A 56,361-nucleotide genomic window follows, 5' to 3' on the forward strand; every position below is an offset into this window, starting at 1 on the left:
AGGGGGCGTAATCATCTAGTAGCCATGCAGAGCCGATGGGCTGGGAAACGTTGGCAAGATCCTTCGTCGGCCCAGTCCAGTCTATGTATGGCAAGCGGGCAAACCAACCCGGGGCCGCTCCTTCGCAAGCCAATAGGTCGGCAATCTCGCGAAATCTAGGCTCCGGAACTGTGGTGAAGATGACTAGACCCTCAAAGAGCGACTTTGCCGACTCCAGAAATTCGTAGAGGCCCGGGCGCGGGATCTGGCTTACAGCGTTGGAAATCAGCGTTCCTTCTAAGTCCAAGGCGAGGATGGAGGGGCGCATTGTGTAATGGTCCTCTTTGGCGGGGGTGAACGTCGGTACCGCTACCAAGCCCCGCCGGAGGGTGATCCGCCGGCGGGGCTTGGTAGCATCAGACATCTTCGAACTCGCTCGCTTGCTTGAGTTGGTTCTCAAGGAAATCAATGCGCTTCTGAAGATCGGCACTTAGATAGGCTTTGTCCGTAAAGTCCATTGCTGTCTCAGGGATCATCTCCAGCTCGACGCGTGTGGATGTAGCTTGACGAATCGCCAAGGTGGTCCAGGCCTTATCGCCCTTGACGAATCCGACAGTGAATCGAGCCGTAACATGGTGTTCGGGCTTGAGGCCTTCGATGGAACGGAAATCGCTGCGCACCTTCGACGTGGCTACAGGCTGTACATCGCCATTGATGTACAGCGCCGCATTCCAGCTCGCTTCGCTCAATGGCAGTGTTGAGCGGTTGATGATGCGGGCGGTGATGACTGGCTTGGGCCCAAAGAAGCTGTTTTCCATCCGGAACTCTGGATCAACCGCACTGACCCTCTTTAGCTCGGCGATAGTAGGAAGTTGATCGTTGGCCTCCTGTCGTAGCGCTTCTATCTCCTTGGGATTGCTATCCCTGATGTGCTTAACCTGCCCTCTCACCACCTGCCTTACGGAAGCGTTTGGGTAGGTCTGGTTCAGTTTTTCAAGAAGGTCGGCAGGGATTCGTGAGAAAAACAGCCGAATCGTCTCTAACACCATGATTCAACGAGGAAACACCCCTCGACGTCAGGCAGTTCGTGGATTACAGACCTAGGCTTGATTGAACCAGAAGCCGCGTGACACAGGCATTCCTGGAGTACTGCTCAGGCACGCGTGCCCTTCTTGAATATTGGATTCAAGAGTTTCCACGCTCCTGACCCAACGGAAACCTTCAAGAAGGCTCTGACCGTCGCCTGATCCATTGCAGTAGTTCCTCGTGCGGGATCGTACGTCCAGCGTCGACGTCGGCCATACCCTCGCGGGTCCGCCGTTCCTTCTCTTCCTCGGTCAATCCCGGAAGGAGTGCTAGTAGCTTATCTTCAGGGCTCATAGGCCGATGAGCTGTGCTCAAGTTGGCTTGATTCTCGTGAAAAAATATGGGCAGGATCTGGGGATCATCCAAGCCCGCCGGCAAAGGCAGCGATACGTCGTGGACCGCCAAGTCGATGATGACGTCCAAATCTGAGCATAAGGGCTGTATGGCGGTGGTCACCAGACGAGCCGCCCGCTCGGCGAAAGCCAGGTCCACCACCAGCCAGATCAACAGACCGGGAGGCTGTTCGACGCCCCCTGACGAGTGAGTTTCCAGGAGATAGGCCGACGAGACGAAGTCGGCGTGCTCAAGGCTGCCGCTGATGGCCGGAGCGAGCCAAGCCGGCGCGGCCTGGGCAGGTCTCACCGCGAACTCCGCCGGCGCCAGACGTTCCACCCTGGCCAGAAAGCCCGTATCCAACAATGTCGCAACCTCTTCCGGGTACAGGACAACGCCGCCGTAGTTGGGATTGAGCATCAACGTCGCGCCGCGAGTACCGGTTAGCAGCTCACGGCCTGAAACTCCCAGAATTCTGACAGCAGACGAGCTGGCCGCCTGCGCCTTGTCGAGCGAGGTAAAGAAAGGGATCGCATCGAAACCGTCAGGATGGCGGAACTGGACCAGCCGCAGTGTCTGCGCGTCGTCCGAGATGGGCGCATGCACGTACACGATCGCATCCATCAGTCGCTTGAAGAATGCGCGTTCCTCGGCCGCACTGTCGCGGGCCCGTTCAAAGGAAGCCTCCAGCGCTGTCTCCGCAGACGTAGTCCCTCTTCCACGCGGCCTGCTCGGTTGCTTCATGGTCAGATGCGATGAGGGCCGAGCGGGTACCCGGAGAACCAATCCGCCTCGATCTCGCTGCTCAGGTAGGGTCGTACGAAGGCCGACTGGGTCAGCGCTCGCAGCCGCTCTTCGTGCTCAGCAATCGCCTCGATGTCGCTGACGGTTGGATAGTGCCGCAGCAGTCGATATGCCTCTTGCCGCACCTCTTTAGGCACGGCTTGGCTGGCCGCTAGCTGCCTGAGGAACGCGCCCGCCTGCAGCACATTGCGGGTGCGCTCAGATGGCATCGTCATGACATCAAGAATGACTAGCACTAAGGAATGCTTAGCTTATCGCGTTTGTGGCCGGCCAGGGCACGGTGCAACTACAGACCTTGCGATTCCTGTATTAATGTAATATAATCAATAACTTAATTCGCATAAGTGAGCGTTATGTCCATGGAGTGAGGGCCAATAGGAACGAGCAGGTAGCCTGAGCCTTCCCATGATGGGAAGGTCAACAACGCGGGACGGATTACCACTCAACTTGCCTGTCGTTTGACCTTCCCACCGTGGGAAGGCTCATCGTCACGCCGTCGGCAAACCGCCGATGCTTTTGGAGGGTTGTCCATGAATCTCGTTGTTGAAGGTATGACCTGTGGTCACTGTGTCCGAACGGTCACCCAAGCCATTCAGGCCCTTGACCCCCACGCCCAGGTGGACGTCGATCTGGGCAGTGGCGTGGTCAAGATCGAGGGCCTGCTTGCCGTAGAACAGGCGGTTGAGGCTATCCAGCGGCAAGGCTATGTGATCGCTGCGGTGCTCCCTTCTGAGGCTGGTACGCCGGCCGCCCCGGCCGTCGCATCCTCCTGCTGCGGCGGATGCCACCGCTGAGTCCGCGCGAGGGCTTGATCCTGATCAATGACAGTCGGCCCCAAGAGGGCTAGACTGGCCATCATGAGAGCTCGCACGTCCCCTGCCCTGATCTGCCCAGCGTCCGCAGGCGCTGCTTCGGGCGTGCGGGAGCTGTCATGGTGAGGCTGCTGAGGCGATGGCGGCGACCCCGTTCTCGTGCCCGACTGGCATGGCTGGGACTGTGGGCGCTGCTGCTGCAGCAACTCGCGCTGGTGGCTTACGCCTGTCCGCTGGAATCGGTGGAAGCTGGACAAGCGACCCTGATGGTCGGTTGCGAAGAGATGTCCACGCCGGATCCCGATGCTCCGGCGTTGTGCGACCAGCATTGCCAGCGCGATCACATCGCCACGGCCGATGCGAAGGCCCCTCAAGTGCCTTACCAGCCCGCGCTGGCCGCCTTCGCGCTGGTGCAGGCTCTGTTGCCACCGGTACACGCGCAGTTGTATCGGGATGTTCCGGTGTGCGTGTCCGATCCGCCTCCCCTGCAGCGCTTCTGTAGCCTGCTGATTTAAGCCCCCTCCTGGATTGACCCGTGCTCGTGCTGCATGCGTTGCAGCGCGCTCGTTGTCGTTTCCCGGAGGTCTTATGGAGATGTCTTTCTTCTTGCGTGCAAGGCGCAAGATGGCGTGTGGGTTCGTGTTTGCCCTGGCGCTCAGTGGTCCTGTGCTGGCGGCATCGCCCGCTATCCCGATCAGCTACACAGAAGCCCTACAACGGGCGCTTGCTAACGCCCCAACCCTGCAGGTGCGCCGATCGCAGATCGATGCCAGTACCGAAGAAGCCGCGCGTGCTGGCGCGCTTCCCGACCCACGTTTGATCGTGGGGCTGGCGAACTGGCCCGTCAGCGGACCCGATGCCTTCAGCTTGCGGGCCGATGAGATGACCACCCAGCAAATCGGTCTGATGCAGGAGTTTCCTGCGCGTGCGAAACGACGTGCCGAGCACGCGTTGGCGCAAGCGACGCTGGCGCAAGCGCGCTCACTGTCGATGGCCGAACAGCAGATGGTGGCCCAAGCGGCCGCGCTGGCCTGGATCGAGCTGTGGAGTACGCAGCAAGCCGTAGATGCGTTGGAAGGTCTGCGCGAGCCGGCCCGTATAGCCGAGCGTGCGGCGCGTGCTCGCTTGGCAGGCGGCACGGCCGGGGCCAGTGATGTGCTTGCCGCCCAGGCCGCCCTACTGCAGTTGGACAATCGCCTGGAGCAGGTACATGCGGAGCACGCCGCCGCGCAGGCCGGCCTGGCGCGGTGGTTGGGTATTGCACCAGAGGCGATCTTGGCCAGTGGTGCGGCACCGGATTTTTCGCAGTTGCCATTGGAGCCCACCCAACTGCTGGCCAAACTGGACCAACACACGCCACTACTGGGCTGGGAGGCACGCGAGAGCTTAGCCCAGGCCCAGGTGGATGCGGCCGTGGCCGAAACCCGCCCGGATTGGAGTGTGGAGCTCACCTACGGACGTCGCGAGCGCGCACCCGACGGCATGGCGCGCAGCGACATGCTCATGGTGGAAGTGGGTGTGGGCCTGCCGCTGTTCCAGAAGAACCGCCAAGCACGAGGCATCGCGGCACGGCGGGCCGAGCTGGAGGCGGTGTCCGCAGAGCGCGATGAGGCCCGGCGCATCCAAGCCGAGTCGGTGCAACGCGCGATAGCGCGATGGCGCGGGTTAACCGGCCAGTTGGAGCGCCAGAACACGCAGAGCCTGCCTTTGGCGCGCGATCGTGCACGCACGGCGTTGGCCGCCTACGGCGCCGGTGCCGACCTGCAGCCGTGGCTGGAAGCGCGGCGCGATGAGATCGAATTGCACCTGGAGAACGCCCGTCTGCTGGGCGAACAGGGCCGTGCCTGGGCGGCACTGGCCTATCTGCTACCCCATGAGGAGAACACGCCATGAGCCCGACCAAGACGCGTCTCACACAGCTCGCCGTGGCCCTCGGGTTGCTGGCGCTCGGCTTTGCCGGCGGCTACGCCTGGATGACTCGAACCTCTGATACCACCCCGCCCCCCGGCACGAGCGTCGCAGATCAAGCACGCAAGGTGCTGTACTGGTACGACCCCATGGCGCCGGAGCAGCGATTCGACAAGCCGGGCAAATCTCCGTTCATGGATATGGAGTTGCTGCCCAAATACGCAGATGAGGCCATAGGGGGCGGAACGCAGATCGATCCGCGCCTGCAGCAGAACGTGGGCATACGCACTCAGGAAGTGACGGTAGAGTTACTAGGGACTGCCGTACGCGTGCCGGGCACACTGACGTGGGATCTGACCCAGGAAAGCGTGATCAGTGCGCGCATGGAAGGCTTGATCACCCACGTGCAGGTAAAGGCGCCGTTTACCGAGGTTCGTCGTGGTCAAACGCTGGCCACCGTGCAGGCCCCGGCATGGAACGCGGCCATCGCCGAAGCACATGCCCTGAGCCAAGCTCAGTCCGCGGGCGCGCGTGAGCTGCAGGGTGCGGCGCAACAACGGTTGCGTTCGTTGGGTGTTCCTTCTGGCGCCTCGGCCAGAAGTGGCGTCGTGCTTAGCGCAGACCACAGTGGTGTCGTGACCGAGATCCTGGCACGCGAGGGACAGACGGTGATGCCCGGTACGCCACTGTTCAAGATCAATGGGCTGGACACGTTGTGGCTGGAGGCCTCGGTACCCCAGGCAGCGCTGGGCACCTTGCGGCCGGGGACCTCAGTGCAGGCCACGGTCAGTGCCTGGCCGGCAGAGCGCTTTGCCGGACAGATCCAGGCGTTGCTTCCCCAGGTCGACATGGCTAGTCGCACGCAGCGGGCGCGAATTGTGCTGCGCAACCCGCAGCGTCGGCTGGTGCCGGGCATGTTCGCCGAGGTTCTGGTGCAGCCCGACGCCGAGCAGGCCCTGCCAGTCGTTCCCACGGAGGCGCTGATCGCCACCGGGCGGGACAGCCGGGTCATCGTGCAGGATCCGGACGGGAGCTTCCGGCCAGTGCGGGTGAGTGTGGGACGTAGCGTGCAAGGGCGCACGCAGATCGTGGCAGGCTTGGCCGGTGGTGAACGCGTGGTCGTCTCGGGTCAGTTCTTGCTCGACTCCGAAGCCAGTCTCTCCGGTGCGTTGGAGCGCCTGGGTGCTGCACAACCGACACGCCCTGCCAGCGCATCAGGTGTGCACGAGCGCCATGACGCCGGGCACGAACCACGCACTGTCGTGCCGTCACCGTCCAGACAGCCGGCGCCTGTCGCGCCAGACACCTCCACCTCTACGCCGCCGCGCTGCCCGGTGCAGTACTGGTATGACCCGATGGTGCCGGAGAAGCATTTCGACAAGCCGGGCAAGTCACCGTTCATGGATATGCAGTTGGTACCCAAGTTCGGCCCCGCCGCAGCCGCTGATTGCCAGGCAAGCGAGGTCATGTCCGAAGCGATGGAGGGCACACCATGATCGCGCGCCTGATCCATGCTTGCATCGCCAATCGCGTGCTGGTGCTGGTTGCCGCCGCGCTGCTGGCGGTGGTCGGTTACTGGTCGGTAAAGAACACGCCGCTGGATGCGCTGCCGGACCTGTCCGATACCCAGGTCATCATCCGCACGCAATGGGCGGGGCAAACCCCGCGCATCATCGAAGACCAGGTCACCTACCCGTTGGCCACCACGATGTTGTCCGTGCCGGGCGTGAAGGCGGTACGCGGCTTCTCCTTCTTCGGTGATTCATTCGTCTACATCCTGTTTGACGATGCCACTGATCTTTACTGGGCGCGCTCTCGAGTGCTCGAGTACTTGAGCCAGGTACGCGATCGACTTCCGCCGAATGTGAATCCGGCGCTGGGTCCTGATGCGACAGGACTGGGCTGGATCTACCAGTACGCCTTGGTGGATCGGACAGGTCAACGTGATGTGGGGCAGCTGCGTGCGTTGCAGGACTGGTTTCTTCGTTATGAGCTAAAAACCGTGCCGGACGTGGCTGAAGTAGCCAGTGTGGGCGGTGCGGTGCGCGCCTGGCAGATCCAGCCCGATCCGCAGGCGTTGGCGGCCCGTGGACTGACGGTGGCCGAGCTCATCGAGGCGGTGGATGCGGCCAACGGCGCTACCGGGGGCTCGGTGATCGAACAAGGCGAAGCCGAACTGATGGTGCGCAGCGAAGGCTACCTGCGCACACAGGAGGCGTTCGAACAGGTGCCGGTAACCGGCAACGACGGCATCCCCGTCCTGCTCGGCGAGGTGGCCACGATCAGTCGCGGGCCGGTCTTCCGTCGTGGTATCGCAGAGTTGGATGGTCAAGGTGAGGTGGCCGGCGGCGTGATCGTCCTGCGGACCGGCAAGGATGCCTTGGGGGCCATTCGGAACGTCAAAGCGCGACTGCAGGCGTTGCAATCCAGCTTGCCCGAGGGCGTGGAAGTGGTGCCGGTGTACGACCGCTCCGAGCTGATCCAGGATGCGGTACGCAACCTCACCCACAAGCTTGGCGAAGAGTTTCTGGTCGTAGCGCTGGTATGCCTGCTGTTCCTGTGGCACCTACGCTCGGCGTTGGTGGCCGTCATCACCCTGCCTTTGGGTATCCTGGCGGCCTTCATCGTGATGCACGCCCAGGGGATCTCCGCCAACTTGCTGTCATTAGGCGGCATCGCCATCGCCATTGGTGCGATGGTCGATGCAGCGGTGGTGATGATCGAAAATGCACACAAGCATCTGGAGCACTGGCGGGAGGCGCACGGCCGGGAACCTCAGGGTGAGGAGCGCTGGCAGCTGATGGCCCGCTCGGCGGCCGAGGTCGGACCGGCCCTGTTCGCCAGCTTGCTGGTCATCACCCTGTCTTTCGTGCCGGTTTTTGCCCTGCAGGCGCAGGAAGGGCGATTGTTCTCGCCTCTGGCCTACACCAAGACCTACGCGATGGCCGCCGCAGCAGGGTTGTCGGTGACCTTGATCCCCGTCTTGATGGGCTACCTGATCCGCGGCCGCATCCGCCCGGAACAGCAGAACCCCATCAATCGCATCCTGATCGCTGGCTATCGGCCCATCCTGCTGTGGGTCCTCAAACATCCCGGTGTCACCTTGCTGCTCAGCGGCCTGCTGCTAGTGCTCACCTTGATCCCCTTTAGCCGGTTGGGCAGTGAGTTCATGCCGCCCTTGGAAGAAGGCAGCCTGTTGTACATGCCCACGGCCCTGCCCGGCCTGTCCGCCGACAAGGCCCGTCAGTTGCTCCAGCTCTCGGGCCGGATGATCAAGACCGTACCGGAGGTTGAGCACGTGTTCGGCAAGGCGGGCCGTGCCGAAAGTGCGACCGATCCGGCACCGATCGAAATGTTTGAGACCACCGTGACCTTCAAGCCGCGGGATCAATGGCGCCCGGGCATGACCCCCCAGAAGCTACGCCAGGAGTTGGACGCAGCGGTCAAGATTCCCGGTCTGACCAACCTATGGGTCCCGCCCATTCGCAATCGCATCGATATGTTGGCCACCGGCATCAAGAGCCCGATTGGGATCAAGGTCTCCGGACCCGATGTGGAGCAGATCGAGCGCCTGAGCCAGCAGATCGAGCAGGTGGCCAAGACTGTGCCCGGCGTGAGTTCGGCACTGGCCGAACGCGTCACGGGTGGGCGCTATGTCGATGTACAGGTGCGCCCGGAAATCGCTGCACGTTACGGATTCACTCAAGGCCAACTCCAGCAACTGATTGCCACGGTCGTTGGCGGTGATCCAATCGGGGAAACGATCGAGGGGCGCGAACGCTATCCCATCGTCTTGCGCTACCCCCGTGGCCAGCGTGACTCGTTGCAGGCCTTGCAGGATCTGCCGCTGATCGCGCCAGGCGGTGTGCAACTGACCTTGAGCCAGGTGGCGGAGCTGTCAATCAGCCCAGGCCCGCCGATGCTCAAGAGCGATAACGGCCGGTTGGTGGGCTACATCTACGTGGATGTGGCCGATCGCGACTTGGGATCGGTGGTCCAGGACCTGCAAGCCGCGGTGCAGACCCAGGTGAGTTTGCCTGCCGGCTATGGTCTGGCGTGGTCGGGGCAGTACGAGTATCTGCAACGGGCTTTGGCACGCCTGCAATGGGTGGTGCCCGCGGCGTTGGCGATCATCTTCCTGGTCATCTGGATGGTGTTTCGCCGGCTTAGCGATGTATCCATCATCCTGCTCAGCTTGCCCTTGGCGTTGGTGGGCGGTTTCTGGTTGATCTGGGGGCTGGGCCATGCGATTTCGGTGGCCAGCATGATCGGATTCATCGCCCTGGGCGGCGTTGCGGCTGAGTTCGGCGTCATCATGCTGCTGTACCTGCGTCATGCCTGGGAGCAGCGCTTGGCCAGCGGTGCGCCGGAAGATGTGTCTACCCTGCAAGAGGCTATCTACGAAGGCGCCGTGCAACGGGTGCGCCCGAAGGCGATGACGGTAGCCGTCATCCTGGCCGGGTTGTTTCCGCTTTTCGTCGGTGCCGGTGCCGGCTCGGAGGTCATGCAACGTATCGCCGCGCCGATGCTGGGTGGCATGCTCACCGCACCGGTGCTCTCTATGGTGGTGATTCCCGCAGCGTTCTATCTAGTGCGGCGACGTGGATTGCGCGCGGCGCGGGGCGACCAATGAGAGACAGACTGAGCACTTGAGGTAAGTCCCCACAAAAAGACGCCAGTCATGGAAGAAGTCATGACTGGCGTCAAAGGGGAGAGTACCGCCTACATGCTTACTTATCAGTGCCCGGCGTGCGGGGAAATCTCAAAGCTCAGCGACGCCCGATCCGACACAAAATCCAAACCCTTTTGTGTAGAGGGCACAATGTGATTGGTGTGGATGTACCAGGTCTTGGCGGTGGTCACCTGGAAACTGGCTTGGCCTTGGGCATCGGTGCGCAGGAGCGTAGCGCTACCGTGCCCACCCTTGACCGGTGCGTCAGCACGATGACCGACGTACACGCGTAGGTTGGGCACTGGCGTGCCCTGCTGCAGCACCTGGAACGACAGCTGTTCGCCGACCTTCACGCTTCCAGGATTGCGGGCCAAGCGGATCTCCAGCGGATAGCCCAGCGAGGCAGCGAAATCGTCGGTCAGTTTTGTGCCCACCTGTCCAATGGTACGAGCATGCTTGGTATAGCTATAGGTGACCCCTTTGGGAAACTTGCTCGCATCATAGGTGGCCAGGGTATCGGGCAAGTCTTCCAACTCCAGGTACTTGCCGAACTCGCTGGCCGTACGCGTGCTGGTGGAGGCCATCGTCGAGACCCCCAGCAGATAGGTGCCCTCGCCCGCCGGATGCACGGTGAGCTGGCTCTGCTTGCCGACCTCTTTCCAACTGGCCAAGTCCGGTGCAGCCTTAGCGCCGCCCTGACTCAGCGAAACGTCCTGTAGACGCGCTCGGGTGACTGCACCTGCACTTTCATCGAAGGTGCCATTGTTCACCAACGCTGTGTTCGCCTCGCCCGCTGCGGTGCCAGGCTTGGAGAAAGCGACAAACAGGTCGTGCGCACCGGCACTGCCGGCCACAGCGAACAGCAGTAGTGTGGCGGATAGTTGCGTGTTTCTCATGATGTGTAGCTCCTCGTGATCGTGGCTTACCAGTGGTAACCAAAGCGGACATTCCAGCGACGACCCAGCAAGTCGTACGTCATGGTGTCGGTGTCGGTGTTGGGGTTGTTCTTCACGAACGGCGCCTTCTTATCGAGCACTTTTTCAACGCCGGCGGAGATATCCCACTTCTTCTTGATGCCGTAGCTCAGTTGCAGGCTGTGGTACACCACGCTGGACACATGCGAGCCGATCGTGTCGGGCACGGCGATGATGTCGTCCGCGCTGCCGATGTACTGCGCCGAATAGACGCCGGTCCAACGGTTCTTGCCCATACGCAGTGAGCCCAAGCCACGCCACTGGGTGTAGCTACCCAAGCCGCTGGTGATCTTGCCGGCGTACTCAATGGTGGTGGCCCCGGGCGTGAGCGCCCCCAACCCACGCGGGGTGAGTCTGGAGGTCCTGGAAGCCCTGCTGGATCTGGTCATGGCCTCGGGCAAGGTACGTGTGGTCGACGTGGCGGAACTGTGTCCGCCCCTGGATCCGGATCAAGCCACCGCACGTGTGGCCGCGCGTTTGATCCACCGAATGGTCAGTGCGCAGGCTCAGTGAAGTGATATCGGCTGGCAAAAGGCAGTGAGCTAATGGGAACGCTCAGCCAGCAACTGCTTCATTTGCGCGATCTCCTGTGTCTGCGAGGTAATAATGTCCTGGCAGAGCTTCACCAACTCAGGATCCTTCAGACGATTCTCCTCACACATCAGGATGGCGCCAGCGTGGTGGGGAATCATCGAACGGATGAACTGTTTGTCAGTGACCGCTGCTTGAGTGCGAATGCCCCACCAGCAGAACAGCATGAACGCCACCGTCAGACCAGCCAGAATCAGATTGCGTCGGCGATCGGGGTACATGCTGGACATTAGCCACAGCTCGATCAGCAGCATGGGAGCGGCCATCAGGCCCGCCATGTAGAACTGGTTCACGTTGTTATAGACGTTAGCCCACTGATCGACCATTGCGTACATCAATGCGTACATGGCCACGAAAGACAGGCCCATCATCAACAACAGGCGGCCGTAATGGCCTTGATGCCCTTGTTGTGCCTGGTGGGCAGGTTGGTGTGAGGCGTGCGGTTTTGCGTGCTGGGACTGCGGGTCTTGCGCGTTTTCGTGCGTACCGTGCGAAGAGGACATAACAATCTCCGTGGGAATGGCAGAACGGCGGAAGAACCCGCGAACTGTTGGAACAGCTCCCGGGCTGAGAACACTTACATACCCTTGCCGGCAGCGAATTCCTGCGGGCTCAGCTTGCCATCTTTGTTGCTATCGAGCATGCCAAAGTGCGGCGCCAGCTTGTGCTTGGCCAGTTCTTCCTTGGACAGCGAGCCGTCCTTGTTGGCATCGAGCTTGGTGAAATCGGCATCGGCCGCCGCCGGCTTGTGCTGACCGTGGTCGGTGGTGGGCGTGGTGGTCTGGCCGCCGGCGAAGGCCGCGCCCGCCATCAGGAACAAGGCCATCATCGAGAGGGAGGCATAACGCTTCATTGCAGTACTCCTTGTGGGATATCAGTGACAGGAATGGCCGCGCGCAGGCTCATCGGCGCGGTCAGGGTGGGGGGTGGCAACAACGGTGGAGCCGGACAAACGCAGGGCATTGGTGACCACCGAAACCGAGCTCAGGCTCATGGCCAGGGCCGCCATCATCGGACTGAGCAAAAGGCCGAAGCTGGGATACAGCAAGCCGGCGGCGATAGGCACGCCGATGGCGTTGTAGACGAAGGCGAAGCCCAGGTTCTGCTTCATATTGGCCACCGTCAAAGACGAGATGGCACGGGCTTGCACGATGCGCCTCAAATCACCCTTGACCAGGGTGAGCTGGGCGCTGGACATGGCCACATCCGTGCCCGTCCCCATCGCGATGCCCACATCGGCTGCCGCCAGGGCCGGCGCATCGTTGATGCCATCGCCAGCCATGGCCACGCGACGACCCTGGGCTTTGAGTTGCTGGACCAGGTCGGCCTTGTCCTGCGGCTTGACGCCACCACGCACATCCTCGATGCCCAGCGTGCGCCCCACGGCCTCGGCCGTCGCCTGTGCGTCACCGGAGGCCATCACCACGTGCAGGCCATCGGCACGTAGCAGGTTCAAGGCAGGCAAGGTCGTGGCTTTGATGGGATCAGCCACCGCAATGGCGCCGGCCAACCGACCATTGACCGCCAGGAACATCACGCTAGCGCCTTCTTTCCGAAGACGCTCGGCGCTGCTTTGCAAAGGTGCTACATCGGCGCCAACCGACGCCATCAGGCTTTGGTTGCCGAGCACGACATCCTGATCGGACACGCGCCCGCGGACGCCTTGGCCGGTGAGCGAATCAAAATCTTGGGCGGCCACCAGGTTCAAGCCACGTCGCTGGGCTTCAGCCACGATGGCCTCGGCCAAGGGGTGCTCACTGCCCTGCTCCAAGCTGCCGGCCAAACAAAGGATCTGATCGGCGTCGAAGCCGGCGTTGGAGAGCGTGTCGCGAAAGGCTGGACGCCCCTCGGTCAACGTACCGGTCTTGTCCACGATCAACGTGTCGATCAGACGTAGCTGCTCGATCGCCTGAGCATCGCGGAACAGGACCCCGACCTGCGCAGCGCGGCCAGTGGCGACCATGATCGACATGGGGGTAGCCAAACCCAAGGCACACGGGCAAGCAATGATCAGAACCGATACGGCATTGAGGACGGCAAAGGTCCAGGACGGTTCGGGTCCAAACAGACCCCATCCGAAGAACGTGAGCACCGCCGTGGCCAGCACGGCCAGGACAAACCAGTACGCCACCTTGTCCGCCATACGCTGCATCGGCGCGCGGGAGCGCTGGGCTTGGGCTACCAACTGCACAATCTGCGCCAGTACCGTCCCGGATCCGACTTTGTCCGCCCGGATGACTAAGGCGCCCGTCCCGTTGAGCGTGGCGCCTATAACGTGATCACCGACAGCCTTCTCCACCGGAATGGGTTCACCGGTCAGCATCGACTCATCGACACTGGCGCGGCCTTCGATGACTTCCCCATCGACCGGCACCTTCTCGCCCGGTCGTACGCGAAGCAGATCACCCACGTGCACGTGATCCAGCGCAACGTCCTCTTCGCCCCCATCGGGTTTGACGCGGCGAGCCGTCTTGGGCGCCAATCCCAGCAGGGACTTGATGGCCGCCGAGGTTTTGGAACGCGCCCGCAGTTCCAGCAGCTGTCCGAGCAGGGTGAGCGAGACGATGACCGCTGCCGCCTCGAAGTAGACCCCTACCCGTCCATGCTCGCGGAAAGAGTCCGGAAACAGGTCCGGTGCCACGGTGGCCACCACGCTGTAGCCAAACGCGGCGGCCACGCCGATGCCGATCAGCGTCCACATGTTGGGGCTGCGATTGCCGATGGACTGTAGGCAGCGCTCAAAGAAAGGCCACCCCGCCCAGAGCACCACCGGGGCGCTCAGCACGAGCTCAATCCAGGTGCGCGCCTGCGTGGACAAGCCGGGCAGACGGTGTCCCAGCATGGCCAAGACCAGGACGATCAACGTCAAAGGCAACGTCCACCAGAACCTTCGGGTGAAATCGCGTAACTCTGGATTGTCGTCCTCCTCCAGCGAGGGCATCTCCGGCTCCAGCGCCATGCCGCAGATCGGACAGGTGCCGGGACCTGGCTGACGAATCTGCGGATGCATCGGGCAGGTGTAGACCGTGGCGTGGGTACCGCTGGGTTGGGCCACCGCTGCTGGGGCGGTCACTTCAACTTGCTGGGGAGCATCGTCCGTATAGCGGACGGGATTGGTGATGACCCGTCCATCCGCAGCCTCGACAGGGGCTGCGCCTGCAGAATGGTGATGGTCATGGGACGACGGTGAGTTCATGCCGATGCTCGCTTTAGTGGGGATGGACTGCCAAGGCAGTGTGCCATTGCGGGTTACACAGCTATTCGGGGCTGAGCGTCCCGAGCACTGAAACAACAATCAGGATCAAGATGGCCAGCGCGGCCTCAGCCGTAACACTCTGCCGCAAAGCCCGCACCTCCTGCGCGGGATCTCCGCTGGTCAGCGCTCGTTCCAAGCGCGGCACCAGCGTCCATCGGTGCAGCGCTCCCAAACCCAGCATTCCAGCGAACAGGGCCAGTTTGAAAAGCAGCAACTTCCCGTAGGTGCTCTGGAACAGGGCCGAAAACGACCACGCGGTGAGATCCCCGTAGTGCGCGATGCCGGACACGATGAGCGCACCAACGAAGATCGTTCCCAGCGTCGAAAAACCATGCAGAAAGTCATGCGTTGATCGCAGACGCCCGCTGCCGTTCGTCTCTTTGCCGCGCAGCAGCATGGCAAGGAACATCAGGACCGCTGCGATCCAGCCGCCTGCCGCGAGAAGATGGACGATGCCTGCAGCAAGCCGGACCGCGCCTGCCAAGCCCTCGCCAGCGGCGGCGTGGCCGTTCCATGCCAGCGAAGCGAGTGCGCCGCCCGCCAGCATCGCCCCCAGCGGGAAGGCGGTCTCCACCTTCCCGCGGCGACGATGCCATCCGAGCACGAACATCAGGGCGACCAGCAGCGCGCCTCTCGCCATGGCTGCCCGGCCCGCGGACGTCTCGAGCAGATACCAGCCAAGCGATGCGCGATCAACCTCGGCAAGCGGCATTCCCATGATGCCCGCGGTCTTGAAGACGACATCGAGCCCGGTGAGCACGAGACCGGCTACGGCACCCGCCAATAGAACGCCCATGAGTGACCACCCGGCCAAGGCGTCGGCGAGTGCCGATCGACGCGACCCGTACCAACCGAAGAGTGGAACCCCGAAAAGAACCATGATGACAAGGTATTCCAAGAATCTCAGTGCATAAGCCGACAGGTCGAACATTCGCGACTCCTCAGCGCACCGTGAAGCTGAAGCTGCCCGGCATGGGGTGGTTGTCACCACCGACGGCGCGGTATTCCACGGTATAGACGCCCGGAGCCAGCGGTCCAGGCAACTTGGCACGCAGGGTCTTGCCGTTGTTGACGATCTCGGTCGTGAAATTCTCGATCGGCATGGTGGAACTGCCGTGCTTCATGAGCAACTTGAGACGCGACGCCCGCGGAATCAATGTCTCGTTGAACACGAGATCGATCTGGCCTGGCGAGGCCACCACCGCATTTGCCGCCGGTGTGGACTGCTGCAGCGCGGCGTGGGCGTGCGCGACCTGCAGCGAAAACTGCCCGGCCGCGATTGCGAGGACGAGCGCGAAGGAGCGAATGACGTTGGACGACTTCATATGGATAAATCCTCATTGGAATGTGATGCAAAGCCCGTTCGGGAGGGGCCGCGCTGTGTTCGATGCGACAAGCGTTAGATGTCGGACTGTCACTGAAACCACGATTTGTCGGATTTTCTTGATACTTCCGCTTTCGCGAGACGAGGATCCCACCGGCTCAGGCGGGATCCTCGACGCATTACGCTGCCATGGCGCTGCAGCTTTCCGCGCAGCGGCGACAAACTTCGGCGCAGCGCGTCATCTCAGGGTCGTTCATGGCGTCGCATGCATCGGCGCACTGGCGGCAGATCTCCGCGCAGGCACCGCAAACCACGTCGTGAACGCTGGCACCGCGCAGCATCGCGTCGGCACTGGTTGCGCAGGTATCGGCACACGTCGCCAACAGGGCGATGTGCTCCGGGGCCGCGTGAACACCTCCTTTGGTCAGGCAGTAGTTGATGGTCTCCAGGCAGATCGCATGGCATTGCGTGCAGTTGTCGATGCACTCGTTCATGGCCTGGGGCCGGTGTGCTGCGGAATGGTGAGTCATGTAGTTCTCCTTCTTCCTCGCGGGCGAGAATCGGCGCGCCCGCAACACCGTCCCCTGTTGCTGCGACGGATCAGTGCTGTGCGAACGGTTCAGTGGTTCCGTCGCGATGTATCAGCTCGACCGTGAACGGCTGCTGGCGTCCCTCCGGGACCTCCATGCCCGGAGAACCAAGCGGCATCCCTGGGAGGACCAGGCCGCGTGCGTTCGGCTTTTCTTCGAGGAGACGCTTGATGTCCGCGGCCGGAACGTGGCCTTCGATGACGTATCCGCCGATCTCGGCCGTGTGGCAGGAGCCCTTTGCATAGGGGACACCCAACCGCTCCTTGACCAGACCCAGGTCATCCATGTCGTGCACATCCACGGTGAATCCCGCCTTCTGCACGTGGTCGATCCAGACACCGCAGCACCCGCAGGTCGGGGTCTTGTGGACGGTCATGCGTGGCAGGGCTGCTGGAGTCGCGTCGGCTGATTGGACGACAACCTGTGCGGAGGGCGAGGTTGTGGGTTGCGCGGATGAAGCATCCTGGGTGCAAGCACCCAGACCAGCCACGGCAAGGACCACAAAAGTCAGACGGTGCAATGTGAGCGTAGTCATTTCAATCTCTCGACTCAGCGCTTGGTCCGCGAGGACCAGTGGATGTGGACGATCCGCCAGCCGTCCGCGGTCTCCTTCAGCACCATCGTCTCGTCGCTCTGGACGGTCAGTGGCTGGCCGTCCTTCTGGGCATGCAACTCGCTTTCGGTTCCGACCCACGCGAACTCGCCAGCGGCTCGTGCGCGCTGACGGAGCAGCTGGCGATGGGCGCCCTTGAGGAACGCCGCATCGCTGACTGCGTGATGGCCCATGTATTCCTCGCGGCTGCGTTCGGCGCCCCCGGACTCGAGGATGAGAACGTCGGCAGCGAGCAGGGCTTCGACCGTGGCCAGATCGCCGCTAGACAGGGCCCTGTTGAAACGCTCCGCTACGGCGACCGCGGCCTCTGCAGTGACTGGGACGTCGACGTCCGCAGATGCCGCGGCAGCGGGGTGATGTGCGTGCGGCTGTGTCGCCTGCGCCATTGCGGGGGACACGACGGCCAGTGCCAGTGCGAGGGTGAACGAGATTGCTGTTGCGTTCATTGCGTGGGCTCCAAGAAGATCAATGGGGGTGCGCATGGCCGTCATCGGCCACGGGCGTGTGTGGTGCAGGGTGCGACTCCACCTTGCCGTCGGGATGGCCGTGGCTCACCAACCCGACTTCCGTGTCGCTGGGTGTCGGGCCGTGGTGATCGTCGTCCACGCCCGGCGGGTGCGCATGCGGCATGGAGTTGTTGCCCGGCTCGAATAAGGCAGGGTGATCCTCGGCCTTTTCGTCGTCATGGTGGCCTTGCGTCTCGCCGCCGCCATGCGAATGGCCCTCGCTGCTGTCGACAAGTTCCTTGTACGCAGTCGCGTCCAGCGTGGGCAACTTCTGCAGGAAGGCCGACATGTTCCATATGAACTCATCGTCCATGCTGCCGCCCCAAGCGGGCATGCCGCTGGCCTTGATGCCGTGCTTGATCACCCAGAACGCCTCAGCTGGAGCGACCGGCTGTTTGCTTAGGTTCGGTGGCGCGGGGTACAGGCCCTTGCTCATCTCGGTGGCCGCCGCGTCTGGTGAAAGATGGCAGGTCACGCACATGGCGTTGTAGTTGCCCGCACCCTGGCGGATACGCTCAGGATCATCAAGGTTCGTGGGTAGCTGAAGCTTGGCGGCGCGCACCTCAATGGAACGCTCGCGCGCCGTTTCAAGTAGCGCATACACCGGGCGACTATGCGGATCGTCGGCGGCCACGTTGTACACGCCCAGAGAGAGCGTGGCGGTTGCGACCACCGCAACCAATGCCACGCCGGCACCGAGCCATACCCACATCTTTTTGTTGGATTTCATTGTCAGTTCCCCTTAGAACCAGGTACGAAGGCCGATGACCAAGCGCGTGTCTTCAAAGGACTCGCCATGCTCGCGTCGCATGTCTGCGGTATTGCCAAACGCGCGCTCGTACACCACGCCGATGTAGGGAGCGAACTTTCGGGTGAACTCATAGCGAAGTCGTAGCCCCGCCTCAGCGGCACTCAGACCCGAACCTATCCCGCGCAATGGATCGTTCTTGCCATAGGCGGTGACTTCCACCAGCGGCTGCAAGATCAGCCGGTTGGTTAGCAGCAATTCGTACTCGGCCTCGACATTGGCGGCAGTCTGGCCCCCTTCGCCGAGATAGGCTGTGGCGGACACTTCGAACTTCATCGGCGCCAAGCCCTGTACACCGATAGCGGCGAAGTTCTGCGATGCCCCAGGCTTGAAGTCATGACGCACACCGGCCACCACATCCCACCACGTGGAGATACTGCGGCCGTAAAGCACTTCCAGATCAGCCGACTCGGTCTGACCATCCGTGCGTTCGCCTTCACTGCGGAGCCAGACGCGATTGAGGTCCGTACCGATCCAGCCCTGGCCCTCCCAGCCCAGCCCGGTGCCCGGATCGGCATCCCAGGTTTCCAGGCGATTGAGCAGCACGTAGCTCTTGATCGAGTTGTCATGCACCGGATGCGCGTGTTCCGGCGCGATGGCCGCCTTGCGATCCGCGTCCGTCACCGCGGGAATCGGGGTGCGCGGCTGCGTTGGCGCTGCAGGCCCGTGTCCCATCTGACTGTGGTCCATGCCCTCCATCGATTGCATTCCCGCTTCTGGTGTAGCGGGCGCGGGCGAATCATGGCCCATCTGCGAATGGTCCATCCCCTGCATCGCAGGCGTGGCCGTGCCGGAGGTGTCGGCTGCAGCGGGCTGTGCCATCTGACTGTGATCCATGCCCTGCATCGACTGCGCCTGCGCTGTGGGCGCCGCAGGTGTGCTCGCGGGCGAGCCGTGCCCCATCTGCGAATGGTCCATGCCCTGCATGGCAGGCTCGGCTGCGTTAGCCTGCGGCTCGGCGTGGCCCATCGCCGCATGATCGATCGTCGCTTCGCTCGTCTTGGCCGGTGTTGCAGGCTTTTGGGCTGGCGCAGGTTTTGATGTCGGTGCCTGATGTGCAGAGTGATCCTGAGTCTGGGTCTGCGCGCCCTGCTCCATCTGCATGGAGCCGTGCTGCATAGATTGGGCGCTGGCCGCATTGGCCAGGGCCAGCGAGATAGCCGTCAGCGCAGTCAGGGTGGTATCGCGTCTATTGATGTTCATTCGTCGACCCTCACCGTGCGCATCATTCCGGCTTCCATGTGATAAAGCAGGTGGCAATGGAACGCCCAGCTGCCCAACGCATCGGCACGCACGCGATACGTGCGTCGGCTACCTGGCGGCATATCCACCGTGTGCTTGCGCACCATGAAGTTGCCGTTGTCGTCCTCCACGTCACTCCACATGCCGTGCAAATGGATGGGATGGGTCATCATCGTGTCGTTAACCAATACGATGCGCATACGCTCGCCGTAGTTCAGCCGCAGCGGCTCGACATCGGAAAACTTCTGACCGTTGAAGCCCCAGGAGAATTTCTCCATGTGTCCGGTCAGATGCAGCTCGATCTCGCGACCGGGGTCGCGTCCGTCAGGGTCTTCAAAGGTGCTCTTGAGCATGGAATACGTCAGCACATGACGGCCGTTATCGCGCAGGCCATTGCCCGGATCATCCAAGCGCGAACTCACGCTCATGGCTTGGTTGTCCAACAGGGGATTGTTGGTCTCGCTAGCAGGGTGTGATTGCATGCCCCCGTGCTGCATGCCTGCCATGGCACCATCGCCGGCGGCGGGCATCGCATGGCCTGCATGGGCCGAGGTCGCGTTACCGCTGACAGGTGGGGTCATGCCAGGCATGCCCATGGCCGCACCACAGCCGCCTTCCATGCCCTTGCTGCCGCCAGACATATCCATCGACCCATGATCCATGCCCATGTCTGCCATCGTCAGCAGCGGCCGGGGATCCACAGACGGAACGGGCGCGCGTAATCCTTCGCGCACAGCGAGCGTGCCGCTGATGTAGCCGGTGCGACCGGAGTCTTGGGCAAAGATGGTGAATGCGTCCTGCCCGGAGGGCTCCACGATCACATCGAAGGTTTCTGCTACCGCGATGCGGAACTCGTCGACGGAAACCGGATGGACATACAAGCCATCTGCCGCCACCACGGTCATCTTCAGCCCCGGAATACGCACATCGAAGTACGTCATGGCAGAGCCATTGATGAAACGCAGGCGCACCTTCTCGCCACTGCGGAACAAACCGGTCCAGTTGCCCAGTGAGGTCGTGCCGTTCATCAGGTAGGTGTAGGTGTTGGCGTTGACGTCGGACAGGTCCGTGGGCGTCATCCGCATCACGCCCCACATCTTGCGATCTTCCAACGTGGCCGACAGGCCGTTGCGCTTCACATCGCGCGCAAAATCGCCGACCGTGCGCTTGTAGTAATTGTCATGGCCCGGCATCTTCTTCAAACGATCGAACAGGGCCGTCGGGTCCAGGTCTGTCCAATCGCTCAGCATCACGACGTAGTCGCGATCGAAACTGAAGGGCTCCGGCTCCAATGGGTCGATGACGATCGGGCCATAGAGCCCGGCTTGTTCCTGGAACCCTGAGTGGCTGTGGTACCAGTAGGTTCCGCCCTGATGCAGGGTGAACCGGTAGTGGTAGGTCTCACCACGTCCGATACCGTCAAAGCTCAGACCCGGCACGCCGTCCATGTTGGCCGGCAAAATGATGCCGTGCCAATGGATGGAGGTGTCCGCGCCATGGATGGAGTTAGCGGGCAATGCATTAGAGACGCGCAAGTTGACCGTGGTGCCTTCCCGCCACCGCAGCAACGGCGCCGGAACGGACCCGTTGACCGTGATCGCGGTGCGGGTCTTGCCGGTGAAGTTCATCGGCGTCTCGCCAATGGTCAGGTCAAACTCAGTGCCCGATAGTACGTTGGGTTGTCCCGGCCCCTTGAGCGCCCAACTGGCTTTGGGCCAGAAACCTAATCCTGCGACTGCGCCTCCCAAGGCCAAGCCTTGGACAAATCGCCGCCGCGAAGGCAGCAGCGGTCCACCGCGTGGACCACGAAAATCATCATGCGACATGAAAATGCTCCAAGCGTCGTGTTGCCACCGGCGGGCGGTGGTACAGAGCGGGCGGCTGGCCTAAACAGGCATGCAAGCCACACCAACGGCGCCATTGCGGCGCCTAGGGACGCTTAGCCGATCGGTGGTCGGATCAGATGAGGCAAGGCAGGTGCCGCATGCCCTAGGGGCAGCGGCATGACATCCAGGCCCAAGGCCAGTTGCACCGAAACATGCAGGCGCGCAGGAAGTGCGCTCGCGCAAGCGTGTACGCAGGCGCACCGGCACGCAGAAGACTTGCAACAGTCGGGACCGGCATGGTCGCCATGCCCAGTGCCAGCCTTTTCAATCGATGTGGCATCGGGATGATGCTCAGCACTGTGATGGGCGAAGCAGTCTTCGTCGACTTGCACCGCGGCAGCCACTTCGCTGGCCTGCTCTTCCATGACCGGGTTCATACTGACGGACGCAAACGCCGACCACGCGCCGTTAAGCACGAGCATGGCGATCAGGAACAGTCGCAGTAGAAGTGAGGAGGCTGACACGGGCGACATGGTATATCACTTTAGACAAGGCGCGTGTGTATCGGTCGTGAACAAAATCTCAAGTAAGCCTGAGATGTCGCGACTTGTCAGTCGCACTAGCCGCGGACACTGCAGCTCCCTCCAGAAGCGCCCAAAGGGCGGGTTGAGGCGAAGAGTTGCCCATAGGGCGAGCGCTTGTTCGGTTTACTTCTCGGGCGTGGCCTCGATCAGCTTCACCAACTCGCGCTTCTGCTGCTTGCTTAGCGAGCCCCAGCGCAGGAGCAACTTGGCCAGCAGATCATCGTCGGTGTAAAGGAAGGCGGCGGGGATCCCCAACGCTTGGGCCAACCGCTCAGCAATCTCCAGCATGGGCTCGTGCTTGCCACGCTCGTACTGGTTGATTCGGGGGCTGGCCACGTGAGGATCCAGACCGGCCCGGATGCCCAACTCCTTCTGCGACAAACCCGTGTGCAGGCGGGCTTGTTTGAGGCGTCGAGCGAAGGTCGGTGTTGAGTCGACGGACAAAGTCACGCGCGCACCCCATGGAGACCCCATAAGGATGGCGGATGTACCCTGCCTTGCATACTAAGATATTCTTAGCTTTGAGGCAACCGGCGACACCGGTAGCGCCGCCCCCCCCCCCCCCCCCCAGGAGCCACGCCGCTCCCTCATCCCCGGAAACCGCATGCCCGGAACCTCGTCAATGACGCCATCTGGGGTCGCCAGCATCGAGGAGTTGGGCCTTCGTGGCACCCTTTTCCTAGCCGCACTGTTAGCCGCGCAGCTACGACGCCTACCGGTGGCGCCCACACGCCGCTCCACCTTGCTGGTGCTGGACACGCTGCGAGACTTGGCCTTGATCCAAGTTCCCTGGCCAGCGGATCGATGGCAGATCCGCCCCGATGCCGAGGTCACGCCCATCGAAGATCTGCAATGGGCTTTCGCCTGGTCTACCCACGAGCGCAGGCACCTGCTCCCGGTGCTGGAAGACCAACTCGGCGATATGGCACACGATGTAGACTTGGCGGACGCGAAACTGGAGCTGTGGGATGAACTTGCACTCTGGGAGACCGAGCAGTTTCTGGAGCAGCAATTGCTCAAACATCACTTCGACCCAGGCTGGGCACGTGATGTGGGGTTCGTCTTTCAATCCGGACCGCGGGGCTTGCCGATCGCGCGGTGGCGTTACTGCTGCTGGGCGGCGGTACGCCAAGGTGCCTCGGTGGCGATGCGTCTTGGCGTGCACGACAGCGCCCATGTGCGGGAAGCCATCTTTCAGGAGGTCCAGAAGCGCCTGCGCTACCTGATGACCAGTTCGCCCGAGCAAGGCATGTTCAAGCCCTATCATTTGGCACCGGAGTCCTCAGTAGCCAAACTGTTTGTAGATTGGGTCGTCCCTATGGAATGGGCGTACTGGACAGGTGAGCGCCACCCCAGCCGCTAGCAGACAAACGAGCAGCCTCGTCAGTCGGCTCCCCCATCTTGCGCATGGCCGCGCCGAGTTTTCTTCACCGCATTTTGTGCTGGCGTCAGTTGATTCAGTAGAGGCTCTAGCGCTTCAAGACGTGCATTGGCACGCAACGCATCGGCTTCAGCGCTCTCGCGGCGCTCACGCTCCCGCGCAAGGGTGTCTTGAACTTGAGCTAGCTCGTTGCGCATGGTATCCAAGGTCTTGGCGTCAGTCTTCCAGCGCTCCTGCAGTGCCAAATAGTCCGTCGCGGTCTGGCGCAACGCCACGACCTCGCTGTGTTGGCCTTCGTGGGCCTGTCGTAGCTGGGCAAGCTCACGCTCAATCCGCCCGTGGCGCTCCAGCCATTGACCATTGTCGCGGTTCAGCACCAACAGCTCCTGATTCTTCGCGCCCAAGGCTTCATTGGCCTGACGTAAGGCTACTTGCAGCTCTTGGACCTGATGCTCGTGACGGCGAAGCTCTTGCTCACGCTGCTCTTTGGTTGAAGTGCGGTAGTGCTCAAGCGCTTCCCGGGCATGGGCATGCTTGTCCTCCAGAGAACGCGTATGCGCCTCATGATCAGCCAGCCGCACCGTCATGCCAGCGATGCGCTCGTTCAACTGGGCGATTTCCGCGATCCTGTCACCTAGATTCTGTTGAAGGAGGGCGTGAGCAGCTTGCTCTTGGTGCAGGCTTGCTTCGGTGCGCTGCAGCCGACTGCTCAAGGCGGCAGCCTCCTCTTGGGCACCGGAAAGCGCCTGTTGCCGACTGTGGAGCTCAGCCTGATGGCGCTCACGCTCCTGGGTGAGGATGGCCTCTGCTTCCTCCTGGAGCCGCGAGGCCAAGCGCGCAACCAAGTCCTGCAAAGCATCACTAACGGCTACCGTCCTCGCCGGACCGCCGCCTTCCTCTCCTTCCAGTTCACGCAAGTAGCGGTGGATCGTGGTCTTGGAGCCCGTGTTGCCCAAGGCCACTCGCACCGCGTCGACTGACGGCTTCTTGCGTTGGGCCAGCAGCGCGTCGCGCGCCTTCTGGACGTCACTCTTATAGAGTCCTGCGCGCGCCATCGTGCCACCTCACTTTATTTCGTAATGTATTACATACCATGTAATTACATACTATTAAAGCAGGTAGTCGACCGCTCGTCGGCGAAAATAGTTATACGGGATAATATTGAATTATCCCGCCTGATCGTCTTTTTGCTCCAGATTTCACCGGTGGCACGTACGAAACGGTCCGAGAGGAGACGCCCCTGCAGACGCCTATGGCACCTCTATCGACCAGGCCATCCAGAGGGGCCTCGTGCTGGGTTAAAATTGAGCGCGAATGGCCCATTCTTCTCCCACGACCACGCCAATGCCGCCCTAGACCCAGCCTGGGCCTAGATCGTCAAGACGTGGTTACAGCGCACAGCGCTTGAGGGAGTCTTATGCCGACCCATACCGCGGAGGCCGCGCGCCGCCGCACGTTTGCCATCATTTCGCACCCGGATGCCGGGAAAACCACCCTGACCGAGAAGTTTCTGTTGTTTGGCGGCGCCATTCGCCAGGCCGGTAGCGTCAAGTCCCGGAAGTCAGCCAAGCACGCCACGTCCGACTGGATGACGCTGGAGAAGGAACGCGGCATTTCGGTCACCTCGTCGGTGATGCAGTTCCCCTACGATGGCCGCATCGTCAACCTGCTCGATACGCCGGGGCATGCCGACTTCTCCGAGGACACCTACCGTGTGCTGACCGCGGTCGATTCGGCGCTGATGGTCATCGACTGCGCCAAGGGCGTGGAAGAGCGCACGATCAAGCTGATGGAGGTCTGTCGGCTGCGGGACACGCCGATCATGACCTTCATCAACAAGCTCGACCGCGAAGGCAAGTCGCCGGTCGAACTGCTGGACGAGGTCGAGCGCGTCCTCGACATCCCCTGCGCACCGATCACCTGGCCGATCGGCATGGGATCGAGGCTCAAGGGCGTGATCCATCTGATGACCGGCGAGGTCCACCTGTTCGAAACTGGCAAGAACTTCACGCGACAGGATTCGACGATCTTCCCATCCATAGAGGATCCTGCACTGGTCAAGCGCGTCGGAGCGCAGCTCCTCGATGAGGTCCGGGAGGAGCTGGCCCTGGTTCAGGGCGCGTCTCATCCCTTCGATCGCGAACTGTATTTGGCAGGTCTGCAGACTCCGGTATTCTTCGGCTCGGCGGTGAACAACTTTGGTGTCCAGTTGCTGCTCGACTTCTTCGTCACGCATGCGCCGGCACCCAAGCCACGCGACGCATCCCTGAGGAAGGTTTCGCCAGAGGAGCCGGCTTTCAGTGGCTTCGTGTTCAAGATCCAGGCCAATATGGATCCATTGCATCGCGACCGCGTCGCCTTCCTGCGCGTGTGCTCCGGCAGCTATCAGCACGGCATCAAGGCACTCCATGTCCGCACGGGCAAGGAGATGCGGCTTGGCGATGCCTTGACGTTCATGGCGTCCGAGCGTGAGTTGGCCGAGCACGCCTACCCGGGCGACGTCATTGGCATTCATAACCACGGCACGATCGCCATCGCCGACACGTTCACCGTCGGCGATCCGTTGCAGTTCACCGGCATACCGAGCTTTGCCCCCGAGCTGTTCCGGCGCATCCGCCTGCGGGACCCGTTGCGTCTCAAGCATTTGCAAAAGGGTCTGACCCAGTTGTCTGAAGAGGGAGCCACGCAGTTTTTCCGGCCACTGTTGTCCAACGACCTGATCCTCGGGGCAATCGGAACCCTGCAGTTCGAGGTGGTGGCCTATCGGTTAAAGGACGAGTACGGCGTGGAAGCGAGTTTCGAACCGGTCCAGATCCACACTGCGCGCTGGATCCAGGCTGAGAGCGATTCCGATCTCGAAGAGTTCCGTGAGAAGGCGGCAACCCATCTTGCGCTCGATGCTTCCGGAGCCCTGGTCTACCTGGCACCCAGTCGCGTCAACCTGCAGATGGCGCAGGAACGTGCACCGAAGATTTGCTTCACAGCCACACGCGAGCACTCCCAAGCCGTGGGTCGCGCGGACTAGGGGTTGTCCGTGTAAAAATGGTTCTTTGCGGATTACCGTGGAGCCTCGGCTGACCAACGGTGCCCTTGAGGCCTGATTTCCTAGATTCGAGGATGCAGCCATGCTGGACCGGAAGACGATCGAAAAGCTGGATGGCCGGGAAGGCTATCGGGTAGAGCGCGTGGCGTGGCCTGAGGATGACAGCCGGACCGTCACGATCTACCTCAAGCCATCGGCGCGGACGATGTACTGCGAGCACTGCGACACTCCCAAGCCGTGGGTCGCGTGCAGCGCAGGGGAAACCATCACGTTCATGAACCCCTCACCTCCGGTCGAATCGGCAATTGATCGGCGCGGACGTCGACCGCGTGCTCGATAGGCATTGATGCCGGACGTCTAACCCCCACGCTCCCGCATCACCTCGCGCACGATGAACAGCGACGCGATCGAGCACGCTTCAGAGCAGTCCTCGCGCAGGGCCAATTCGTGGAGGCGATCGAGCTGCCAAGGGACCACCTCGAGCTCTTCGGGTTCGTCCCCCGGCAAGCGCTCCGGGTACAGGTCCTCCGCCAGTACCAGATGGATGGCGTTGCTCATGTAGGTGGGGGCCAAGGTCAGTGGCCGCAGATAGCGCATAACCTTGGCGCCCATTCCGACCTCTTCCTTCAGCTCGCGATTGGCGGCCTCGAGAATCGACTCGCCGGGGTCCATACGTCCCTTGGGCAGGCCAAGTTCGTATCGATGGGTGCCCACCGCGTACTCGCGAATCAAAAGTACCGTGTGCGGATCGGGCATCGCGGCGATGATGACGCTTCCAGGTGAGCGGGTGTGGAGCCGCTCGTAGAGCCGTCGCTCCCCGTTCGCGAATTCGAGATGCACCTGTTCCAGGCAATACGGGCCGAGCTCGGTCGCATCAGCCCGATGGATGACCGGTAGGCGCAGGATCGTGTTGAGGCGGGACATCAGCCGTCTTCCGATTGCACCGCGCCCGGCGGTTCTGCTTCGGCAATCGCGACGCCGCTGCTGAGGAACATGCGGGCAGCAGCGGCCGCATTCTCCAAGGCCAAGCGGGTGACCTTGGTCGGATCGAGGATGCCGAACGCGACCATGTCGCCGTATTCGCCGGTCTGGGCGTTGTAGCCGAAATTGCCGCTGCCTTCCTTGACTTTGTTGACCACGACCGATGGCTCTTCACCGGCGTTGGCGACGATCTCGCGCAGCGGTGCTTCCATCGCGCGCAGGGCGATCTGGATGCCGTGGTTCTGGTCTTCGTTGGCGCCCTTCAGGCCTGCAATCGCGGCCTTGGCGCGCAGCAGCGCGACGCCGCCGCCCGGGACGATGCCTTCTTCCACCGCCGCACGCGTGGCGTGCAGGGCGTCTTCGACGCGGGCCTTCTTTGCCTTCATCTCGATCTCGGTCGACGCACCGACCTTGATCACCGCCACGCCGCCGGCCAGCTTGGCAACGCGCTCCTGCAGCTTCTCGCGGTCGTAATCCGACGAGGTGTCTTCGATCTGGGTCTTGATCTGGGTGACACGCGATTCGATGTTGGCCTTCTCGCCGGCGCCATCGATGATCGTGGTGTTTTCCTTGGAGACCTGCACCTTCTTGGCGCGGCCCAGGTCCTTGATCGTCGCCTTTTCGAGCGACAGACCGATTTCCTCGGAGATCACGGTGCCGCCGGTCAGCACGGCCATGTCTTCCAGCATCGCCTTGCGACGGTCGCCGAAGCCCGGTGCCTTGACGGCCACGACCTTGACGATGCCACGGATGGTGTTGACCACCAGAGTCGCCAGCGCTTCGCCTTCGATGTCTTCGGCGATGATCAGCAGCGGCTTGCCGGACTTGGCCACGCCTTCCAGCACGGGCAGCAGGTCGCGCACGTTGGAGATCTTCTTGTCGTGCAGCAGCACGTACGGATCGTCCAGGTCAGCGGTCTGCGACTGCTGGTTGTTGATGAAGTACGGGGACAGGTAGCCGCGGTCGAACTGCATGCCTTCGACGACGTCCAGCTCGTTTTCCAGGCCCGAGCCTTCTTCAACGGTGATCACGCCTTCCTTGGTCACGCGGCGCATCGCTTCGGCGATGATGTTGCCGATCGATTCGTCGGAGTTGGCCGAGATCGTACCGACCTGGGCGATCGCCTTGTCGTCGGTGGTCGGCTTGGAGATGTTCTTCAGCTCGGCGACGGCGGCGATCACGGCCTTGTCGATACCGCGCTTGAGGTCCATCGGGTTCATGCCGGCAGCAACGGCCTTGGCGCCTTCGCGGATCAGGGCCTGGGCCAGCACGGTGGCGGTGGTGGTGCCGTCGCCGGCGTCATCGTTGGTGCGGGAAGCAACTTCCTTCACCATCTGCGCGCCCATGTTCTCGAACTTGTCAGCCAGTTCGATTTCCTTGGCGACAGACACGCCGTCCTTGGTGATGGTCGGGGCGCCGAAGCTCTTTTCGAGCACGACGTTGCGGCCCTTCGGGCCCAGGGTGGCCTTGACGGCATTGGCGAGAATGTTGACGCCGCGCAGCAGGCGCAGCCGCGCATCATTATCGAAAAGGATCTCTCTGTGCGTCATGACCGTTCCTCCGCAATAAAAACGCATGCCGGAGGGGAGCCGCCAGAACCCCCGGCATACGCCGACTCCGGCAGCAACACTTTCGTTCCGTCCACCGCCTTCATCGAAAGCCGAACCCGACCCTGCATGTCCACTTCCAGGACCTTGACCTTCACCACATCCCCTTCCGACAGAACGGAATTCGGGTTTTCCACTCGCTCGTCAGAAATCTGCGAGACGTGCACCAGTCCGACCTTGCCCGGCGCGATGGTGACGAACGCGCCGAAGTCAAGCACCTTTGCCACCTTACCTTCGTAGACCCGACCCGGTTCGATTTCGGCCGTGATCTGTTCGATACGCCTGCGCGCCGTGTCGGCGGCTCCGCCGCTGGTCGAAGCGATCACGATCGTGCCGTCGTCCCGGATATCGATCTGCGTGCCAGTTTCCTTGGTGAGCGCCTGGATGGTGGCCCCGCCCTTGCCGATCACCTCGCGGATCTTGTCCGGATGGATCTTGATCGTCAGCAGGCGCGGTGCGAACTCCGACATCTGCTCGCGCGGGGCCTGGATGGCCTTGGCCATCTCCCGAAGGATGTGCAGTCGCCCTTCTCGCGCCTGCGCCAATGCCACCTCCATGATCTCGGCGGTCACGCCGTCGATCTTGATGTCCATCTGCAGGGCCGAGATACCGTCGATAGTGCCGGCGACCTTGAAATCCATATCGCCCAGGTGGTCCTCGTCACCCAGGATGTCGGACAGCACCGCGAACCGATCGCCTTCCTTGACCAGGCCCATGGCGATGCCTGTCACAGGCCCCTTGACCGGAACGCCCGCAGCCATCAGGGCCAGCGAGCTGCCGCACACTGAAGCCATCGAGGAAGAACCATTGGACTCGGTGATCTCCGACACTATTCGAATGGTGTAAGGGAATGCTTCCATCGACGGCATGATCGCGGCGACGCCACGCTTGGCCAGACGGCCGTGGCCGATTTCGCGTCGCTTTGGGCCGATCATCGGACCCGTCTCGCCGACGCAGTAAGGCGGGAAGTTGTAGTGGAAAAGGAAGTGTTCCTTGTACTCGCCGGTGACGGCATCGATGACCTGGCCGTCACGCGTAGTGCCGAGCGTGGTGGTCACGATGGCTTGGGTTTCGCCGCGTGTGAACACCGCCGAGCCATGAGTGCGCGGCAGCACGCCGAGTTGGATCGAGATCGGACGTACGTCTTCGAGACCGCGACCGTCCAGCCGACGCCGATCCTGCAGCACCATGCGGCGCACAGCGGTGTACTCGAGGTCGTCCAGCTCCGCGCGGACTTGGGCGACCTCCCAACCCGTTGCCGAGGTCGTCGGTGCAGCTAGCGCAATCAACACTTCATTTCTGATCGCCTGCACTCGTTTCTTGCGTGCGATCCGGTCGGTGATCAGCAAGGCGCTGTTGAGGTTGTTTCCAATCTGTGTGCGCACCGTATCGGCCAGGGCCAGGTCGCGTGGTGGATGGCTCCACTCCCACTTGGTCACCTTCGCTTCTTGGGCGAGTTCCTCGATCGCTTCGATCACGGGCTGCATGGCGTGGTGGCCAAGCGACACCGCCGCCAGCATGATCTCCTCCGAGAGCACGTTGGCTTCGGACTCGACCATCAACACGCCGTGCCGGGTGCCGGCGACGACCAGATTGAGGTCGGAGGCCTTGAGCTCTTCGGTGGTCGGGTTGACCAGAAAACTGTCGCCGTGGCGGCCGATGCGGACCGCTCCAATCGGCCCCTTGAACGGCAACCCCGACAAGCGCAGCGCGGCGGAGGCGCCGACCATGGCTGGAATATCGGGATCGATCAACGGATCGACGGACAGCACGGTCGCAATGACCTGGACCTCGTGGCGGAACTGATCGGGAAACAGTGGTCTTACCGGCCGGTCGATCAGGCGCGAGGTCAGGATTTCCTTTTCGGTCGGGCGACCCTCGCGCTTGAAGAAACCACCGGGGATACGACCGCCTGCGTAGAAGCGCTCCCGGTACTCGACGGTGAGCGGGAAGAAGTCGAGTCCATCTTTCGCGCGCTTGCTGCCGACCGCGGTTACCAGCACCACCGTATCGCCCATGCGGACTATGACCGCGCCGGACGCCTGCTTGGCGATCTCGCCGGTTTCGAGGGTGAGTTCATGCGCCCCGAAGGCGCAGCGCTTCACGACCGGTAATTTAGCCGGTGCATTCGTCATCAGATTCATTATGTTTTCCTTTCATCAACAAGGATATGCCGACCACCGCAGAGGCGGCCCAATGGGTGCCGCGCGGACTCAGCGACCGGCGTTTCGGCGCATGTTGTGCTGTTTCGCCTCGGCCAGTTCCTCGGTGCACTCCAGGCAAAAAGGCGCGGCGGGATCGGCCATCAAACGGCCATGCCCGATTTCGAGTTCACATCGGCAGCAAATGCCGTAGCGCCCCGATTCGTAGCGATCCAGCGCCGCCTTGATCCGATCCAACTGGATCATCAGGCGACTGCTGCCCGCCTTGGCCATGTGCTGCTGGGAGATGGCGTCGATCCTGCTGACGCGGCCTTGCGTGGTCTGATCGAGGGCGACGGGTTGGCCCGCGTCTTCCAAACCGGCGAGGGTGATGCGAATGTCCCGCTGCTCCTCTACGAGCATGCTGAAGAATTCGTCCAGACTTTGAACGTGTACGGACATGGTGACTCCTCATCTTGGTAGGCGGTATGCCGGGAGCGGCATCCGGAAGCGGGCATTGCGCCCGCGGCCAAGAAGTGAGCGTTAGATTGGAGTGGTCATGAGAGAGCCTCGTCTTGACCCTCTGAACCGCACCCCATTGTGCGGAAACCACATCACCTAGTAGAGCTTGAGGCCATCCTCAAGATCGACGAGACAGGCGGAGGGGTGTTGTATCGTGAATTTCACTAAATCATAGCATGTCAAGTCCCCCGTCAAACGACGGGGGATTACCTCGGGCCTTCTGGGCGCTGATAGCCGCCACGAACCCCATCCTTGGACAGCACCCACTGCCACAGTTGCAGGTCGCGGGCGCGGAATGCACCGGCGCAGGACAACAGGTAGTAGCGCCACATCCGATGGAACCGTTGCCCCAGTTCGTCCTCGAAATGAGGCCATGCCTGCTCGAAGTTGGCATGCCACGCCATCAATGTGTTGTCGTAGTCGGCGCCGAAGTTGTGCAGATCCTCGACGACGAAGAGCTCGTCGCAAGCATCACCGATCTGGCCAATCGACGGCAACTCGCCGTTCGGGAAAATGTAGCGATCGATCCACGGGTCGGTAGTGGACTTGCGCCGGTTCTTGCCGATGGTGTGAAGCAGGAACAGGCCGTCATCGGCCAGGCAGCGATGAGCTACTTCCATGTAGCTGCGATGGTTCTTGCGACCCACATGCTCGAACATGCCGACGCTGGCGATGCGATCGAAGCGCTCGTTGATGGAGCGGTAGTCCTGCAGCCGGAACTCCAGTGGCAGGTCGGCATAACGCTCCGTCGCCCATGCGGTCTGCTCCTTCGAAACCGTCACCCCCACGCACTCAACGCCGTAGTGCTCGGCGGCGTACGCCATGAAGCTGCCCCAGCCACAACCGATGTCGAGCACCCGCATGCCGGGCTCCAGGCGCAACTTGTGGCAGATCATGTCGAGCTTGGCTTCCTGCGCCTCCGCCAGGTTCTTCGCATCGGCCCAGTAGCCGCAGGTGTAGGTCATGCGCGGGTCCAGCATTGCCGTGTAGAAATCATTCCCGAGGTCGTAATGGGCCTCGCCGACTTCCCAGGCCTGTCGCGATGTCTGCCGATTCAGCAGCTTGGCCCGTAGCGAATGAAACATGAGCCGCAACGGTTTGACGTGGCGATCGAGCCGCGCACGCAGGATGCGATCGAACAGTTCGTCCAGCCGATCGCACTCCCATGCGCCGTTCATGTAACTTTCCCCAAGGCCGAGATTGCCCTGTGCAAATACGCGCTCCGGGACGCCATCGACCAGCAACCGGATATCCCATGGGCGATCACCGCCCAGTCGAACATCAGCGATCTCCAGCAGTTCGTCCATCATTCGATGGAGGTGGTTTCGATTGATTGTTTCAGTGGATTTATGCTTGGTTGATGCTTCGGTCATTTGACTTACTGCCGGTGGTTGGCGTCAACGGAGAAGGAGCACCGGGACGCGGCAGGTGCGCAGCATCGTGGTGGTGGTGCTGCCGACAATCAGCTGGCGGATACGCGAGTGGCCATAGGCCCCCATGACCAGCAGATCCACATGCTCGTCACGGATGTAATGGCCGATCACCTCTTCCGCTTCGCCCGGTCGCACCGCGCCGGCCGCAGACAATCCGGCCGCGGCCAGCGTGTCCAGCGCCCAGCGCAATGCGGCTTCGTTTGTGGCATTGGTCGCTCCGACGGTGAGCACACGGATATCGAGTCCACTGAACAACGGGCTGGCCGCCACCATTTCCACGCCCTTGCGGGTCGTGGCGCTCCCATCGAACGCGATCAGCACGCGTTCGATTTCCGTGTAGCTGCGCGACGCCACCAGCAATGGGCGATGGACTGCACGTACCACGCGTTCCAGTTGGCTGCCCAGGTGTCCCTTGGCGAAATCCGCATGCTCGCCACGCTTGCCAAGGACAAACAGGCGTGCATCGCCTTCCAACTCGATGAGGGTGTCCACCAAGGACCCATGCCGCATCCGCGTCTCCGCCTCGATGCCATGGAAAGCGGCCGCAATCCCCTTGGCCTGTTGCAGCACTAGGCGGCCTCGTTCTTGGCCCAGCTTGCTGCGGGTCTCGTCCAGCAAGGCGAGCCCTTCCAGCAACCTGGGCTGGGCATCCGCTCCGAGGTTCCCACTGAAGTCCGCGGTACTGGCCGCTTCCGGATGGCGGTCAAGCACATGAAGGTATTCCAGCGGGGCTTCCAGTCTGTGCGCTGCCCAAGCGGCGTAATGCGCCACGCTCTCGCTGTAAGCGGATGCGTCGGTGGCGGCCAATACACTGCCGCTGTGATCTATATGGGAGTGTCCAATCTTGTCTGTCATGGTTGCTTCCTCAGTGGCCCATCAGCCGCTCGACGGCGTCGGGCTTGTCGTGGACGCCCAAGCGATCCACCAGCGTCGCACTGGCTTCGTTCATTCCTAGGATTTCGACCTCAGTACCTTCACGCCTGAACTTCACCACAACCGTGTCCAGTGCGCCCACCGCGCTGAGATCCCAGAAGTGGGCACGGCCCACGTCAATTTGAACGCGCTCCAAAGCCTCGCGGAAATCGAAGCTAGCAATGAACTGGTCAGCCGAGGCAAAGAAAACCTGCCCGGTCACGGTGTAGCACCGCAGACGCCCACCTTCTTCAGAAGTGGAGCCGATATGAAGCACCTGGCCTACCTTGCGAGCAAAGAACAGCCCCGAGAGCAGTACGCCGATCAAAACGCCCTTTGCCAGATCATGGGTGGACACCGTCACGATAACTGTGGCGATCATCACCACACTAGAAGTCTTGGGATTTGCCTTAAGTGCCGCCAGTGAACCCCAGTTGAAAGTGCCAATGGAGACCATGATCATTACAGCGACCAGCGCCGCCATGGGAATCAGCTTTACCCAAGGGCCTGCAAATACCACCATCAACAATAGGAATACGCCCGCGGCCAGTGATGAGAGGCGACCACGACCGCCGGACTTAACGTTGATGACAGACTGGCCAATCATGGCGCAACCGGCCATGCCGCCAACAAAGCCGGATGCGATGTTGGCTATGCCCTGACCGACCGCTTCGCGGTTTTTGTTGCTCGGCGTATCGGTCAGATCATCGACGATCTTTGCAGTCATCATCGATTCCAGCAGGCCCACGACCGCCAATGTGGCGGAAACCGGGAAAATGATCTTCAGTGTCTCTAGATTCAAGGGAACATCAGGCAACAAGAACACCGGCAAGCTGTCGGGTAGTTCGCCCATGTCCCCCACGGTGCGGATATCAAGCTTGAGCAGGAGCGCGACTATCGTCAGGACCACGATGGCCACCAGCGGCGAGGGAATGACCTTGGTCACGCGTGGCAACAGATAGATGATGGCCAACCCTGCGGCGACCATCGCATAAACGGTCCAAGGGACGTTGGTTAGCTCGGGGAGCTGCGCCAGGAAAATCAGGATCGCCAGCGCATTGACAAAACCGGTGATGACCGAGCGCGAGACGAAACGCATCAACGCCCCGAGCCTAAACGTGCCAGCCAAGATCTGCAGCATCCCGGTTAGGAGCGTCGCTGCCAACAAATACTGCAGTCCGTGCTCCTTCACCAAGCCAACCATCAGCAGCGCCATGGCCCCGGTAGCTGCCGAGATCATTCCCGGACGACCGCCGGTAAAGGCGATAACCACTGCAATGCAGAATGAGGCGTAGAGGCCCACCTGGGGATCAAGCCCGGCAATAATTGAGAACGCAATGGCCTCAGGAATTAGAGCGAGCGCAACAACTATGCCGGCAAGCAAGTCGCCACGAATATTGCCGAGCCAGTCCTGGCGCAGTCGAGTAAGCGTAGTCAAAACAGAATATCCCTAGTCCCGACTGGTCGTCGGGCCAACAGTGTGATTTACGAAATAACAACCCTAAGCCCGCTTGCGGGCTTGATCCGATGACAGGATTTAGGGCGGCGTAATCACTATGGGCACTGGCTCGGGAGTAGAGTTGGGTCCGCTGTTGTTTGCGGCCGCTGGCTGGAGAGCCTAGCACAATCTGCATAGTTGCGTCGAATGATGGACGATTGGCCGGCCACCTTTGAAACGTGCGTGTTCTGGGCCAGGTGACTATCCTCGATCAGTACATTGATGCCGCCACCCGCGAGAACACTGTGCGCAGCTACGCTTCGGCGTTACGGCACTTTGAGGTCGAGTGGCAAGGACACCTTCCGGCCACCCCAGACAGTGTGGCACGGTACTTGGCCACCTACGCGCAGACCCTGGCCACCAGCACGCTGCGGCATCGCCTGGCGGCGATCGCTTTTTGGCATCGGGATCACGGATTTGTGGATCCCACCCGCTCGCCACTGGTGCGCAAGGTACTTAAAGGGATTCAGACCCTCCACCCGACCCGGGTCAAGCAGGCTGCGCCACTGCAGATCCGGCGGCTGGTCGAGCTCGATGACTGGCTGGCCGCAGCGATTGCTGCGGCCCATGCCCGGGGCGACGGGGCGGCGGCGCTTCGCCATCAGCGGGATCGCGCGTTGGTGCTGCTCGGATTCTGGCGTGGCTTCCGTGGCGATGAACTGCTGCGTCTGGAAGTGGCCCATCTCACGCTGGTGCCGGGACAGGGGATGACCTGCTTCCTGCCGCGCAGCAAGGGCGATCGCCAAGCGGCCGGCGTTACCCATAAGGTGCCGGCGTTGTCGCGGCTGTGTCCGGTAGAGGCGACCCAAGTGTGGCTGCAGGCGGCAAACGTGCAAGACGGGCCGGTGTTTCGGGCAATCAACCAGTGGGGCCACGTAAGTGCCGAAGGGCTCCATCCCAACAGTTTGGTGCGCCTGCTGCGCGAGTTGCTGGCCAGTGCCGGCTTTGCCGATGCGGGGCTCCACAGCAGCCATTCGCTGCGCCGCGGCTTTGCTAGTTGGGCCAACGATCAGGGCTGGGACATGAAGGCGTTGATGGAGTACGTGGGCTGGCGCGATGTTCAGTCGGCCATGCGTTACCTGGACGGGCGTGACCCGTTCGCCCGGGATCGCATTGAAGCGAGCCTGCCCAGCCCAACCGCGCCAGCTCCGGCGATGGCGCTGCCGGCGCCCGAGGTCAAATCTGCCCTGCAGCTGCTCCTACGCATGGTGCTGACCCCGTTTGCCCGCGCCGGCCGCGGCGCGGCCAAGGCCCGGGGCAGAATCGAAGAGATCTGCTTGGCCCCGTTCCAAGCGGTGCGGCTGAACACCGCCAGCAGCGAGTACCGGTTGACTGTTCCCACCGATCCCGACCGGGATCTGGATGAAATCCTGGCCACGTTGCTCGATGACATGCACCGCATGGCCGATACGCACCAGTGTTTCCTGGAAGCGTCTCTCAGTACAGACGACGGCCGCCACTGGGATTGACCCCCCTCATAACCTCCGGATCCAATGGCTACCCTTCACGAGACCGCCTACCCGCGACTGAAGCCTGATCCTACCGCCAAGGAACTGGAGGAGATCTACACCCCGAGCGCCGCTGAGATTGCATTTGCCAAAGCAGCTGACCACCCAGCCGGGTCCGCAGCTGGCGGTACTGATCCATCTAAAGCTCTTCCAACGCTTAGGCTACTTCACGCTGTTGGCGGAGGTACCTGAGCGGATCCGGCAGCACATCGCCAAGGCCGCCCGTCTCGGGCGTGTGCTGGCCTCTGACCAGCTCGATCGCTATGACAGCTCTGGCAGCAAACGCCGGCACATGCCGCAGCTTCGGCAGTTCATTGGGGTACGCCCGTTGGACAAATCTGGGTTGTCTTGGCTGGACACAGTGGCCACCGCCGCAGCCCAGACCAAGCACACCATCCCGGACATCGTGAACGTCCTGCTCGAAGAGCTGGTGCACCATCGCTACGAGCTACCAGGCTTCCGGACCCTTGAGATGGCCGCTATCGGGGCGCGCGAACGGGTCAACCTGGGCTACTACCGCAGTATCAGCCACGCACTGACGCCTGCCACGCGCACGCTGATTGATGAGCTACTGCGCGCACCGGAAGGATCCAAATTTACCGGCTGGCATTCGCTCAAGCGCGAGCCTGGCCGGCCGACCAACAAAGAGGTCCGGTTCTATCTGCAGCACATCCGTATGCTGCAGCAGTTGGCGGAGCAACTGCCTCCAATCGATGTACCGGTCCCCAAGCTCAAGCAATTCCGTGCAATGGCCCGGGCGTATGACGCCAGCGAGTTGGCCGAATTGGGTGAGGACAAGCGCTATGCGCTGGCCACCATCTTCATCCGCGCCCAGCATGCCAAGACATTAGACGATGCGGCAGAGTTGTTCATCAAGCAGGTGCGCGGGCTGGAGAACACCGCGCAGCAGAAGCTGCTGGCCTATCAGCTCGAACATGCCAAACGCGCCGACTTCCTCATCGGCCAGCTCAAGGAGATCCTGCAGGCCTACCAGCTCGACGGCAGCGATAGCCAGCGCGTGGACGCGATCGACAATAGTCTGGAAGCGGAAGTGTCCACCTTGCTGGCCGAATGCGAAGAACATATGGCCTACGCCGGGAAAAACTACCTGCCTTTCATGCTGCAACCTTACGGCGCGGTCAGGCCGCTGCTGTTCAATGGGCTGGAGCTCATGAACTTGCGGGCGACCAGCCACGATGCCGGCATGGAGCCCTTGATCGCAGCCGTGCTCTCGCTGCGTAACCAACGCCGTGAGCTGATCGAGGTCGCTTTCCTCGGTTTGGACCCGGAAAAGGACTTCGACTGGATGTCCAAGCTCTGGCGTCAGCACGTGTTCGGCAAACGGGCCAGCGCGGCAGGAGCTGGCTGGATGCACCGTAAGTACTTCGAGCTGGCCGTGCTGGTGCAGGTCAAGGACGAACTGAAGTCCGGCGATCTCTTCATTCCCAGCAGCGAGCGCTTTGACGATTACCGCGAGCAGCTGGTCGATGAGGCCACCTTGGCCCAGGAACTGGAAGCCTATGGCCAGGTGTCAGGCCTGCCCACCGACGCCGAGTCTTTCGTGGCGGGGTTGCGCGCACAATTGACGGCTTTGGCCGATGAGGTCGACGCGCGTTTCCCGGAGAACGTTCATGCGGACATCCTGGATGGGCGCCTGGTGCTGCGGAAGGGGCAACGGGCCGAAGTCTCCAGCGCGATTACCACCGTGGATCGCCTCATCGCCGAACGACTCCCAGAGTCCAGCATCGTAGATGTCCTGATCGATGCCAGCCAATGGCTGGACCTGCACCGTTTTTTCCGCCCGATCGCCGGGACCGAGAGCCAAGTCGAAGATCTGCCCCGACGCGTGATCACCACGCTATTTTGCTATGGCTGCAACCTGGGGCCGACGCAGACGGCGCGGTCGATCAAGGGCTTCAGCCGGCGCCAGGTCGCTTGGCTCAACCTGAAATACGTGACCGAGGATGTGCTTGAGAAGGCCATCGTAGAGGTCATCAATACCTACAACAAATTTGACCTGCCTGGCTATTGGGGCAGCGGTAAGAGCGCGTCAGCAGATGGCACCAAGTGGAGCGTCTACGAAGACAACCTGCTGTCGGAGTACCACATCCGGTACGGCGGCTATGGCGGCATCGGCTACTACCATGTGTCCGACAAATACGTGGCGCTGTTCAGCCACTTCATTCCCTGTGGCGTGCACGAGGGCATCTACATCCTGGACGGCCTGTTGGCCAACACTTCCGACATCCAGCCTGAGATCGTCCATGGCGACACGCAGGCCCAAAGCTATCCGGTCTTCGGCTTGGCCCACATGCTGGGCATCCAGCTGATGCCCAGAATCCGAAACATCAAGGACCTGACATTCTTCCGGCCCGAACCGGGCAGGGCCTATAAAAACATCCAGGCACTGTTCGGGGACAGCATCGACTGGCAACTGATCGCCACCCATCTTCACGACATGCTGCGGGTGGTGATCTCAATCCGATTGGGCAAGATCACCGCGTCCTCGATCCTGCGCCGGCTGGGCACCTACAGCCGGAAGAACAAGCTGTACTTCGCATTCCGGGAACTTGGCAAGGCCGTCCGAACGCTGTTCTTGCTTCGCTACATTGATGACAACGAGATCCGCAAAACGATCAATGCCGCGACCAACAAGAGCGAGGAATACAACGGCTTCGTGAAGTGGGTCTTCTTTGGCAGCCAAGGGATCATCGCTGAGAACGTCCAACACGAGCAGCGCAAGATCATCAAGTACAGCCAGCTGGTGGCCAACATGATCATCCTCCACAACGTGGAGGGTATGAGCCGGACGTTGGCTGAGATGCGGAAGGAGGGGATCGAACTGACGCCCGAGATCCTGGCCGGTCTGTCGCCTTATCGGACCAGCCACATCAATCGCTTCGGCGATTACCACCTGGATCTTGAAAGGGAAGTGGCGCCGCTGAGCTACACAGCCAAGGTGCTTGAACAGACCCCATAGATGGGGAGAACCTGCCCGAGAGACGAGCAATCAACCTTGAAATTCAGTCGCTTAGGCAGCTTTTGGCCCTGTACGTAATGATTCCCTGCCGACCATCACTTTGGGTATGGCCATGTTCCTGAGACACGTGGCCATCTGGAGGCTTGGAACAAGCGTATAGAAGAAGCGGTGATTCGAAAGCTGCCGGGTGGATTCCGGCCAGCGGGTGAGCTATCAGAAGCGACCAGAACGAATGGCTACAAGTTCGAGGACTTCCCACTACAGCCAACGGCGCTCGAAGATCTCATGGATGTCACGATCTCGGCTTCGAACATATCGCCGATTAACACGCTCCAGAATCGCGCGCCAGTGCAGGCACTACAGTCGTTTGCCGCCTCTGGCGGATGGCTGTTCGCTACAAAGGATCACGAAGAACGGGCTCGGTCACTTTCCAAGCACAATTTCACCGTAACCATTCGGGGAGATCGGCGTGAAGGGCGTCAGCCCTATGCGCAATATGAACACGCTAGGTATAGATCTGCCTCCATGAAGAACAGGTGGGACTTGTTAGGCCAGACTTTCGCGGCAGAAGTCGACATCCACGATGGAAGGTTCTTGTATCTATACACCGAGTCAGGAGAGCTGTTCGTAGTCCTCAGGGCGCTCCGGCCCTGGGGCCGCTCACCGCATAGCATCGCGCTTAGACGCTTGATCCAGCGCCGAAGCCAAACAGATGGCTTCGAGATCAACGGTGCAGAAGACGCGGTTATCGCGTACAGGAAGCATGTAAAAAAGACCTTCAGCTCAGAGCACGGCGCTGCGCTTGCAGCAACGCGACACTGGCGGGATCTCGATGCGCCATGTGAGGCCGTTCCGGTGGCTCAGGAAGTGGCACTGTCTGTGGCCGAGATCGCCCAACAGCGAATGCCTGCAGAGGACTTGTTCGTACCCATCACCGGCCGGGTCAATCTGGGAAGGAAAGGGGCAAAGCAATGACCACGTTCAACTACAAAGGAGAGCCCATCATCCCCACCCTAGGTATGGAAGATGCGCTCACCAAGATCATCTCTGCACTTGAGGTGGACTACCGCGGTATCGGCTTTCATTCGCTCACACGGTTTGGGAAAAGTACCCTCGCGCAATTCATCTGCGCTAATACCGAATGGACCGAGTATAAGTACGTGGCCAGGCAGGCAAACCTCCGCGTGCTTGGTCCTGGAGAGTCCGCATTCCTAGACTGGTTCATTTCACAGCTTGGTTCACAGGTGATTTCGCACCAGTCTGCTGATCGCAAGATCGAGAGGATCGTGAATACCGTTGATCTGATGCTTAGGTCGGCGGGCGGCGGATCGCTATTCTTTATTGCCGATGATGCAAACCTGCTGGAGCAAGCCGCCTTTCAACACTTCATCACGATAGACAACGCGCTGGAGAAGAAAGGTATCTCACTCTTTGTCATCTTCTTGTTTCAGGACAATCACACCTCAAGTCGGCGCGAGGAGATCAATAGAACCACGGTCACGCCTCAGGTCCGTGGACGCTTCTTGACCCGCTACCACCGCCTGCATGGCATCCGAGGCGCTTTAGACGTTGAGACGTTCTTGGAGCGCTTCGAAGACGAGGTAGATGTTAGCCCAGGGGCCGGGGTTACCTTGCCCAGGAGCCTCGCGCCAGAGCTCTACGACGGGGACTTTCGCTTGCGGCATTTCAGTGAGCAGATCTGGAATGCCGGCTGCAGCTTTCGTGCTGCCGCCGGGCACTCCGGTCAAGACGAGTGGCCTCTAAAGGCTATGCGCCTCATTGCGTATTACTTGGCGACCAGAGTGATCTGCAGAAGTGGCTTCAAAGAGGTCACATCCAGTGACATTGAAATGTCGGTCGCCTTCTCAGATCTTGCTGCTTTTGATGGCGAATCGGGAGCGCTGACTTTCACAGCAGATGGAGGCTTCAATGGATAGCGGCAGCGAAGTCAGAGCCGTAGCCCACCTACCACCAGCGTGGATCACTGGCATATCTCCGTTCGGATTCGTTGTTCAGACGCTGAGATTCAATAGCCTTTATTGCAGTGATGGACATGCTGCGTTGGGCATCCGCCCAAGGTACAGCGAGGATTTGTGTCGTCAGCTCTGTCTCTCCGCAAAGGCCAGAACTTCGATTGCGACAAGAGTTCCTGCTGCATCTATCCTCGCCCCACTGTGGCAGCCCACTGCTTGGCAAGTATTCAGCGGTTCTGCGATGCACTGGCGTCCGTACCTGTCAGGGTGCACTGAGTGCATGAAAACTGGGTATCACTCGATGTTGTTCCAGATGCCTTGGGTCAACCGGTGTCCGTGGCACTCGCAACCCCTCAGATCCGAGTGCGAGCATTGCTCCAGACCCCTATGGCATGGCTTTCGCTCCGATGCCTCTCCCCTGCTTTGTCCATGCGGGCATGACCCGGTTTCGAGCCGGAACACCATTGACGAAGAAGGTAAGATCGAGGCCCTTCGTGCCAGCTGGATCAAGCGATACCTGCGCTGGGCCGGGGCCAGTCGAGTTCGGCGAACCCTTGTCGGGGTGGGGGATGATCTGGCGTCCGCCGAGGAGGCGGCAGTCCTGTTCCGCGGCAGGGCCTACCCCTGGTACCGACCGCACCACGCCTCGTCGGATGTGCTCGTCAGAACGTCTACCGTACGTCATGGCGAATCCGTCGAAGCACGTTCTCAGAAGGCAGAGTTCTCGCGCCTTGCCCCGTCCATGGGACCGGGTCGTGACTTCTTTCTTGAGCTTCCTCAGGCGTTTGAAAGACCGATGGCGCGGGTGACGGCTTCAGTTGCGGCAAAGTTCCGCGAGTCGAGCTTCTCGGCACGTGAGCGAGCCTGCCTAGGCTTGCCTGGGACCTCTGAAGGTGGGCAGCCATTCTCCCGCGCCTCGATTGTCTTGCTCCCCGCCTACAGGGTCCGCGAGCAGCTGTTCCTGGACGGCCGTGTACTAGGTCGGCCCACACAGGCGGTGCTAAGGGAGATCGCCCAGGCAACGTCCATCCTCTCCCCTGACAACCCTTCGATCGCAGCCTTCGCGCGAGCATACGAGCGGGTGCTGGGCCGCGGCTTCGCGTGCTCCGCCCTTCACTTGCTCGGTCGGCTTGACGGCTCTGTTACTGATGATGAGGCCGCACTGATCCGCCCAGTGGTCATGATCAGACATAGAAGGAGCTCGTGCATTCTGACTCTGGCGTGGCTGGGCTGCGCCGGCAAGGAGCGAAACAGAGACCGCGGCCAGGTGTAGTGGATGGATGGCCCTTCCCTGCCAAACTTGGACCGCCTCTCACTAAGTTGGTTGAGATGCAGAATTGTCTGCATCGAATCTCCGGAGGTGCCAATTGTCGGCATCTGCCCTTCCAGTGGAAAGAATGTCTGCGACTGGCCCCCTGGGCCCAGAAAGATCTGCGTTGAATCGTGGAGTTCGTGGCGTTTCGGTAGAGTTATGCCCCAAAGAATCATTGACTTAGCTTGCCGTCAAATCTCTGCGACGAACAAAATTCGCCGAGAACGACGGTTCGGCATGCGTGATCCCGGCCCCGACGCCGAGGTGTCCAATGTGGTCTACTTGAGCCGTGGGCCGAGGCCGCGCCAGCGCGTGTGAAGCGCTTCCGTAGGGGCGTCGCCCCTACACTGCCCTGCTCGCTCCGGTCCAGCCTTCTGACAGAAGCACCTCAATTCCGTTGGGGGAAATTCTGAATCCTTTGGAATCCCCTTCCGAGTTCGTTGCCTCCCAAGTGGCCAAGTGCGCATCAGCGAGCAAGTCAAATATGTATCGCGCGAACCCGATTGAGATTCCAGCTTCCTTGTTGTAGTCAGAGGGAAAGACAAGATATTCCGACTCGGCCAGCTTCTGCAGTGCACGACGCATGGCGTGATAGACGCGGGAATCTGGATGTGGCCAAGTGAAATTACTGGGGGGGCTTGGTTTTTCCTCGGAGGACCATTCGTCAAACAGCCCTTCTTGGCTGCGCTGGCTGGATGCGGAGTCTATTTGATTCTGGAGCTCTTCGATCTTTCCATTGGCAATTGCCAGTTCGTGCTCCAGGTTGAACATCTCCGCTGCATCAAATGCAGCGAGTCTTCCTTCTGGATCAGAGGCGACTCGCGCTTCGGCCAGCTCTTGGACAGCCTTCTCGGCTCTGTCCGCAAGTAGCTTGATTTGATCCTCCTGACTCTCGATGTTCGCTGTAAGTTTTGAGATTTCCGCCCGGTGGGCTATTTGGCGCTGAGCGTATTGCTCGCGCAGCCTTTGCGAGTCGCCGACCGTAAGGACGTCTTCATTCTCGACCTTCCTCTTCGTTTCAGTCGTCCGCCGCCTTTCCTTAAGCGTATGTTCGTAGACAAGTCTGGCTGGACGTGGGTACAAGAACAAATAGATGAGCGCGGTCGCCAGGGGAGCGGCAAATCCCTGGATGGCTGTCGCCGTCCAGTCAGGAAATATTATTGCTCGTACAAGGTGCAATTTTCGAACTACATGCTCATCTGAAAGAATAATTAGGATGAATTTGTAGTTCCAAATGCACCATGACAAAACAAAAGCTCCAGTCAAAGGGCTTGCCACTCTATCCAAGAAGTACTCCCTGGCGCTCTTGATGACTTCGTCCAACATCTGCCCCTCCCCCTGCCCAGTAACAGTCCTTTATCGGTGAGCGGATTGTAGTTGATGGGCCGCGCGTAGAGGGGGGGTGACGCATCACGATAATTAGAAGGTGGCCGGATATGGTGGCATCTCGGGGAACGTGCCCAGCGGGCGCTTACCAACTGCAATCAGGGTGCTCCCGTTCGCCGCGGCGGTGGTCGGCTGTGTCTCGCTCCCGCTCGTCACAGGCGCCCCCGCCGCAGCCCTGATGCGCTCTGTGGTCGAATCGGATTGTTCGCCGAACGGATCAACGGGCCAGGTGGTCGCGATGATCTCATGGCCCTTCGCTGACAGCAGTACGCCGAACTCCGTCCGTTTGACGGACCAACCCAAGGCCCAAAGCTGCTCAGTGGTGAAGCGGTCAAGCACCTGGCCACCACCCTGCGCACGGAACTCAACGATATCGCGATGCCCATACCACCCGGTCGGTCATGCCAGAATTCCCATCCTCAAAGGAGCGACTCGGGAGGGGGAATGAAGACGGAGCTGCATAAGGTGTCCACAACGGCGCTGTGCGCAATTGTTGTGTTTGCTTTCTCTATCGGTGCAGTCTGCGCCGGCTGGGCAACCGGCATCTTTAGTACCAAAGGAAACGCGGCGGATTGGCTCGCAGCCCTCTGCGGAGCGGTAGCTGCGCTTGGTACTTGGGCGATCGGAATCGGTGCCAACAACTATGCCCGCGAGGCACATCTTCAAAGAGTGGCCGAGCGAGCTGCCCAGGATAAGCAGGAGCGCGATGCGTTGCGGCGACGCTACAGCGTCATGAAGCTGAAGCTCATAGGACTGACATACGAGCACGACGCATTCTGCGCCACCAATGATGCTGCGTCGTTTGATGATTTGAACCGATTTACTATCGAAGCAAGGAGCGTGGCGCTGTTGCATCGTCTCGGTAGCGCCGGATTCGCTCCCGAAGAATTTGTCCTCCTGGAGGAAGATGCCAGAAGAAGCTACAAAATTGTCGAGCTTCAAACCCAGCTCGTAGCTCAGCTTATTGATATGGCAATTAAGGACGAGGGCGACACCTTTGTGGTATTTGTCCGCAGTGCTGCGGAAGATCTCAAGAGGCTGGCAGTCGTCGCTGAGGACTGCCTCACGCTCGTTGACGCGGACATGGATGCTGCGCTCGCACTGGATCCGCGGTGATGTCACTTGCACCTTCCCCCCTCCTAGCTCCAGAAGAACCCGCCAGCGGCCTCGGGGGGGGGCGGTGACGGGAATGTTCAAGGCCAATGAACATCAGGTGCATGCATATTCCCCTTGAACACAGCCTGTCAAGGGGCATGAACATGCAGGGCATCAATTCCTCGCAGCAGCTCTTGGCGTAGGCCGCTCAGCGATCAGCAACTACAGGCATGCGAGGGCCCTGCCCGACCCTGTGGTGTGTGCAACCATCGCTGGGTTGAGCGGAATTCCGTTAGCGCGTGTTCTGGCGATCCGCCGAATCGACGGTGGCTGGGAGAACCTGCCCGGCTCCCGTTGCGGTGACCTGCTATCGAGCAACGTACAGTGCTTCGCAGGGAAGCCCTATCGGCAGATGGCGGCAGCCGGCGGCTGGGTGTTTTCGCCGCGCGACCGCTGCCCGTGATGCGTCAGGTTAATCAGAAGCTCGGCGGGTAGGGCTTGGATTCTGGGAACGTGCCCATCGTGCGCTCACCTAGGCGCACGATGGCGCCCCCGCTGCATGCCGCCATGACCGCGCCCGCGCTGCCGCCGCTTCCACTCGCTACGCTCGCAGAATCAGCGGCAGCACGGTCACTGTCCAGGCGGTACAACGTTGGCTCTTCCTCGCGCCGGGGTGCTTCCCTCGGCCACGCGGCCACGCCGTGGCGAACGTCTCGAACGAACTCACTGTGAGCCGAACCTCGCACCGAATTGACCTGGCCGGCCCGGGGGCCGGTTTCGGACTCCTAGGGCCTTTTATCGAGCCTATTCAAAGGTCAATGATTCGATATCGTCAAGGCTGCGATCGTTTTTCACGTACTCCTTAATCTTTTCTAGGTCTTCAGCGCTGGCCGAAGACGCTGGAGCTGCCGTCGCAAAAAATTGAACGGAGTCGGAGGACGTGAGGAGCTTCTTCAGTGTGGCCCCATCAAGATCCATCACATCCCGGGCAGAATATGAAACAAGGATGGACTTGGAAGTGCCGCCCTTCAGGCTACCCAGCATGTCCGAGTTCCCAGGCAGGGTGAATTTTACCTCGGAGGTTCGGTCTGGAAGCCCAAGCTGCTCTGATTTATCCGCAAGCTCATGCCTAACGGCGGCGACATCTTTGGATTTTATCGGAACTGATACATTCCAGCGTGGTCCGAAATGGTACACGGCGGCATACATGACTCTAGCCTTGTAAGGGTCGACCTTGCTCGCAAGCATCGCCTCGTAGAAGACGCGATGCACCTCCTTCCACGGCATGCTGCGGCTAACACAGTAGACATCGTGGATGATGGACGCGTTTCGATAGTCGCCATCGCGCGGACCGCCTATGACACTCCAGAACATGCGCGGAATTGACGCTCCATCTGCAATAGAGCCCTTTGGAGCGTGCCACTTTCGGCCTGCATCATCGGTATAGATGACATCGCTAGCCAGTTCGATCATGCCGCCGGGCAGGAGATTCACTGTAATCGGCTTGGTGAAATTCCCCGCACTCACACCACCTGAAGCAACCATCAAAAGCGCTAGAGCGATCTTCTTCATGGTTCCATCCTCGATCTCAGGAAATGGGCTTCATTGCCTTGTCCCGGGCAGGCCTTAACCCAGGCGCTACTGAGTCTGAATCAGGATCTGTGGATATTCCATATCCCCCTGTGGTTTGCCGATAGATGGTAGCGCGAGTCCGTAGCCGGCGGCGTGGTCTCTGCCGATGATGAGGATCTTGGCTCCAGGGGCAAGGATCTTGGTCGCCCCCGCCGGATTCAATCATATTAACGTGACGGGTCACGCCCGATCACCCCACCCCATTGGCGCCCCACCCCTCCCCCACTATAGTTCCAGCCCCCACAAGGACGAGGCGGCACACATGCCCTATATCGGAATCGGACTTCACGTACTGGCGGCCATCTACTTCGCGGTGCACGCCATCCGCTCGGGCCAGAGCCTCTATTGGCTCATCCTGCTCTTCTCGTTCCCGCTGCTCGGCAGCGTCGTCTACTTCCTCGCGATCTATTTCCCGGAAGTCCGCCACTCACGCGGCGCCCGGCAGGTCGTCCGTTCCGCCAAGCAGCTCATGGACCCGGGCCAGGACCTGCGCAACGCTCGCGCCGAGCTGGCGCGCACGCCTACCGTGCAGAACCGTGTTCGCCTGGGCATGACGCTGCTCGATTCCGGCCAAGCCGAGGAAGCCAGAACCCTGCTCGAGCAGGCGGCAAGCTCGCCACTGGGCGACGACCCCTACATCCTGACCGGCCTTGCCCGTGCCCGCCTGGAGTCCGGCCACGCCGCACTTGCAGTCGGGACGCTGGACGGCCTGTTTGCCCGCCATCCGGATGTGCGCCGCAAGCCAGAACAGACCCTGCTCTATGCGCAGACATTGGCAGCCACCCAGTCGCCCGACGCCCGCGCCGCGTTCGAGCGCGCTGTTGAATGCGGAAACGATGCGGCGGCCCGCTGCCTCTACGCCGAGTGGCTGATGGCGCAACCGCAGCCCGCCGATCGTGAGCAGGCCCGTAGCCTGTTCGCCAGCATCATCGACGATGCCCAGCACTGGTCGCGCCACGCGCGCAGCCACAATGCCGCCTGGCTGGAGCGGACCAAGGCCGCGTTGAAGGGCTACTGAGGCCTGGCGGCCTTTGGCAATCCTGTCGCATCCGCCTCGCTCATGATCCCTGCGTGCGGATGCCGACAGTCCGCAGGCCTGCACTACCGACATCGCCGATAGCATTGCAGCGCAAGGCTCCAGCCTCATTGCGCCGCATGCAACGATTCTGAAAATGTTGAAAGTGGTGTCGGCATCGGCCTTACTGCATTGGCATCACGCATGACCGCGCGTATTCCTTTTCGTGCCACCAATACATCGGTGGCCGGGGCTCGAAATCCCGGTAACGCGACTGTAGTTTGCGCTTGCCAGCCGGCACCACGCCTTGTGGTGCCGGCTGGCAATCCGTCGGCCGGCTATGGCGGGCGGTGCGTGGGGGCCTTGTGCCCACCGGGCCTAGTCGCGTACCGGATTTCGAGCCACGCATCGTCCGCCACCTTTATCGGTGGCGGCTTCTGCACGCACGCAAGGAGCCCAGCCATGAACCAGCCCCACTCCCCTGCCCCGCACCCGATCCACGACGCGCCTGCCAACGGTCCTGCGCTGGATCCGAACACGCTCATCGCCCTGCTGCACAGCATCGGCTCCGGCGCCGCGTCCGATGGCCAGCCCTGGCCTGAGCGCCATCAGATGCCTGGGCGGCGCATTGCTCTGGCAGACACCGATTGCTCCTTGGCCGGCCTTCGTGTGGTGCTGGAAATCCTGTTGGCCGCACAGCGTGCCCGCGAGAACGGCGAGTTGGAGCAATACGTCGGCCCGCGCGTCATGGAAGGGCTGATCATGGCTGGGTTGGGACTCACGGCGCATGCCATCGATCGGGTGCGCCCGGAGGGCTGAGTGGCTTGCTGCCGCTGGGCGGCCACAGCGCTGCTCCTCACGGCAGTGGTCGCGGCACAACCTTGGTGGTCGGCGCCGCCTGTGCCCGAGGCGCTCGCGTTCCAGAGCATCACCGACAATCGCTTTTCACAGCTGCGCCGCCAAGCGGTGCAGTTCGTGGAGGCTCGGCCTCGGCAGGGCTTCCAGTTCGTTGAACGGCAACGGGATGTCTCTTTCCAGATTCGCTGCAACGGCGTTCCGGTGCTCTTGCTGGAGAGGCGCTCGCGACATCTGCTGTTGCGTGTCTCACTGGACGCGGAGCAGCGGGCGCCCGCCGTTGTGCAGTTGCGGGCGCTCCTCCAATGGCAGTTGGAGCCATTGGATCATCTGGAACAGGTGCTGGCTGGTGTGCCAGAGCCTGTTCTGATGGACCGGATGCTGCAGGTTCTCGCTGGCGATGTGCCTGAGGGCGCGCGATGTGGCGTGCCGTAGTCGAGCGTGGTTCGACTCTACAGAGCCGCGGGCTGCGGGGGTTCGGGTTCGTGGATGGAGCCTTCGAGCAAGGCGACGTAGGTGTCCAGGCGGATGCGCATGCTGATCAGCATCCAGCCCAACAGGTACAGAAGCACCATGGCGAGGATCAACAACCCGCCGACCAGGCTGACGTCGAAGGCGCCTGCCCAGTCGCCCCATTTCCATCCCCGGAACTGCAAATAGAACGCAATGAGCAGCGGGAATGGCCCAAGGCGTTGCAGACCGCCGTACATCAGGCCCATGCGCTCGATCATGTTGTTGCGCAGCTGACTGACATACTTGAGGCGGCGCTCGCGCTCAATGCGAGGGAAACGGCGAAGCTCGGTAACCACCGCTTGCCAGTGGGCGAAGTCACCGTCCATCTCCTTGGCGTGCGACAGCCGTGGCTGACTGAATTGGCGGATGCCTCTGCGGGCCGCCAGGGCGCCCCCAACAATGAAGCCCCCGATTTCGATTGCCAGGCAGGCAATAACCACCTGGAGTACTGCGCCAATAGGCAGCCATCGATCCGGAAGCTGAGCAGTAAGTATGCCGATGATCGCCGCACCCATGCCGATGCGAAACGACCAGGTCTCCACCCTGCCCGCCTTACGATAGATGCTATGTTCAACCAGCCCTTGCACCCGCTGGTAGAGCCAGTGGAAGGTCAGTTCCTGGTGCTTCGTCCTGTCCGACGAATCGAATCCGCCCTCTGCCTGCATATCCATTGCGTCCCCCTGCCCGCCGGCGCAGATGCCGGCGCCACCATCGTAGCCGACGACTCACCTCCCGGCATCGATCCAGCCCGCAAGGCGCGCACGCGCGAGATCTTCTGGCGTGTCGATATCCAGGCCCAGCTCCGGCGCTTGAAGGGCATGCACGGCATCGATGGGAAGCTGCCTCAAGCGCGCTCCGAAGCCGCGGTCACCGGTTGCGCCCGCAGCGTTGAACCATGCACGCGGCACTACTGCAGGAACGCCAAGGACGTTTCCGTGACGGGTGCCTGCGCACCCTGACGCCGAGGCGCAGGCACCCAAAAGCAACGCCTGCAGATGGGAGTGCTCGATCCCGGGCTGGTCGCATGCCACGACCATCACGGCGGCCACCGTGGGCAGCAGGTGTGTGCCTGCGACCTGCAGGCTGCTGGCCAGGCCGCTTTCCCAGTGGTGGTTGGTTACCGGAGTCGCATCCAGTCCGGAAATGCTGGATGTCACGGCCTGTGCGTTCGCGCCCACCACCACCAACACCTGCGATGGCGCGAGCTCCAAGGACAACCGCACTACGCGATGTACAAGGCCCTCGCCCTGCCGGGTCAGAAGCTGCTTGGGCTGGCCGAGTCGGGTGCTCCCGCCCGCAGCAAGCACGACGACTGCATGCGCGGCCGTCATGTGCCGGCGGTGCTTCGCCATTGCTGCAGCTGCGCGGCGATGCTGAGCGAAATCGCCTCCGGCCCTCGGCCGCCGATGTTGAGGCCGACCGGCGATCGAAGTCTCGGGGACAGGCGGTGGCGCTGATCCGGTGTCAGCAGCTTGAACAGATCCTCACGCCTTCGCCGCGGACCCAGAAGTCCAATGAAGGCAACCTCGGTATCGGCCAAGGCCACCAGTGCCTCGCGGTCCAGCTCGAAGTCGTGGTGCATCACCAGCACCGCGTCGCACGGGTCGGCATGGAGGGCCTCGGCCGGGCTCACCTGGCGCTGTGCATCCGCGCCCTGCCCCGCTGAGGACCAGCGCGCTCGTCGTTCGGCCACGCTGACCCGCCACCCCAGTCCCCGCAGCAACGGAACCAGGAAGGGCGTTTCTGGACCGCCACCCAGCACCAGAGCCCGTGGAAGCCGGGGCAATGGCAAACGCCACGCTGCTTCTCCAAAGGGCTGCGCCCCGTCCATCGGGTTCAGCTGCCATGCCTGCTCGCGATGGCCGGCGCGGAAAACGATCTGCCCCGACGTGCGAAGGTCGCGCTGGAGTGACACGCCGTCGCGCAACCAAGCCTCGATCACGTCGTCGATGCCGGCCATGGCACGCAACGGCAGAAGCGCAATCCGAAGCCGGCCGCGGCAGCCGAGCGCGGACCCACTCAACAGGTCGTCGTCACTGCGGGTGTCGATCTCGATCCAGTCGACCTGCCCTGCCGCGCTCACCTGCTCCGCGCGGCGCGCGAGCTCAGGCTCCAGGCATCCGCCGCTGAGCCAGCCGACCTGGCTGCCGTTGCAGAACAGCACCATGTCACCGGCACCGGCGTAGGTGGAGCCATCGGTTTCCATCACCAGCGCGAGCACGGCGTGCTCCCCCGCGCGCACGCGCGTCAAGGCCGCCTCGAGCACGCTACGCGGGCTGCCTTCGGCGAGGAAGCCCGGCGCTGCGGACAGGTGCACGGCAGGATCTCTGGGCTCCACTCCCTCTGCCGCAGAGGCCTCCAGCACGGGTGAGGCCACGGGTCGGTCCATGCGCAACGGTCAGCCTACGTCGGGCAAGCCGGGCAACAGCTTGTCCAGGGTGATGGGATAGTTGCGCACGCGCACACCGGTGGCGTTGTAGACCGCATTGGCGATCGCGGCTCCGACACCACAGATGCCCAGCTCACCGACGCCCTTGGCCTTCATCGGCGAGATCACCGGGTCCAGCGTGTCGAGGAAGACCACGTCCTGGTGCGGAATGTCAGCGTGTACGGGAACCTCGTAGCCCGCAAGGTCGTGGTTGACGAACAAACCAAGCCTTTTGTCGACCACCAGTTCCTCCATCAGGGTCGCGCCCGCACCCATCACCATCCCGCCGATGACCTGGCTGCGTGCGGACAGAGGGTTGAGGATCCGGCCGCCATCACATACGGCAAGCATCCTGCGGATGCGCGTCTCTCCGGTGTAGGCATGCACGGCAACCTCGCAGAAATGTGCTGCATAGGTACCGACGTCGTACTCCTGCTTGAACTTGCCGAAGGCAATGCCGTCCTCTGCCGACAGTGTCCCCGCTTCGGCCAGGTCGATGGTCCGCCCACCCGCTTGGATGTGGCCATTGGCGAAGTTTGCGGTGTCGCCGTCGAAGCCCAGTTTCTCGCCCACCTTGCGGCGCAGGCTGACGCACGCCGCGTACACGCCGGCGGTGGAGCTTGCCGCGCCCCACTGGCCGCCGGAACCGGCGGAGGCGGGATGACGGGAATCGCCGAGGGTCACCTGGACCCGGTCCAGCGGCACGCCCATGGTCTCGGCTGCCGTCTGCGCGATGATCGTGTAGGAGCCGGTGCCGATGTCGGTCATGTCGGTTTCCACGATCACCCCGCCCTGGCCGTCAAGCCGGACCCGCGCCGCCGACTTCATCGTCGGCGCGCCGCGATAGCCCGCGGACACGCCCATGCCGACCAGCCAGTGCCCGTCCCGTACCTGCGCCGGCTTGGCGTTGCGCTTGTTCCAGTTGAAGCGTTCCGCGCCCTCGCGCAGGCAGCGCACCAGGTTGCGGTCGGAGAACTTCTTGCTCGGATCGCCGGGCACGACCTCGGGCTCGTTGAGGATGCGGAACGCGATCGGGTCGAGGCCCAGCTTCTCGGCCATTTCGTCCATCGCCACTTCCAGTGCCATGTGGCCCGGCGCTTCGCCCGGCGCGCGCATCGCATTGCCTTCGGGCATGTCGAGCGTGGCGATGTAGTTGGCCGCCAGGCGGTTGGCGCCTGCATAGAGCTTGGGCGTCTGCAGGGTGCCGTTCTCGCCGTCCTCGCCGTTGATGTTGCCCGACCAGTTCTCATGGGCGATGGCGGAGATCGTGCCGTCTTTCGCGCAACCGATCCGGACGCGTTGGATGGTCGCGTGCCGGTGCGTGGTGTTGTTGGGCATCAACGGGCGTTGCAGCGCGATCTTCACCGGCCGCCCGACCTGCTTGGCGGCCAGTGCGGCCAGCACCGCGTCGGCACGGATGAACAGCTTGCCGCCGAAGCCGCCGCCGATATAGGGCGAGTCCACGCGCACCTTGTCGGGATCGATGCCGAGGATCGCGGCCATGCCCTGTTTGGCCCAGTCGATCATCTGGTTCGAGGTCCACAGGGTGAGCGTGTCGCCTTCCCAGGCGGCGATGGTGGCGTGCGGCTCCATCATGGAATGACTTTCGTCGGCTGTGTGGTAGGTCTCGTCGAGCTTGACCGCCGCGCTCGCGTAGGCGGTGTCGAAATCGCCGAGCGTCTGCCGGTCGGGCTTGCCACCGCGCCCCTTTGCCAGCGGCGCGGACGGTGCCAGTGCTGGGAAATCGAAGCGCCCCTTGCCGCGCTCGTAGCGGGTGCGGATCAACGCCGCAGCGGCGCGGGCCTGCTCGAAGGTCTCTGCCACCACGCAGGCAATGGCCTGGTGGTAATGGGCGACCTCGGGCCCGCCGAACAATGGCGCATTGTTCCAGTTGGATGTGCCGACCGGTTTGGTCTCCGGTGCGGTGATCACCGCCAGTACGCCGGGGGCGGCACGTGCACGGGAGGCATCCATCGAGATGATGCGCCCCTTGCCGATGCCCGCGCCGACGATGTAGCCGTAGACCTGGTTTGGCGCCACGTCATGGCGCTCGTAGGCATAGGGGGCGGTGCCGGTGGTCTTGCGTGGGCCGTCGATGCGCGGCGTCGACTTGCCGACCACCTTGGCCTTGTCGAACAGGTTGTCGCCGGCGGGGGCGTTGAATTCGAGGGGCATCAGCGCTCTCCTTCGGCCAGAACGGCTGCGAGGGTGCGCTCGGCAAGTGCGATCTTGAACGCGTTCTCCTGCGTTGGACGGGCACCGGCGAACACCTGCCGGGTCGTGGCCTTGACGCTGTCGCGCAGCAGGGGTTCGGCTGCTTCGATGCGCCACGGCTTCGGCGCGACCCCGCCGAACGCGAATCGCGCCGAGCCGTCACGCTGCACGACCGCGGCGACCGACACCAGTGCGAACGCATAGGACGCGCGGTCACGTACCTTGTGGTACACGTGCCGGCCGCCCAGCGGTTCCGGCAGCGTGACGTGGGTGATCAGCTCACCGCGCTGCAGCACGTTGTCCTGCTGTGGCGTGTCGCCCGGGGAACGATGGAACTCGGCAATCGGAATGCTGCGCGTGCTGCCATCGCCCTTGACGGTCTGGATCGAGGCGTCCAGCACGCGCAGCGCCACCGCCATATCGCCGGGATAGGTCGCGATGCAGCTGTCCGAGGTACCGATCACGCCCATCTGCCGGGAGAACCCTTCGAGCGCGCCGCAGCCTGATCCGGGCAGGCGCTTGTTGCAGGGCAGATGGGGGTCGTAAAAGTACGGGCAGCGCGTGCGCTGCAGCAGGTTGCCGCCGGTGGTGGCCTTGTTGCGCAGCTGCCCGGACGCGCCTGCCACGATCGCGCGGGTCAGCACACCGTAGTCGCGGCGCACGCGCTCATGCGAGGCCAGCGCGGTATTGGTGACCAGCGTGCCGATGCGCAGGCCGCCGTCGTCTGTAGGTTCGATCCTGTCCAGACCGATGTCCTGCACGTCGACCAGGTGCGCGGGCGTCTCGACCTCCAGCTTCATCAGGTCGAGCAGGTTGGTTCCTCCCGCCAGGAACTTCGCGCCCTCGGTGTCGGCGACGGCCCTGGCGGCCTCGGCAGGAGACTTCGCGCGCTCGTAGCTGAAGACCTTCATGAGCGCCCCCGTCCAGAGGTCGCGCCAGCGACCTCTTGCATCGCCTCGGCAATGTTGGAATACGCGCCGCAGCGGCAGAGGTTGCCGCTCATGCGTTCGCGCATTTCCATGTTGGTAGCCTGGGGCCGTGCGCTGACATCGGCCTGCGCATGGCTGGGGACACCGCGCTTGATCTCGTCCAGTACCGCCACCGCCGAACAGATCTGCCCCGGCGTGCAGTACCCGCACTGGTAACCGTCATGCTTGATGAAGGCGGCCTGCATCGGATGCAGGTCATCCGGGGTTCCGAGGCCCTCGATGGTAGTGATGGTATCGCCCTGGTGCTGCACCGCCAGGCTGAGGCAGGCATTGATGCGCTCACCATTGACCAGCACGGTACAGGCGCCGCATTGACCGTGGTCGCAGCCCTTCTTGGTCCCGGTCAGTTTCAGATGTTCGCGCAGGGCGTCGAGCAGCGTGGTCCGCGTGTCGAGCTCAAGCTCACGATGCGTGCCGTTGACCGTCAACGCCACCGTGCTGATGACCGGCGGCCTGGGCGGCCGGGACGCCGCCAGTTCGGCGGCGAGCGATGATGCCCCCGGTGCGGCAGACATCGCCATGGTCGTGGCGCCGCCGGCGATCACCTGGCGACGCGTCAACTTCATTCCTTCGTCCCAACTTGGCACAGTGACCTCCTGGCGTTCGGGGAAACCCCGTGGCTGGATGGACGCGCTCAGACTACCGAAGGGGCACTATGCCCGTCTGGGTAGTACAGATCTGTGAAGCCTGTCCATGGCGTGCCGGTATCGCCGGCCGAGCCTGCTGGCCGGTCATCTTCAGCGCCGCCTCTGGCAAACGTGCGCCTGGTGGACAGCGTATTGATGCCCAGGTAAAGCCGCCCAGGCAGGCCCAAAGCGCGCCGTGGGCTGGTCTGCGGAACTGCGCCATGCGGCGCTCGGATACGGTGCTGCGTCGGTGGTCAGCAACCGCTGTGGTCCGGGCGAGCTGCCACGGCCGTGCACGATGCTGGACTCATTGCCGTGTGGATCGGCTGCGGGAAGACGCCAGAAGGATGAGCAGCACATAGCAGGCCAGCGCCCCCAGGGTCAGGCCTATGACCTCGATCTCCCAGTT

The 56,361-nt window shown here is 62.0% G+C and carries 52 protein-coding genes and 2 pseudogenes (2 of these 54 only partly in view); 17 read left to right on the plus strand and 37 right to left on the minus strand.

Annotated features, from left to right (window positions below; genetic code table 11):
• The 4 genes from ACZLIB_RS11610 to ACZLIB_RS11625 all read right to left on the minus strand — a co-directional run.
• Positions 1–307 carry the 5' portion of an NIF family HAD-type phosphatase gene (locus ACZLIB_RS11610; protein ID WP_031269101.1) on the minus strand. The gene continues 125 nt to the left of window position 1, outside the view, so 307 of the gene's 432 nt are visible here — the first part of the coding sequence; it begins with the start codon at positions 305–307; the stop codon falls past the left edge of the window.
• 88 nt (positions 308–395) lie between these two features.
• Positions 396–1,025 carry a hypothetical protein gene (locus ACZLIB_RS11615; protein ID WP_136191796.1) on the minus strand — a complete coding sequence of 210 codons (630 nt, stop codon included), beginning with the start codon at positions 1,023–1,025 and terminating at the stop codon, positions 396–398.
• A gap of 175 nt (positions 1,026–1,200) precedes the next feature.
• Positions 1,201–2,142, minus strand: coding sequence for an SseB family protein (locus ACZLIB_RS11620; RefSeq protein ID WP_049401588.1), 942 nt, complete (start codon positions 2,140–2,142; stop codon positions 1,201–1,203).
• Positions 2,143–2,144: 2 nt separating this feature from the next.
• A complete protein-coding gene (locus ACZLIB_RS11625) occupies positions 2,145–2,417 on the minus strand; it encodes a BPSL0761 family protein (protein WP_019184714.1) in 273 nt (90 codons plus the stop codon).
• A 336-nt stretch (positions 2,418–2,753) separates the two neighbouring features.
• Between ACZLIB_RS11625 and ACZLIB_RS11630 the strand changes: the two genes are divergently transcribed.
• The 5 genes from ACZLIB_RS11630 to ACZLIB_RS11650 all read left to right on the plus strand — a co-directional run bounded on the left by ACZLIB_RS11630 (position 2,754) and on the right by ACZLIB_RS11650 (position 9,555).
• Entirely contained in the window at positions 2,754–2,996 is a 243-nt protein-coding gene (locus tag ACZLIB_RS11630; RefSeq protein WP_224482004.1) for a heavy-metal-associated domain-containing protein, read from the plus strand.
• 137 nt (positions 2,997–3,133) lie between these two features.
• Positions 3,134–3,529, plus strand: a complete 396-nt coding sequence (locus ACZLIB_RS11635; RefSeq protein WP_005413404.1) for a hypothetical protein — start codon at positions 3,134–3,136, stop codon at positions 3,527–3,529.
• Between the two features lie 73 nt (positions 3,530–3,602).
• Positions 3,603–4,907 (plus strand): TolC family protein, encoded by a 1,305-nt coding sequence (locus tag ACZLIB_RS11640; protein WP_170935783.1) that lies wholly within the window; start codon positions 3,603–3,605, stop codon positions 4,905–4,907.
• A complete protein-coding gene (locus ACZLIB_RS11645; protein ID WP_005413406.1) occupies positions 4,904–6,418 on the plus strand; it encodes an efflux RND transporter periplasmic adaptor subunit in 1,515 nt (504 codons plus the stop codon). Before ACZLIB_RS11640 ends, ACZLIB_RS11645 begins: the two co-directional genes overlap by 4 nt.
• Positions 6,415–9,555 carry an efflux RND transporter permease subunit gene (locus tag ACZLIB_RS11650; RefSeq protein WP_478469896.1) on the plus strand — a complete coding sequence of 1,047 codons (3,141 nt, stop codon included), beginning with the start codon at positions 6,415–6,417 and terminating at the stop codon, positions 9,553–9,555. Before ACZLIB_RS11645 ends, ACZLIB_RS11650 begins: the two co-directional genes overlap by 4 nt.
• A gap of 104 nt (positions 9,556–9,659) precedes the next feature.
• Here the strand turns inward: ACZLIB_RS11650 and ACZLIB_RS11655 are convergent, their stop codons facing one another.
• Together ACZLIB_RS11655 and ACZLIB_RS11660 are read right to left on the minus strand one after the other, a co-directional pair.
• Complete coding sequence (locus ACZLIB_RS11655; RefSeq protein WP_005413408.1) at positions 9,660–10,490, minus strand: DUF4198 domain-containing protein; 831 nt, start codon at positions 10,488–10,490, stop codon at positions 9,660–9,662.
• A 26-nt stretch (positions 10,491–10,516) separates the two neighbouring features.
• Positions 10,517–10,957 carry a TonB-dependent receptor gene (locus ACZLIB_RS11660; protein ID WP_229298439.1) on the minus strand — a complete coding sequence of 147 codons (441 nt, stop codon included), beginning with the start codon at positions 10,955–10,957 and terminating at the stop codon, positions 10,517–10,519.
• On the opposite strand from ACZLIB_RS11660, the gene ACZLIB_RS11665 reads away from it, so the two are divergent.
• Positions 10,875–11,081: an arginase family protein gene (locus ACZLIB_RS11665; protein ID WP_005413410.1), complete on the plus strand. Its 207-nt coding sequence runs from the start codon at positions 10,875–10,877 to the stop codon at positions 11,079–11,081. The two genes, ACZLIB_RS11660 and ACZLIB_RS11665, sit on opposite strands and share 83 nt — an antisense overlap.
• 29 nt (positions 11,082–11,110) lie before the next feature.
• On the opposite strand, the gene ACZLIB_RS11670 is transcribed toward ACZLIB_RS11665, so the two are convergent.
• The 13 genes from ACZLIB_RS11670 to ACZLIB_RS11730 all read right to left on the minus strand — a co-directional run bounded on the left by ACZLIB_RS11670 (position 11,111) and on the right by ACZLIB_RS11730 (position 22,382).
• Positions 11,111–11,662 carry a DUF305 domain-containing protein gene (locus ACZLIB_RS11670; protein WP_031269107.1) on the minus strand — a complete coding sequence of 184 codons (552 nt, stop codon included), beginning with the start codon at positions 11,660–11,662 and terminating at the stop codon, positions 11,111–11,113.
• 74 nt (positions 11,663–11,736) lie between these two features.
• Positions 11,737–12,012, minus strand: coding sequence for a hypothetical protein (locus tag ACZLIB_RS11675; RefSeq protein WP_005413412.1), 276 nt, complete (start codon positions 12,010–12,012; stop codon positions 11,737–11,739).
• A 21-nt stretch (positions 12,013–12,033) separates the two neighbouring features.
• Positions 12,034–14,169, minus strand: coding sequence for a copper-transporting P-type ATPase (locus ACZLIB_RS11680; RefSeq protein WP_024957401.1), 2,136 nt, complete (start codon positions 14,167–14,169; stop codon positions 12,034–12,036).
• A gap of 247 nt (positions 14,170–14,416) precedes the next feature.
• Positions 14,417–15,346 (minus strand): copper homeostasis membrane protein CopD, encoded by a 930-nt coding sequence (copD, locus tag ACZLIB_RS11685; protein WP_017354978.1) that lies wholly within the window; start codon positions 15,344–15,346, stop codon positions 14,417–14,419.
• A gap of 10 nt (positions 15,347–15,356) precedes the next feature.
• Positions 15,357–15,740, minus strand: coding sequence for a copper homeostasis periplasmic binding protein CopC (gene copC / locus ACZLIB_RS11690; protein ID WP_005413416.1), 384 nt, complete (start codon positions 15,738–15,740; stop codon positions 15,357–15,359).
• A gap of 178 nt (positions 15,741–15,918) precedes the next feature.
• Positions 15,919–16,269 (minus strand): four-helix bundle copper-binding protein, encoded by a 351-nt coding sequence (locus ACZLIB_RS11695; RefSeq protein WP_012480213.1) that lies wholly within the window; start codon positions 16,267–16,269, stop codon positions 15,919–15,921.
• 70 nt (positions 16,270–16,339) lie between these two features.
• Positions 16,340–16,864 carry a DUF411 domain-containing protein gene (locus ACZLIB_RS11700; RefSeq protein WP_012480214.1) on the minus strand — a complete coding sequence of 175 codons (525 nt, stop codon included), beginning with the start codon at positions 16,862–16,864 and terminating at the stop codon, positions 16,340–16,342.
• A 14-nt stretch (positions 16,865–16,878) separates the two neighbouring features.
• Entirely contained in the window at positions 16,879–17,424 is a 546-nt protein-coding gene (locus tag ACZLIB_RS11705; protein WP_223224792.1) for a nuclear transport factor 2 family protein, read from the minus strand.
• The gene (locus ACZLIB_RS11710; protein ID WP_005413420.1) at positions 17,408–18,178 is read right to left on the minus strand and encodes a c-type cytochrome; all 771 of its coding nucleotides are present in this window, start codon (positions 18,176–18,178) and stop codon (positions 17,408–17,410) included. The genes ACZLIB_RS11705 and ACZLIB_RS11710 overlap by 17 nt, the downstream gene beginning before the upstream one ends.
• Positions 18,179–18,190: 12 nt before the next feature.
• Positions 18,191–19,459 carry a copper-binding protein CopB gene (locus ACZLIB_RS11715; RefSeq protein ID WP_005413421.1) on the minus strand — a complete coding sequence of 423 codons (1,269 nt, stop codon included), beginning with the start codon at positions 19,457–19,459 and terminating at the stop codon, positions 18,191–18,193.
• Positions 19,456–21,324, minus strand: coding sequence for a copper resistance system multicopper oxidase (locus ACZLIB_RS11720; protein WP_012480217.1), 1,869 nt, complete (start codon positions 21,322–21,324; stop codon positions 19,456–19,458). The genes ACZLIB_RS11715 and ACZLIB_RS11720 overlap by 4 nt, the downstream gene beginning before the upstream one ends.
• 113 nt (positions 21,325–21,437) lie before the next feature.
• On the minus strand, positions 21,438–21,857 hold the full coding sequence (gene copL / locus ACZLIB_RS11725; RefSeq protein WP_012480218.1) for a transcriptional regulator CopL: 420 nt from the start codon (positions 21,855–21,857) through the stop codon (positions 21,438–21,440).
• A gap of 174 nt (positions 21,858–22,031) precedes the next feature.
• Positions 22,032–22,382 carry a helix-turn-helix domain-containing protein gene (locus ACZLIB_RS11730; protein WP_043033515.1) on the minus strand — a complete coding sequence of 117 codons (351 nt, stop codon included), beginning with the start codon at positions 22,380–22,382 and terminating at the stop codon, positions 22,032–22,034.
• 130 nt (positions 22,383–22,512) lie between these two features.
• Here ACZLIB_RS11730 and ACZLIB_RS11735 point away from each other — a divergent pair, with 130 nt between their 5' ends.
• A complete protein-coding gene (locus ACZLIB_RS11735) occupies positions 22,513–23,271 on the plus strand; it encodes a hypothetical protein (protein ID WP_223224790.1) in 759 nt (252 codons plus the stop codon).
• A 20-nt stretch (positions 23,272–23,291) separates the two neighbouring features.
• On the opposite strand, the gene ACZLIB_RS11740 is transcribed toward ACZLIB_RS11735, so the two are convergent.
• Complete coding sequence (locus ACZLIB_RS11740; RefSeq protein ID WP_021201903.1) at positions 23,292–24,344, minus strand: DNA-binding protein; 1,053 nt, start codon at positions 24,342–24,344, stop codon at positions 23,292–23,294.
• A 362-nt stretch (positions 24,345–24,706) separates the two neighbouring features.
• Between ACZLIB_RS11740 and ACZLIB_RS11745 the strand changes: the two genes are divergently transcribed.
• Together ACZLIB_RS11745 and ACZLIB_RS11750 are read left to right on the plus strand one after the other, a co-directional pair.
• The gene (locus tag ACZLIB_RS11745; protein ID WP_005413425.1) at positions 24,707–26,314 is read left to right on the plus strand and encodes a peptide chain release factor 3; all 1,608 of its coding nucleotides are present in this window, start codon (positions 24,707–24,709) and stop codon (positions 26,312–26,314) included.
• A gap of 100 nt (positions 26,315–26,414) precedes the next feature.
• Positions 26,415–26,555, plus strand: a pseudogene (locus ACZLIB_RS11750) (ISL3 family transposase); the annotation flags it as partial.
• Between the two features lie 134 nt (positions 26,556–26,689).
• On the opposite strand, the gene nudE reads toward ACZLIB_RS11750, so the two are convergent.
• From nudE to ACZLIB_RS11785, 7 genes are all read right to left on the minus strand, one after another.
• Positions 26,690–27,256 (minus strand): ADP compounds hydrolase NudE, encoded by a 567-nt coding sequence (gene nudE, locus ACZLIB_RS11755; RefSeq protein ID WP_032966771.1) that lies wholly within the window; start codon positions 27,254–27,256, stop codon positions 26,690–26,692.
• Positions 27,256–28,863, minus strand: coding sequence for a chaperonin GroEL (gene groL / locus ACZLIB_RS11760; RefSeq protein WP_005413427.1), 1,608 nt, complete (start codon positions 28,861–28,863; stop codon positions 27,256–27,258). Before groL ends, nudE begins: the two co-directional genes overlap by 1 nt.
• Complete coding sequence (gene pnp / locus ACZLIB_RS11765; RefSeq protein ID WP_005413428.1) at positions 28,860–31,064, minus strand: polyribonucleotide nucleotidyltransferase; 2,205 nt, start codon at positions 31,062–31,064, stop codon at positions 28,860–28,862. The genes groL and pnp overlap by 4 nt, the downstream gene beginning before the upstream one ends.
• A gap of 69 nt (positions 31,065–31,133) precedes the next feature.
• Positions 31,134–31,523: a TraR/DksA family transcriptional regulator gene (locus ACZLIB_RS11770; protein ID WP_046272806.1), complete on the minus strand. Its 390-nt coding sequence runs from the start codon at positions 31,521–31,523 to the stop codon at positions 31,134–31,136.
• Positions 31,524–31,789: 266 nt separating this feature from the next.
• Entirely contained in the window at positions 31,790–32,956 is a 1,167-nt protein-coding gene (gene cfa / locus ACZLIB_RS11775; RefSeq protein WP_005413430.1) for a cyclopropane fatty acyl phospholipid synthase, read from the minus strand.
• A 24-nt stretch (positions 32,957–32,980) separates the two neighbouring features.
• On the minus strand, positions 32,981–33,871 hold the full coding sequence (locus ACZLIB_RS11780; RefSeq protein WP_046272807.1) for a universal stress protein: 891 nt from the start codon (positions 33,869–33,871) through the stop codon (positions 32,981–32,983).
• A 10-nt stretch (positions 33,872–33,881) separates the two neighbouring features.
• On the minus strand, positions 33,882–35,366 hold the full coding sequence (locus ACZLIB_RS11785) for a SulP family inorganic anion transporter (protein WP_086016262.1): 1,485 nt from the start codon (positions 35,364–35,366) through the stop codon (positions 33,882–33,884).
• Between the two features lie 257 nt (positions 35,367–35,623).
• Here ACZLIB_RS11785 and ACZLIB_RS11790 point away from each other — a divergent pair, with 257 nt between their 5' ends.
• The 4 genes and pseudogenes from ACZLIB_RS11790 to ACZLIB_RS11805 all read left to right on the plus strand — a co-directional run bounded on the left by ACZLIB_RS11790 (position 35,624) and on the right by ACZLIB_RS11805 (position 41,851).
• Positions 35,624–36,895: a site-specific integrase gene (locus ACZLIB_RS11790; RefSeq protein ID WP_032967196.1), complete on the plus strand. Its 1,272-nt coding sequence runs from the start codon at positions 35,624–35,626 to the stop codon at positions 36,893–36,895.
• Positions 36,896–36,919: 24 nt separating this feature from the next.
• Positions 36,920–39,914, plus strand: a pseudogene (locus tag ACZLIB_RS11795) (Tn3 family transposase).
• Between the two features lie 285 nt (positions 39,915–40,199).
• On the plus strand, positions 40,200–40,889 hold the full coding sequence (locus tag ACZLIB_RS11800) for a hypothetical protein (protein ID WP_478467641.1): 690 nt from the start codon (positions 40,200–40,202) through the stop codon (positions 40,887–40,889).
• Positions 40,886–41,851: a hypothetical protein gene (locus tag ACZLIB_RS11805; RefSeq protein ID WP_133934681.1), complete on the plus strand. Its 966-nt coding sequence runs from the start codon at positions 40,886–40,888 to the stop codon at positions 41,849–41,851. The genes ACZLIB_RS11800 and ACZLIB_RS11805 overlap by 4 nt, the downstream gene beginning before the upstream one ends.
• A 1,690-nt stretch (positions 41,852–43,541) precedes the next feature.
• Here ACZLIB_RS11805 and ACZLIB_RS11810 read toward each other — a convergent pair.
• Positions 43,542–44,525, minus strand: a complete 984-nt coding sequence (locus ACZLIB_RS11810; protein WP_478467643.1) for a hypothetical protein — start codon at positions 44,523–44,525, stop codon at positions 43,542–43,544.
• Positions 44,526–44,618: 93 nt separating this feature from the next.
• The gene (locus ACZLIB_RS11815; protein WP_478467645.1) at positions 44,619–44,924 is read right to left on the minus strand and encodes a hypothetical protein; all 306 of its coding nucleotides are present in this window, start codon (positions 44,922–44,924) and stop codon (positions 44,619–44,621) included.
• A 105-nt stretch (positions 44,925–45,029) separates the two neighbouring features.
• On the opposite strand from ACZLIB_RS11815, the gene ACZLIB_RS11820 reads away from it, so the two are divergent.
• The gene (locus ACZLIB_RS11820) at positions 45,030–45,701 is read left to right on the plus strand and encodes a hypothetical protein (protein ID WP_071227350.1); all 672 of its coding nucleotides are present in this window, start codon (positions 45,030–45,032) and stop codon (positions 45,699–45,701) included.
• A gap of 783 nt (positions 45,702–46,484) precedes the next feature.
• Here the strand turns inward: ACZLIB_RS11820 and ACZLIB_RS11825 are convergent.
• Positions 46,485–47,252: a DUF1353 domain-containing protein gene (locus ACZLIB_RS11825; protein ID WP_478467646.1), complete on the minus strand. Its 768-nt coding sequence runs from the start codon at positions 47,250–47,252 to the stop codon at positions 46,485–46,487.
• A 322-nt stretch (positions 47,253–47,574) separates the two neighbouring features.
• Here ACZLIB_RS11825 and ACZLIB_RS11830 point away from each other — a divergent pair, with 322 nt between their 5' ends.
• The 3 genes from ACZLIB_RS11830 (at position 47,575) to ACZLIB_RS11840 (ending at position 49,617) form a co-directional block, all read left to right on the plus strand.
• Positions 47,575–48,330, plus strand: a complete 756-nt coding sequence (locus ACZLIB_RS11830) for a tetratricopeptide repeat protein (RefSeq protein WP_071227348.1) — start codon at positions 47,575–47,577, stop codon at positions 48,328–48,330.
• A gap of 459 nt (positions 48,331–48,789) precedes the next feature.
• Positions 48,790–49,146 carry a hypothetical protein gene (locus tag ACZLIB_RS11835; protein WP_071227347.1) on the plus strand — a complete coding sequence of 119 codons (357 nt, stop codon included), beginning with the start codon at positions 48,790–48,792 and terminating at the stop codon, positions 49,144–49,146.
• Positions 49,147–49,227: 81 nt separating this feature from the next.
• The gene (locus ACZLIB_RS11840) at positions 49,228–49,617 is read left to right on the plus strand and encodes a hypothetical protein (RefSeq protein WP_256200870.1); all 390 of its coding nucleotides are present in this window, start codon (positions 49,228–49,230) and stop codon (positions 49,615–49,617) included.
• 17 nt (positions 49,618–49,634) lie between these two features.
• Here ACZLIB_RS11840 and ACZLIB_RS11845 read toward each other — a convergent pair whose 3' ends face one another.
• The 7 genes from ACZLIB_RS11845 to ACZLIB_RS11875 form a co-directional block, all read right to left on the minus strand.
• Positions 49,635–50,366, minus strand: a complete 732-nt coding sequence (locus ACZLIB_RS11845) for a hypothetical protein (protein WP_478467648.1) — start codon at positions 50,364–50,366, stop codon at positions 49,635–49,637.
• 54 nt (positions 50,367–50,420) lie between these two features.
• Entirely contained in the window at positions 50,421–51,047 is a 627-nt protein-coding gene (locus ACZLIB_RS11850; RefSeq protein ID WP_478467650.1) for a nucleotidyltransferase family protein, read from the minus strand.
• Positions 51,023–52,084 (minus strand): XdhC family protein, encoded by a 1,062-nt coding sequence (locus tag ACZLIB_RS11855; protein WP_478467651.1) that lies wholly within the window; start codon positions 52,082–52,084, stop codon positions 51,023–51,025. Before ACZLIB_RS11855 ends, ACZLIB_RS11850 begins: the two co-directional genes overlap by 25 nt.
• A 9-nt stretch (positions 52,085–52,093) precedes the next feature.
• Positions 52,094–54,298 (minus strand): aldehyde oxidoreductase molybdenum-binding subunit PaoC, encoded by a 2,205-nt coding sequence (gene paoC / locus ACZLIB_RS11860; RefSeq protein WP_478467652.1) that lies wholly within the window; start codon positions 54,296–54,298, stop codon positions 52,094–52,096.
• A complete protein-coding gene (locus ACZLIB_RS11865; protein WP_478467654.1) occupies positions 54,298–55,248 on the minus strand; it encodes an FAD binding domain-containing protein in 951 nt (316 codons plus the stop codon). The genes paoC and ACZLIB_RS11865 overlap by 1 nt, the downstream gene beginning before the upstream one ends.
• Positions 55,245–55,892, minus strand: coding sequence for an aldehyde dehydrogenase iron-sulfur subunit PaoA (paoA, locus tag ACZLIB_RS11870; protein WP_478467655.1), 648 nt, complete (start codon positions 55,890–55,892; stop codon positions 55,245–55,247). Before paoA ends, ACZLIB_RS11865 begins: the two co-directional genes overlap by 4 nt.
• Before the next feature lie 367 nt (positions 55,893–56,259).
• On the minus strand, positions 56,260–56,361 hold the end of the coding sequence (locus ACZLIB_RS11875) for a hypothetical protein (protein WP_478467657.1). The gene runs 231 nt beyond the window's last position; the window shows 102 of its 333 coding nt (coding positions 232–333); its start codon lies off the right edge, out of view; its stop codon occupies positions 56,260–56,262.

The sequence above is a fragment of the Stenotrophomonas sp. 220_Sma genome (assembly GCF_056487375.1).

What these genes read in the sequence shown, in the direction of transcription:
- ACZLIB_RS11620 (WP_049401588.1), bottom strand. Translation starts at nt 2,142, where the DNA reads ATGAAGCAACCGAGCAGGCCGCGTGGAAGAGGGACTACGTCTGCGGAG.
- ACZLIB_RS11625 (WP_019184714.1), bottom strand. Translation starts at nt 2,417, where the DNA reads ATGACGATGCCATCTGAGCGCACCCGCAATGTGCTGCAGGCGGGCGCG.
- ACZLIB_RS11630 (WP_224482004.1), top strand. Translation starts at nt 2,754, where the DNA reads ATGACCTGTGGTCACTGTGTCCGAACGGTCACCCAAGCCATTCAGGCC.
- ACZLIB_RS11635 (WP_005413404.1), top strand. Translation starts at nt 3,134, where the DNA reads ATGGTGAGGCTGCTGAGGCGATGGCGGCGACCCCGTTCTCGTGCCCGA.
- ACZLIB_RS11640 (WP_170935783.1), top strand. Translation starts at nt 3,603, where the DNA reads ATGGAGATGTCTTTCTTCTTGCGTGCAAGGCGCAAGATGGCGTGTGGG.
- ACZLIB_RS11645 (WP_005413406.1), top strand. Translation starts at nt 4,904, where the DNA reads ATGAGCCCGACCAAGACGCGTCTCACACAGCTCGCCGTGGCCCTCGGG.
- ACZLIB_RS11650 (WP_478469896.1), top strand. Translation starts at nt 6,415, where the DNA reads ATGATCGCGCGCCTGATCCATGCTTGCATCGCCAATCGCGTGCTGGTG.
- ACZLIB_RS11655 (WP_005413408.1), bottom strand. Translation starts at nt 10,490, where the DNA reads ATGAGAAACACGCAACTATCCGCCACACTACTGCTGTTCGCTGTGGCC.
- ACZLIB_RS11665 (WP_005413410.1), top strand. Translation starts at nt 10,875, where the DNA reads ATGGTGGTGGCCCCGGGCGTGAGCGCCCCCAACCCACGCGGGGTGAGT.
- ACZLIB_RS11660 (WP_229298439.1), bottom strand. Translation starts at nt 10,957, where the DNA reads ATGACCAGATCCAGCAGGGCTTCCAGGACCTCCAGACTCACCCCGCGT.
- ACZLIB_RS11670 (WP_031269107.1), bottom strand. Translation starts at nt 11,662, where the DNA reads ATGTCCTCTTCGCACGGTACGCACGAAAACGCGCAAGACCCGCAGTCC.
- ACZLIB_RS11675 (WP_005413412.1), bottom strand. Translation starts at nt 12,012, where the DNA reads ATGAAGCGTTATGCCTCCCTCTCGATGATGGCCTTGTTCCTGATGGCG.
- ACZLIB_RS11680 (WP_024957401.1), bottom strand. Translation starts at nt 14,169, where the DNA reads ATGCATCCGCAGATTCGTCAGCCAGGTCCCGGCACCTGTCCGATCTGC.
- copD (WP_017354978.1), bottom strand. Translation starts at nt 15,346, where the DNA reads ATGTTCGACCTGTCGGCTTATGCACTGAGATTCTTGGAATACCTTGTC.
- copC (WP_005413416.1), bottom strand. Translation starts at nt 15,740, where the DNA reads ATGAAGTCGTCCAACGTCATTCGCTCCTTCGCGCTCGTCCTCGCAATC.
- ACZLIB_RS11695 (WP_012480213.1), bottom strand. Translation starts at nt 16,269, where the DNA reads ATGACTCACCATTCCGCAGCACACCGGCCCCAGGCCATGAACGAGTGC.
- ACZLIB_RS11700 (WP_012480214.1), bottom strand. Translation starts at nt 16,864, where the DNA reads ATGACTACGCTCACATTGCACCGTCTGACTTTTGTGGTCCTTGCCGTG.
- ACZLIB_RS11705 (WP_223224792.1), bottom strand. Translation starts at nt 17,424, where the DNA reads ATGCGCACCCCCATTGATCTTCTTGGAGCCCACGCAATGAACGCAACA.
- ACZLIB_RS11710 (WP_005413420.1), bottom strand. Translation starts at nt 18,178, where the DNA reads ATGAAATCCAACAAAAAGATGTGGGTATGGCTCGGTGCCGGCGTGGCA.
- ACZLIB_RS11715 (WP_005413421.1), bottom strand. Translation starts at nt 19,459, where the DNA reads ATGAACATCAATAGACGCGATACCACCCTGACTGCGCTGACGGCTATC.
- ACZLIB_RS11720 (WP_012480217.1), bottom strand. Translation starts at nt 21,324, where the DNA reads ATGTCGCATGATGATTTTCGTGGTCCACGCGGTGGACCGCTGCTGCCT.
- copL (WP_012480218.1), bottom strand. Translation starts at nt 21,857, where the DNA reads ATGTCGCCCGTGTCAGCCTCCTCACTTCTACTGCGACTGTTCCTGATC.
- ACZLIB_RS11730 (WP_043033515.1), bottom strand. Translation starts at nt 22,382, where the DNA reads ATGGGGTCTCCATGGGGTGCGCGCGTGACTTTGTCCGTCGACTCAACA.
- ACZLIB_RS11735 (WP_223224790.1), top strand. Translation starts at nt 22,513, where the DNA reads ATGCCCGGAACCTCGTCAATGACGCCATCTGGGGTCGCCAGCATCGAG.
- ACZLIB_RS11740 (WP_021201903.1), bottom strand. Translation starts at nt 24,344, where the DNA reads ATGGCGCGCGCAGGACTCTATAAGAGTGACGTCCAGAAGGCGCGCGAC.
- ACZLIB_RS11745 (WP_005413425.1), top strand. Translation starts at nt 24,707, where the DNA reads ATGCCGACCCATACCGCGGAGGCCGCGCGCCGCCGCACGTTTGCCATC.
- nudE (WP_032966771.1), bottom strand. Translation starts at nt 27,256, where the DNA reads ATGTCCCGCCTCAACACGATCCTGCGCCTACCGGTCATCCATCGGGCT.
- groL (WP_005413427.1), bottom strand. Translation starts at nt 28,863, where the DNA reads ATGACGCACAGAGAGATCCTTTTCGATAATGATGCGCGGCTGCGCCTG.
- pnp (WP_005413428.1), bottom strand. Translation starts at nt 31,064, where the DNA reads ATGAATCTGATGACGAATGCACCGGCTAAATTACCGGTCGTGAAGCGC.
- ACZLIB_RS11770 (WP_046272806.1), bottom strand. Translation starts at nt 31,523, where the DNA reads ATGTCCGTACACGTTCAAAGTCTGGACGAATTCTTCAGCATGCTCGTA.
- cfa (WP_005413430.1), bottom strand. Translation starts at nt 32,956, where the DNA reads ATGACCGAAGCATCAACCAAGCATAAATCCACTGAAACAATCAATCGA.
- ACZLIB_RS11780 (WP_046272807.1), bottom strand. Translation starts at nt 33,871, where the DNA reads ATGACAGACAAGATTGGACACTCCCATATAGATCACAGCGGCAGTGTA.
- ACZLIB_RS11800 (WP_478467641.1), top strand. Translation starts at nt 40,200, where the DNA reads ATGGATGTCACGATCTCGGCTTCGAACATATCGCCGATTAACACGCTC.
- ACZLIB_RS11805 (WP_133934681.1), top strand. Translation starts at nt 40,886, where the DNA reads ATGACCACGTTCAACTACAAAGGAGAGCCCATCATCCCCACCCTAGGT.
- ACZLIB_RS11810 (WP_478467643.1), bottom strand. Translation starts at nt 44,525, where the DNA reads ATGTTGGACGAAGTCATCAAGAGCGCCAGGGAGTACTTCTTGGATAGA.
- ACZLIB_RS11820 (WP_071227350.1), top strand. Translation starts at nt 45,030, where the DNA reads ATGAAGACGGAGCTGCATAAGGTGTCCACAACGGCGCTGTGCGCAATT.
- ACZLIB_RS11825 (WP_478467646.1), bottom strand. Translation starts at nt 47,252, where the DNA reads ATGAAGAAGATCGCTCTAGCGCTTTTGATGGTTGCTTCAGGTGGTGTG.
- ACZLIB_RS11830 (WP_071227348.1), top strand. Translation starts at nt 47,575, where the DNA reads ATGCCCTATATCGGAATCGGACTTCACGTACTGGCGGCCATCTACTTC.
- ACZLIB_RS11835 (WP_071227347.1), top strand. Translation starts at nt 48,790, where the DNA reads ATGAACCAGCCCCACTCCCCTGCCCCGCACCCGATCCACGACGCGCCT.
- ACZLIB_RS11845 (WP_478467648.1), bottom strand. Translation starts at nt 50,366, where the DNA reads ATGGATATGCAGGCAGAGGGCGGATTCGATTCGTCGGACAGGACGAAG.
- ACZLIB_RS11850 (WP_478467650.1), bottom strand. Translation starts at nt 51,047, where the DNA reads ATGGCGAAGCACCGCCGGCACATGACGGCCGCGCATGCAGTCGTCGTG.
- ACZLIB_RS11855 (WP_478467651.1), bottom strand. Translation starts at nt 52,084, where the DNA reads ATGGACCGACCCGTGGCCTCACCCGTGCTGGAGGCCTCTGCGGCAGAG.
- paoC (WP_478467652.1), bottom strand. Translation starts at nt 54,298, where the DNA reads ATGCCCCTCGAATTCAACGCCCCCGCCGGCGACAACCTGTTCGACAAG.
- ACZLIB_RS11865 (WP_478467654.1), bottom strand. Translation starts at nt 55,248, where the DNA reads ATGAAGGTCTTCAGCTACGAGCGCGCGAAGTCTCCTGCCGAGGCCGCC.
- paoA (WP_478467655.1), bottom strand. Translation starts at nt 55,892, where the DNA reads ATGAAGTTGACGCGTCGCCAGGTGATCGCCGGCGGCGCCACGACCATG.